Source organism: Rhodothermus profundi (assembly GCF_900142415.1).
Taxonomy (GTDB): Bacteria; Bacteroidota; Rhodothermia; order Rhodothermales; family Rhodothermaceae; genus Rhodothermus; species Rhodothermus profundi.
Map to the genome: position 1 here is coordinate 340,561 of NZ_FRAU01000002.1, position 47,892 is coordinate 388,452.

General features: G+C 60.0%; 35 protein-coding genes (1 of these 35 only partly in view). 26 read left to right on the forward strand and 9 right to left on the reverse strand.

The annotated features are described in order from the left end of the window. From BUA15_RS04960 to BUA15_RS04975, 4 genes are all read left to right on the forward strand, one after another. Nucleotides 1–445: the end of a glycine C-acetyltransferase gene (locus BUA15_RS04960; RefSeq protein ID WP_072714855.1), read on the forward strand. It extends 743 nt beyond the left edge of the window; the window shows 445 of its 1,188 coding nt (coding positions 744–1,188); its start codon lies beyond the left edge, outside the window; it ends in the stop codon at nt 443–445. Between the two features lie 377 nt (nt 446–822). After that, a complete protein-coding gene (locus BUA15_RS13700) occupies nt 823–1,077 on the forward strand; it encodes a c-type cytochrome (protein ID WP_178139381.1) in 255 nt (84 codons plus the stop codon). 17 nt (nt 1,078–1,094) lie between these two features. Beyond that, on the forward strand, nt 1,095–2,303 hold the full coding sequence (locus BUA15_RS04970; RefSeq protein ID WP_072714857.1) for a hypothetical protein: 1,209 nt from the start codon (nt 1,095–1,097) through the stop codon (nt 2,301–2,303). A gap of 15 nt (nt 2,304–2,318) precedes the next feature. Next, the gene (locus BUA15_RS04975) at nt 2,319–2,636 is read left to right on the forward strand and encodes a c-type cytochrome (RefSeq protein ID WP_072714858.1); all 318 of its coding nucleotides are present in this window, start codon (nt 2,319–2,321) and stop codon (nt 2,634–2,636) included. Between the two features lie 110 nt (nt 2,637–2,746). Here the strand turns inward: BUA15_RS04975 and BUA15_RS04980 are convergent, their stop codons facing one another. The 3 genes from BUA15_RS04980 to BUA15_RS04990 all read right to left on the reverse strand — a co-directional run bounded on the left by BUA15_RS04980 (nt 2,747) and on the right by BUA15_RS04990 (nt 5,164). After that, nucleotides 2,747–3,631 (reverse strand): tetratricopeptide repeat protein, encoded by an 885-nt coding sequence (locus tag BUA15_RS04980; RefSeq protein ID WP_245771922.1) that lies wholly within the window; start codon nt 3,629–3,631, stop codon nt 2,747–2,749. 128 nt (nt 3,632–3,759) lie between these two features. Continuing rightward, nucleotides 3,760–4,503 carry an LOG family protein gene (locus BUA15_RS04985; protein WP_072714859.1) on the reverse strand — a complete coding sequence of 248 codons (744 nt, stop codon included), beginning with the start codon at nt 4,501–4,503 and terminating at the stop codon, nt 3,760–3,762. A gap of 4 nt (nt 4,504–4,507) precedes the next feature. Further along, nucleotides 4,508–5,164 carry a YiaD family glycine zipper/OmpA-like lipoprotein gene (locus tag BUA15_RS04990; RefSeq protein ID WP_072714860.1) on the reverse strand — a complete coding sequence of 219 codons (657 nt, stop codon included), beginning with the start codon at nt 5,162–5,164 and terminating at the stop codon, nt 4,508–4,510. 180 nt (nt 5,165–5,344) lie between these two features. On the opposite strand from BUA15_RS04990, the gene BUA15_RS04995 reads away from it, so the two are divergent. The 15 genes from BUA15_RS04995 (at nt 5,345) to cimA (ending at nt 27,657) form a co-directional block, all read left to right on the forward strand. After that, on the forward strand, nt 5,345–6,343 hold the full coding sequence (locus tag BUA15_RS04995; RefSeq protein WP_072714861.1) for a sugar phosphate nucleotidyltransferase: 999 nt from the start codon (nt 5,345–5,347) through the stop codon (nt 6,341–6,343). Continuing rightward, entirely contained in the window at nt 6,340–8,754 is a 2,415-nt protein-coding gene (locus tag BUA15_RS05000; protein ID WP_072714862.1) for an endonuclease MutS2, read from the forward strand. The genes BUA15_RS04995 and BUA15_RS05000 overlap by 4 nt, the downstream gene beginning before the upstream one ends. 28 nt (nt 8,755–8,782) lie before the next feature. Next, nucleotides 8,783–9,751, forward strand: coding sequence for a 2-hydroxyacid dehydrogenase (locus BUA15_RS05005; protein WP_072714863.1), 969 nt, complete (start codon nt 8,783–8,785; stop codon nt 9,749–9,751). Between the two features lie 9 nt (nt 9,752–9,760). After that, nucleotides 9,761–10,219: a DUF4783 domain-containing protein gene (locus tag BUA15_RS05010; RefSeq protein ID WP_072714864.1), complete on the forward strand. Its 459-nt coding sequence runs from the start codon at nt 9,761–9,763 to the stop codon at nt 10,217–10,219. A gap of 16 nt (nt 10,220–10,235) precedes the next feature. Further along, nucleotides 10,236–14,273 (forward strand): HAMP domain-containing sensor histidine kinase, encoded by a 4,038-nt coding sequence (locus BUA15_RS05015; protein WP_072714865.1) that lies wholly within the window; start codon nt 10,236–10,238, stop codon nt 14,271–14,273. Nucleotides 14,274–14,285: 12 nt separating this feature from the next. After that, nucleotides 14,286–15,638 carry a Trk system potassium transporter TrkA gene (trkA, locus tag BUA15_RS05020; RefSeq protein ID WP_072714866.1) on the forward strand — a complete coding sequence of 451 codons (1,353 nt, stop codon included), beginning with the start codon at nt 14,286–14,288 and terminating at the stop codon, nt 15,636–15,638. Between the two features lie 3 nt (nt 15,639–15,641). After that, complete coding sequence (locus tag BUA15_RS05025; RefSeq protein ID WP_072714867.1) at nt 15,642–17,126, forward strand: TrkH family potassium uptake protein; 1,485 nt, start codon at nt 15,642–15,644, stop codon at nt 17,124–17,126. A gap of 607 nt (nt 17,127–17,733) precedes the next feature. Then, nucleotides 17,734–19,527 carry a biosynthetic-type acetolactate synthase large subunit gene (gene ilvB / locus BUA15_RS05035; protein ID WP_072714869.1) on the forward strand — a complete coding sequence of 598 codons (1,794 nt, stop codon included), beginning with the start codon at nt 17,734–17,736 and terminating at the stop codon, nt 19,525–19,527. Between the two features lie 7 nt (nt 19,528–19,534). Continuing rightward, nucleotides 19,535–20,155, forward strand: coding sequence for an acetolactate synthase small subunit (ilvN, locus tag BUA15_RS05040; RefSeq protein ID WP_218587566.1), 621 nt, complete (start codon nt 19,535–19,537; stop codon nt 20,153–20,155). Nucleotides 20,156–20,170: 15 nt separating this feature from the next. Beyond that, nucleotides 20,171–21,184, forward strand: coding sequence for a ketol-acid reductoisomerase (gene ilvC, locus BUA15_RS05045; RefSeq protein ID WP_072714870.1), 1,014 nt, complete (start codon nt 20,171–20,173; stop codon nt 21,182–21,184). 12 nt (nt 21,185–21,196) lie between these two features. Further along, nucleotides 21,197–22,288, forward strand: coding sequence for a 3-isopropylmalate dehydrogenase (gene leuB / locus BUA15_RS05050; RefSeq protein WP_072714871.1), 1,092 nt, complete (start codon nt 21,197–21,199; stop codon nt 22,286–22,288). 187 nt (nt 22,289–22,475) lie between these two features. Next, a complete protein-coding gene (locus tag BUA15_RS05055; RefSeq protein ID WP_072714872.1) occupies nt 22,476–24,089 on the forward strand; it encodes a 2-isopropylmalate synthase in 1,614 nt (537 codons plus the stop codon). A 22-nt stretch (nt 24,090–24,111) separates the two neighbouring features. Continuing rightward, nucleotides 24,112–25,410, forward strand: coding sequence for a 3-isopropylmalate dehydratase large subunit (locus BUA15_RS05060; protein ID WP_072714873.1), 1,299 nt, complete (start codon nt 24,112–24,114; stop codon nt 25,408–25,410). A gap of 61 nt (nt 25,411–25,471) precedes the next feature. Further along, the gene (locus BUA15_RS05065; RefSeq protein ID WP_072714874.1) at nt 25,472–26,053 is read left to right on the forward strand and encodes a 3-isopropylmalate dehydratase; all 582 of its coding nucleotides are present in this window, start codon (nt 25,472–25,474) and stop codon (nt 26,051–26,053) included. Continuing rightward, nucleotides 26,050–27,657 carry a citramalate synthase gene (cimA, locus tag BUA15_RS05070; protein WP_072714875.1) on the forward strand — a complete coding sequence of 536 codons (1,608 nt, stop codon included), beginning with the start codon at nt 26,050–26,052 and terminating at the stop codon, nt 27,655–27,657. Before BUA15_RS05065 ends, cimA begins: the two co-directional genes overlap by 4 nt. On the opposite strand, the gene BUA15_RS05075 is transcribed toward cimA, so the two are convergent. Next, entirely contained in the window at nt 27,645–31,010 is a 3,366-nt protein-coding gene (locus BUA15_RS05075) for a S8 family serine peptidase (RefSeq protein ID WP_072714876.1), read from the reverse strand. The two genes, cimA and BUA15_RS05075, sit on opposite strands and share 13 nt — an antisense overlap. A gap of 86 nt (nt 31,011–31,096) precedes the next feature. Beyond that, nucleotides 31,097–31,945: a nucleoside triphosphate pyrophosphohydrolase gene (gene mazG, locus BUA15_RS05080; RefSeq protein ID WP_072714877.1), complete on the reverse strand. Its 849-nt coding sequence runs from the start codon at nt 31,943–31,945 to the stop codon at nt 31,097–31,099. 261 nt (nt 31,946–32,206) lie between these two features. Between mazG and BUA15_RS05085 the strand changes: the two genes are divergently transcribed. Further along, on the forward strand, nt 32,207–32,689 hold the full coding sequence (locus BUA15_RS05085) for a single-stranded DNA-binding protein (protein WP_072714878.1): 483 nt from the start codon (nt 32,207–32,209) through the stop codon (nt 32,687–32,689). Between the two features lie 387 nt (nt 32,690–33,076). Continuing rightward, nucleotides 33,077–34,375 carry a methyl-accepting chemotaxis protein gene (locus BUA15_RS05090; RefSeq protein WP_072714879.1) on the forward strand — a complete coding sequence of 433 codons (1,299 nt, stop codon included), beginning with the start codon at nt 33,077–33,079 and terminating at the stop codon, nt 34,373–34,375. Here the strand turns inward: BUA15_RS05090 and BUA15_RS05095 are convergent. Beyond that, entirely contained in the window at nt 34,372–35,328 is a 957-nt protein-coding gene (locus tag BUA15_RS05095; RefSeq protein WP_072714880.1) for an RsmB/NOP family class I SAM-dependent RNA methyltransferase, read from the reverse strand. The genes BUA15_RS05090 and BUA15_RS05095 overlap by 4 nt on opposite strands. 160 nt (nt 35,329–35,488) lie before the next feature. Here BUA15_RS05095 and clpX point away from each other — a divergent pair, with 160 nt between their 5' ends. The 5 genes from clpX to BUA15_RS05120 all read left to right on the forward strand — a co-directional run bounded on the left by clpX (nt 35,489) and on the right by BUA15_RS05120 (nt 45,993). Further along, complete coding sequence (gene clpX / locus BUA15_RS05100; protein ID WP_072714881.1) at nt 35,489–36,748, forward strand: ATP-dependent Clp protease ATP-binding subunit ClpX; 1,260 nt, start codon at nt 35,489–35,491, stop codon at nt 36,746–36,748. 255 nt (nt 36,749–37,003) lie between these two features. Further along, nucleotides 37,004–37,963, forward strand: a complete 960-nt coding sequence (locus tag BUA15_RS05105) for a YihY/virulence factor BrkB family protein (RefSeq protein WP_072714882.1) — start codon at nt 37,004–37,006, stop codon at nt 37,961–37,963. Next, complete coding sequence (locus BUA15_RS05110) at nt 37,960–40,068, forward strand: BamA/OMP85 family outer membrane protein (RefSeq protein WP_072714883.1); 2,109 nt, start codon at nt 37,960–37,962, stop codon at nt 40,066–40,068. The genes BUA15_RS05105 and BUA15_RS05110 overlap by 4 nt, the downstream gene beginning before the upstream one ends. 20 nt (nt 40,069–40,088) lie before the next feature. Next, the gene (locus tag BUA15_RS05115) at nt 40,089–45,194 is read left to right on the forward strand and encodes a translocation/assembly module TamB (protein ID WP_245771923.1); all 5,106 of its coding nucleotides are present in this window, start codon (nt 40,089–40,091) and stop codon (nt 45,192–45,194) included. After that, nucleotides 45,184–45,993, forward strand: a complete 810-nt coding sequence (locus tag BUA15_RS05120) for an MlaE family ABC transporter permease (RefSeq protein WP_072714885.1) — start codon at nt 45,184–45,186, stop codon at nt 45,991–45,993. The genes BUA15_RS05115 and BUA15_RS05120 overlap by 11 nt, the downstream gene beginning before the upstream one ends. 6 nt (nt 45,994–45,999) lie before the next feature. Here the strand turns inward: BUA15_RS05120 and BUA15_RS05125 are convergent, their stop codons facing one another. The 3 genes from BUA15_RS05125 to BUA15_RS05135 form a co-directional block, all read right to left on the reverse strand. After that, nucleotides 46,000–46,608, reverse strand: a complete 609-nt coding sequence (locus BUA15_RS05125; protein WP_072714886.1) for a hypothetical protein — start codon at nt 46,606–46,608, stop codon at nt 46,000–46,002. 8 nt (nt 46,609–46,616) lie between these two features. Beyond that, nucleotides 46,617–47,336 carry a hypothetical protein gene (locus BUA15_RS05130; protein WP_072714887.1) on the reverse strand — a complete coding sequence of 240 codons (720 nt, stop codon included), beginning with the start codon at nt 47,334–47,336 and terminating at the stop codon, nt 46,617–46,619. 73 nt (nt 47,337–47,409) lie between these two features. Further along, nucleotides 47,410–47,820 carry a T9SS type A sorting domain-containing protein gene (locus BUA15_RS05135; RefSeq protein WP_245771924.1) on the reverse strand — a complete coding sequence of 137 codons (411 nt, stop codon included), beginning with the start codon at nt 47,818–47,820 and terminating at the stop codon, nt 47,410–47,412. Between the last annotated feature and the right edge of the window lie 72 nt (nt 47,821–47,892).

A 47,892-nucleotide genomic window follows, 5' to 3' on the forward strand; every position in this document is an offset into this window, starting at 1 on the left:
TGTCGTGGCCGGAAGCCGACGGCTGATCGAATGGCTGCGCCAGCGTGGCCGGCCGTTCTTGTTTTCCAGTGCCATGACGGTTCCCGATGTGGCAGCCTGCCTGGCAGCCATCGACCTGCTGGAGGAGAGCACCGAACTGGTCGAGCGTCTGTGGGACAACGCGCGCTACTTCAAGACCCGAATGCAAGCGCTGGGCTTTGATACGGGCAAGAGCGAAACCCCCATTACTCCCATTATGCTGGGAGAAGCGCCGCTGGCGCAAGCGTTTAGCCGCCGCCTGTTTGAGGAAGGGGTCTTTGCGATGGCCATTGGCTACCCCACTGTGCCCAGAGGCGCTGCCCGCATCCGTGTGATGCCCAGTGCTGCGCATACGCGTGAAGACCTTGATTTTGCCATCCAGGCCTTTGAGAAGGTTGGCCGAGAGCTGGGCGTGCTTGTCGCATAAAATCCGCACGGCACCAGAAAGCCCCGAGGTCTAAAAACACCTCGGGGCTTTTTATTTTATATGTAATGATGTCAATAGTGTAATGATTTCATAAATATAAATGTATCTTAAAACATTAATTTTTAAATGTAACTTTTTATGCACATGCTTGCCAGTCGGACTTTTTTTGTTTAAACATAAAAATGATTTCGGTAAACGATGACTAAGCAGAAGGTATGATGCGAAGCACTTTCTGGATATTGCTCTTATTCGGTCTTGGAAGTGGTTTAGGGCTCTCCTTTCAGCGGCCTGTAGCGGTGCAGAGCAAGTGGAAGGCACCTGCCTGGGCAGATACCCTGAAGAATCCTTATGCCAACAGGGTAGAAGAGGCCCTCAAGATGGGCGAAAGAATTTATCAGCAACAGTGTGCCGTCTGTCATGGCCCCAGAGGTCGAGGGGATGGACCGGCCGGTATGGCTCTCAATCCTCGACCGGCCGATCTGACCAGCAAGGCCGTTCAGGCGCAGACCGATGGGGCGCTTTTCTGGAAGATCAGTGAAGGTCGGGGAGCAATGCCTGCCTTCAAGGGCATGTTAAGCGAAGCAGAGCGGTGGCAGGTGGTTACCTACGTACGCACCTTAGCCCGGAAATAAACCATCATGAGGAGGCAATGAAACGATTCCTATATATCCCGTGGGTCACGCTCTGGCTACTTATGGGCGTCTCTTCGCTTCAGGCCCAGCGGCTGGATCCGACGCCTGGCCAGAGTCTCTTTACCGTGCGCGGGTATGCGCATTCTGGACTGGAATTCCGCAAGTTCGAAGGCGAACCGCTGAACAGTAGCTTTGTCGGCGGAAGCTTTAATCCCATCTTTCTCTGGCGACAGTCAGATCGACTGCTTTTTGAGGGGGAGCTGGGCGTGGCTTTTGATGAGGGAGAGGTAACGTTCGATCTGGAATACGCAAATGTCGCCTATAAATTGACCGATCGGGTGACGGCTCGGGTCGGGCAGTTCCTGTTGCCCTTTGGGATTTTTGTGCCCAACCTGCATCCGGCCTGGATCAATCGGCTGCCTACCGCCCCGCTGGGGTTTGACCACCATAATCCTGTCGGGCCGACAGCCGACTTTGGCTTCGAGCTGCGCGGCGCTTTTCCGCTGGGAGAAGGACGGTTGACCTATGCGGTTTATGTTACCAACGGACCGGCTTTGCTGGACGGAGCGGATAATCCGGCCGAAGCCGGGCGTCTGGTCTTCAGTCAGGTGGAAGACAACAACAGCAACAAAGCGGTAGGCGGCCGTCTCAGCGTGCTTCCCTTTTCGAATCTTTCGCTGGAAATCGGACTCTCTGGCCAGTACGCGCGTGTTGGGGCAGATGGGTCGGACTATGAAAAGGTAGCTGCGCGGATGTACAGCGTGGATATCAATCTGGTCCGCACGCTGCCGGCTCTTCGGAGCGTGCTCAACGTCAAGGGACAGTACAACGCCGTCCAGGTCGATCGCGCTACCTATCCAGGAGCAGGACCGCTCACGTCGCGCACGTTTGACAACACCAGTTGGGCCTATTTCCTGCAGGCCTCCCTGCAGCCTTCTTTTGTGGCCCATGCGCTGCTGCGTCACCTGGAGCTGGTGGGACGCGTTTCGCAGATGGAACTGGCACCAGAAGCGCCGTGGGGAACGCGGCAGCGTGAAGTTGCCATCGGGCTCAACTACTGGATTGACTGGCGCACGGTCGTCAAGTTCAGCTATCTGGTTATTAACGCGCTGGACGAAGCGCATGAGGAAGAAGGGGGGATGCTAAAGACAGAAACGGTTGGCGAAGCGCATGGGGAGAAGTTCTTTAAAAACGCCTTCATGATTCATATTGCGATAGGATTCTAATTGAGAACCGAAGCCATGAAACGCTATACCTTACTGACGTGCGTGGGGCTGCTCAGCGCAGGGTTACTCGGCTGCAGCCCGGTAACCTTCAGCGCAAGCGTAGCCGACAACACCGAACAGACTGCCAGGCCGCCTCGGCCACGGGTCCTGGACACAAAACCTGGCGTGCAGCTCTGGGGAGAAAACTGCATCCGCTGCCACAACGCGCCTCCTCCTGCTGCGTTCGGGGATCCCGAATGGGAGATCATTACCCACCACATGCGCGTGCGCGCAAACCTGACTGAAGAGGAAGTGCAGAAAATTCGGGCGTTCCTGATTTCATCGAACGGTTAAGCAGGCGCAGTCCGGGCAGCGGCGCATGCAGATGATCCGGCAACGCTCTTGATACGAAAGGCCCGCTTTTGCGGGCCTTTCGCGGATACCTGAACGTGCTGGGGTTTCGATTACCGGGACGAGGAAAGCTGCGACAGGTAATGCTCAGCAGGCGCTTTGTAGCTCCCGTACAGCGCGTTGCTGAAGGCCTGACGCGCATTTTCCTTGTCACCCATCAGCATATAGGCCTCGCCCATTACAAAGTAGATTTTAGCCTTATCGGTACGGCTTCCCCGGTGCAGCTCCAGTGCCTTCTGGGCCATCTCTACGGCTTTCGCATACTCACCCAGTGTCTTCAGCGCTTCGGCGTAGTAGTAGTACACATCGGCGTCCGGGGAAACGTCCTCAATCTGGAGCAGCTCATCCAGATAGCCAATGGCCTCGCGTGCATCTGAAGGCCGAGGATTGCCTCCATTGCGAGCCAGTGTGCTGGAGGCCAGGTAGAGGTAATGATCCCGAATAGCCTTGCCAGCAGCGCGCAGGGATTGACGATCCCCTGCTTCTTTACTTACGGCCAGCGTTTGCTTCAGCGTTTCCAGCCCCTCTTCCAGGCGCTCAAGCTTAAGCAGCGCCAGTCCTTTGCCTAAGTAATTCTTGGGATAGGAGGGGTCGTGCTCAATGCCCTTGGTGTAATGCTCCAGCGCTTTGTCATACTGCTCATTGCGATAAGCGCGCAGGCCAAAGTTGTAGTCGAGCTGGGCCACAATGCGCAACGCTTTCTGAGCTACTTCCTCGTCGTTGGCCTGCCGGGCCATCTCAGCAGCCTGCAGAAAGCCCTCGTAGGCCTTCTGATATTGTTTGGCTTTGGCGTCCTCCAGCGCCTGATTAAATACCCGCTTGTACTCCTCGGACTGCTGGGCCCGGGTGGTCACGGGGATCAACGTGGTCATCCAGAAGGCAACGCCCAGCAGGAAGAGCCCGGAACGAATCGCTCCCATGCGTCCTTTCTGCATCATCGTTCTCTGGTTGGAGTGTTTGGAAATTCGAAACTTGTAGCGAGGCCGGGATTGAAGACAAGGCTTAAAGATACAAGTTCCGGCGCTAAAAAGAAAGATAACGGTTTTTTTACCAAAACTGCACAGTATTAGAAGTTAGGACCTAATGCACGTTCCCGGTAGAAGGTTTCGATAATCTGGACTGCTTCTTCTGGCGCATCGGTCAGTTTAAACAGCTCCAGATCCTCGGGAGAGATATTGCCAGCAGCCAGCATTTCGCTTCGAAGCCAGTCGATGAGCCCTTTCCAGTAGTCGGTGCCCATGAGAATAACCGGAAAACGAGTGGCTTTGCCGGTCTGGATGAGCGTCAGGGCTTCAAAGAGTTCGTCCATGGTCCCGAAACCGCCAGGCAGCACGATGAAGCCCTGGGCGTATTTGACAAACATCACCTTGCGTACGAAGAAAAAATCAAAATTAATCAGCTTGTCGCGGTCAATGTAGGGATTGCTCTCCTGTTCGTGGGGAATAACGATGTTCAGGCCAACCGACACGCCGCCTGCTTCTTTGGCGCCTTTGTTGGCCGCTTCCATAATGCCCGGGCCGCCTCCGGTGATTACGCCGAAGCCGTGCTCAACGAGACAGCGGCCTACTGCTTCGGCCAGTCGATAGTATCGGTGGCCGCGCGGCGTGCGCGCCGAGCCAAAAATGGATACGCAGGGACCAATGCGCGAGAGCGTCTCAAAACCTTCGACAAACTCCGACATAATGCGGAAAATGCGCCAGAGATCTTTAATCTGGCGCTGCTGCCACGCCAGCGCCTCCGCTTCGGTCAGCTTGCTGAGTGGATGGCGGGCATGCCCATCCGTCCGCGACAGGGGAAACAGCTTGTCCATTTTTTCAATACGATGATTGCACCTCTTTTCGGAACGCCTCACTAGCAAAAATCGCGATTTCGACGCGTCGGTTAAGTTGGCGTCCTGCTTCTGTAGCGTTAGAAGCTATCGGCTCGGTTTCGCCTTTCCCTAACGTGCGAATGCGGCTGGGACGAATGCCCTGGCGCATGAGGAAGGCGGCGGCTGCCTCGGCGCGTCGCTCAGAAAGGCGCTGGTTATAGGAGGCCGGACCGGTGCTGTCGGTGTGGCCTACAATGAGCACTTCTGTGTCGGGATATCTCTTCAAACTGTGGGCCAGGCGCCGCAGCTTCTCTCGGGCCTCGGGGCGCAGCACTGCTGAGTCAAAATCGAACAGAATGCCTGCATCGAACGTAACCAGAATGCCTTCCCCAATGCGTTCGATGCGGGCATCAGGCAACTCCTGTTGCATTTCAGCCGCCTGGCGGTCCATGCGCTGCCCGATTATAGCGCCAACCGTGCCCCCTACCATAGCGCCCAGGATAGCGCCTCGGGCCGTATTGCCTGTCGCTTTCCCAATAGCGCCGCCTACTACCGCACCTGCTCCTGCACCGACGGCAGCTCCCTGCTCTGTGTGGCTCAGCCGAGCGCACCCGGCCAGCAGTAGGCTCAGGGCTACAAGCACATAACCTGCACGCTGCATACGATCACGTAACCTCTGGTTCTTAGATTCCGGACGTCCCGGGTCCCAATCAACTACGGTGCCGAACGCCGCCTTTTGGCAAAAGTCGATGGATGAAATGCGCCGGAGCACACCCATTCCTTAGCACAGGTGTCCTATCTTTGAGGCCGAACGTGCTCATCAAAGTAAGCAGAAAGCACCATGAAGCTGATCATTCCCATGGCCGGACGAGGGACGCGCGTGCGGCCTCATTCGCACGTGACGCCTAAGCCGCTGCTGCCCGTCAAGGGCAAGAGCATGGTGGAGCGCATCGTGGACACGTTTAACCGGGTGCTGCCGCGTCATCTGGACGCAGGAATCTTTGTGCTGGGCCCAGATTTTGGCGAGGAGATCCGCGCGCAGCTTCGGGACATCTGCAGTCGGCACCATATGGAGGCGCACTTTGCGGTGCAGCCGGTGGCCGAAGGAACAGCGCATGCTGTCTACTGCGCCGGCGACCACCTGGAAGGAGAAGGCATCGTGGTGTTCGCCGATACGCTTTTTGAAATGGAGCCCAATGTCGATCTGAAAGGCGCTGACGTGGTTATGTGGGTCAAGGAGGTGGAGGATCCTCGACGCTTTGGAGTGGCCGTGCGCGAGGGGGATCGGGTCGTGGCGCTGGTCGAAAAGCCCGCAGAACCCATCTCATATGAGGCGCTGATCGGGATCTATTACGTGGCAGATCTGGGCGTCCTGCGCCGCTATATCCAACAGCTCATTGACCACAACATCCGGGGGCACGGAGGGGAATTTCAACTGACGGACGCCTTCGATCGCATGCTCAAAGACGGCTACGTCTTCAAGACCGCTACTGTCACGGAGTGGCTCGACTGTGGCACCATTGAAGCGCTTATGGAAACGACGCGCCATTTGCTGCACAAAGAGCAGGATACGCTTCGGCTGGGCACCGTCGAAAACAGCGTTGTGCACGAACCGGTGTATGTCGGGCCCGGAGCACGGGTAGTCGATTCAGTCGTCGGGCCCAACGTGTCAATTGAAGCCGGGGCGGAAGTGCGCGGCTCGGTAGTGCGCAACAGCATCCTGTTTGCCCATGCGCGCGTTGAAGGCGTCGTGCTGGCCGACTCCCTGGTAGGGCAGCACGCAGAGGTGCGCGGTCATCCGCAGCGCCTGAATGTTGGCGATCACTCAACGGTGCAATGATGGCGGACGGCGCAGCGCTGCGCTGCTATCCGGACACGCTGGAGACGCGGCTGGGCTTTGACGTCGTGCGCGAGGCGCTCAGGGCGCATGCGCGCAGCGCATTGGGCGCCGAGGCGGTCGCGCAGCTCCGGCCGTTGCGGGATCTGGCAGCGGTCAGGGCCGAGCTGGCCCGGGTTGAAGAGCTGCAACAGGCGTTGCGTTTTGATGATCCTGTTCCGCTGGAGCACCTGATCGACCTGCGCCCCTGGCTCGCGCAAGCTGCACCCGAAGGCGCCCGGCTTGAGGGCGAGGCGCTGGAGGCAGTGCGGCGCGTGCTGGTAACGATCCGGCTGCTGGCTCGCTATTTTCAAGAGCGGCGACAGAAGTACCCGGCGTTGGCTGCCCTGGCCGAACGCCTGACACCCCTTCCGGAGCTGGAGCGGCAACTGGCGGCTGTTGTGGATGAAGAGGGGCAGGTGCGAGACGACGCCTCCCCCGAACTCCGCCGCCTGCGCCGCCGGCTCGCTCAGCAACGCCAGCGGCTCCGGGAAACCCTGCTCGAAGCACTCCAGGAGGCCATCCGGCAGGGCTATGCAACCGAAGCGCAACCTACCCTTCGTAACGGACGCATGGTCATTCCGGTGCGCGCCGAAGCCCGCCGCAAGGTGCCCGGCTTTGTGCACGACACCTCGGCCTCAGGGCAGACGGTCTATATCGAACCGGCGTCCTGTCTGGAATTAAACAACGCCGTGCGCGAGCTGGAGCTGGCCGAGCAACGCGAGATCGATCGCATTCTGCGAGAAGCTACGGGGTGGCTCCGTCCTCATCTTTCCGCGCTGGAGGCTTCGCTCGACGTGCTGGGGCATTTTGACTTGCTTCAGGCCAAGGTGCACCTGGCTGAGCTGCTCGAAGCGCATGTGCCTGAAGTCGCAAATGATGGCATCATTGATCTGAAAGGTGCACGCAATCCCGTACTGGTATTGCACTTTCGGCGGCTCCGAGAGACAACCGGCCAGGTGCGTGAGGTAGTGCCGCTGGATTTGAGCCTGGGGCGCACGTACCGTACGCTTATCATTACCGGTCCCAACGCAGGGGGCAAGACGGTTGCCATGAAAACGGTAGGGCTACTGGTGCTCATGTTGGCCTGCGGGCTCCCTATCCCTGCGGATCCCGCCTCGCATGTGTCCCTCTTCGATCAATTGCTGATTGATATTGGCGATGAGCAATCGGTCGAAGCCGACCTGTCCACCTTTAGCGCCCACATGACCCATATGGCGTACATGCTGGCGCACGCGGATGAGCGCACACTGGTGCTGATTGATGAAGCCGGAACGGGAACGGATCCAGACGAGGGGGCGGCGCTGGCGCAGGCCATCCTTGAGACGCTGACGCGGCGAGGTGCTCGCACGATTGCGACCACTCACCACGGGGCGCTCAAGGTGTTTGCCTATGAAACCGAGGGTGTCGAAAATGGCTCCATGCAATTCGATCAGACGACGCTTCGGCCCACCTACCGTTTTCAGCCTGGGGTACCTGGTTCATCGTACGCTTTTGAAATTGCCCGGCGCATGGGCATTCCCGAACCGGTGTTGGTCCGAGCGCAGACGCTTGTAGGACGGCAGCAGGTAGCGCTGGAGGCACTGGTTCGGACGCTCGAGCAACGTACGCAGGAGCTGGAAACCCGCCTGGCTGTCCTGGCGGAAGAGCAGGCGCGTCTCGAACGGCTTCAGCGCGAGTACAGGGAGCAGCGCGAAAGGCTTGAAACTGAAACCGAGGCGATTCGGCAGCGGGCGCTTGAAGAAGCGGAACAATTGCTGCAAGAGGCCAACGCGCGCATTGAACGCACCATTCGAGAGATCAAAGAGGCACAGGCCGAACGGGAAGCGACGCGAGCAGCGCGAGAAGCGCTGGAGCGTTTCCGGCGACGCGTGCGCGAGCAGCGGCGTAAGGCGCGCCCTCAGCCGTCGGGTTCCGAGGAACCGCGGCCAACACTGGCTGTGGGAGACCAGGTGGTGCTTGACGAGGGCGGTACCCCGGCGGAGGTGCTGGCGCTGAAGGATGATGAAGCGTTAATTGCCGTAGGGTCTTTGAAGATGCGCGTGCCGGTAAGTCGACTGCGCCGGCTAAACCGGACCGCTCGACGCGCGCACCAGCGAGCGGCTGCCTCAACGTCGCTTCCGGCCCTGCAGGCGCGCACGCGCATTGACGTGCGCGGCTATCGGGTAGACGAGGCGTTGCAGGCCGTTGAACGCCTCATTGATGAAGCGGTGGCTGGCGGCTTACGCGAAGTAGAGGTGCTGCATGGTAAGGGCACCGGTGCCCTGCGACAGGCTATCCGCACCTACCTGCAGGGACGCTCTGACGTAGCGCGCTTCGAAGATGCTCCGTGGGAGCAGGGGGGGCCGGGCGTTACTCGCATCTGGTTGAAGTAATCCCTCACCATGGAACGCAGACAGGCCTATGGCACGCATCGTAGTTACGCGACCCGTCATGGAAGAAGGTCTCCGACCGCTGTTGGACCAGGGCTACCAGGTGGAGGTGCTTGAACCGGATCCTGCACAGCCGCTCGACGAAGAGGCGCTTATTGCAGCCGCCCGGGAAGCAGAGGCACTGATCACCATGCCCTCGGATCCGATAACGGCCCGGGTGCTGGCATCTTGCCCCCGATTGCGCATTGTGGCGCAACATGCCGTGGGCTATGAAAACATTGACCTGGAAGCTGCACGCCAGCGCGGAATCGTGGTAACCCACACGCCCGGTGTGCTAACCGAGGCTACTGCCGATTTTACATTTGCCTTGTTGCTGGCCCTGGTGCGTCGGGTGCGGGAGGCGGATCGCTACGTGCGCGCCGGACATTTTAAGCGCTGGGAGACCAAGCTGTTGCTGGGATATGATCTGCACGATAAGGTGCTGGGCATCGTAGGTTTAGGGCGCATCGGAAGTGCAGTGGCAAGACGGGCGCTGGGGTTTGGCATGCGCGTTGTCTATTATAACCGGCGACCGGCCAACCCGACCGTCGAGCGGCAGAGTTGCGCGCGCTACGTGTCGTTTGATGAGCTGCTGCGCATCAGTGATGTGATTTCCATACACTGTCCGCTTAATAAAGAGAGCTATCACCTGTTCGATCAGGCCGCCTTTGCGAAGATGAAGCCAACCGCTGTACTGGTCAACACGGCACGGGGAGCTATAGTGGACGAGGCGGCCCTGGTCGAAGCACTGAGGCATGGGCAAATTGCCGGAGCGGCGCTAGATGTATTTGAGCACGAACCTCAGGTGCATCCCGGATTGCTTGAAAGTGATCGGGTGGTGCTGGCGCCCCACCTGGGCAGTGCAACCGTCGAGGCGCGGACAGCTATGGCCCGAGCCTGCGCCGAAGCCGTTCTGGCCGTGCTGAACGGGGCCGAGAAAATTCCATACCGATTGGTGTAGCGGTACGATATGCGGGTAAAGCTTGGGGTGACCAATAGCAGCCAGCCAGTGCGGTGGGGTTGGATACGGGTAGGCGTATTAGCGCTGTGGCTGCTTGGAGGGACCTGGGGGCAGGCGCAGCCAGCAGATTCGTTGCGTCAGGTACTGGTTGAAGCCCTGGCGCAGGGCGATGCCGCGCGACTGCTGGAGCAAGCGCCCACGCAGGTAGAGTTAGCTTTGCTGGGGCGCGGGCAGCTCTATAGCCGCATGCAGGCCCGTTACGTATTAATGGACTTTTTCCAGGCATACCCCCCCCTGCGCGTTGAACTGGAAGAGGATCGGTTGCTGGAACCGCATCGATTTCTGGTCGGACGGTACTGGTATGCGCAGGCGGCTGCCCCTTTCCGGGTATACATGCGGTTGCACCGTGAGTCGGGCTCATGGAAACTACAGGAGTTGCGGGTAACGGCCGGCCGTCCGCGATGGTAGCGGAGCGATAGGGGTCATGAACACCCGACACGTTCATTCAGCATCTCGCCGCTACCTGCAGGTTACCCTGCTGCTTATCGGCTTGTTGCTTGGCACCGGTGCATTTCGGGTAATTCGGCTGGCCTGGCTGGAGCGTCATGTAGAGCGCGCGCGGCAGGCGCAATTGGATCGCGTGGCCGCCCGTATTGAAGCCGAACTGCTGGCCCGGCAACAGCGACTGCTGGCGCAGGCCCGTCGCTTAGCGCAGCACCCGACTGTTCAAGCTGCTCTGGAAAGGCTTCGCCAGGAAGATGGGCGCAGTTGCCCTGAAGCACTCGTTGCCCTGCTGGCACGCCAGAAGTTACCTGAGCGCGCAGGTATTGAGGTCTACGACGTTGTCCCTCAGCGGGTAGCCTGGGCCGGGCTCAGCATGCCCGTAGGGACCATTCCAAACACCGAAGCCTTTCTGCAGCAGGTCCAGGTAGAACTGGTGGAGGATCCTCCCTGGCGGCTGGCGCTCAGTCTCTGGCATCCGGTGGTCGATGCGCGGGGGCACCCCATTGGAGCTGTGCGCGTGCTGGACGTGTTGCGCTGGCAGATGCCTGTCGAGAATATCTACCTCGACACCTATAACCGGTTGCGGTTATGGGAGCGCGAGCTCGGAGTGAGCGTGGAGATCCTGCTTCCCGGGCAGGTTGCACCTCCTGAGGGGAAGGCGGCCTACACCCTGTCGGCTCTCAACGGCACTCTGGGCATTTTGCGTTTAGGTATTCCTTCGGCCTCTCGGGTACTACGGGATGCAGCGCGGCGCATAGATCACCTCCTGGCGCTGTGGGCCACGGCCCTGCTTGTCTGGGGCATGATCGGACTGGTACGCTGGATGCAGGCCGCGCGTGCGAATCCGCGCCGTCTGCTAGGCCGCGCCATAATTGTCGGACTGGCATGGTGGGGGGCACGGTACCTGTTGCTTGCGCTGGACGTGCCCAATCGCTGGCAGCGCGGACGCACTCCACTGGCCCCTCTGTTCGATCCAGCTCATCTGGCCTCGGCCTTTGGAGGAGGGTTGATGCGGTCGATTGGCGACTTGCTGTTGACTGCCCTGTTTGCCCTGGGATTTGTTCTGGGAGTACGCTGGGTCCTGAACGAGTGCGTTCGACGTGCGCCTACCCCCACTTCGAAGCCTGCCCTGCTTGCTATCGGTGTCCGGCTGGCAATGGGTGGTCTGATGCTGGCCCTGGTGCTGCTATGGGGACTGCTGGTGCGGCATAGTGTTCTGGACAGTACCCTTGACTATCTGGCGCGGACTGGGCTGTTTCCGTCGCGGCTTGTGCTGCTGGTCTGGTCGGCCCTGCTGATTCTGTTGCTGGCCCTGCTGATTCTGCTGGAGACGTTGGGGCGCGGAATCAAACAATGGGGCGGAAGCAGACCGCAAACATGGCATGGCAGGCTAGGAGTGATTGGCGGTATCACGCTGGTTGTTGTAGGCGGTACCTATGCGCTCTGGCCGCCTGTTCGGCTGGTCCCCTTTCCGGTTGCTCTGGTACTGGTAGGGGGTGGGCTGGCTGCCTCGTACAGGACTGTGCGGTGGCCTCAGGCAGGGCGCTGGCTGACGCTGCGCGCGCTCTTGCCGGTACCGTTTGTGTTCAGTTTGCTGCTTTATCCGGTGCTGTTTACCGCCCTGGATGCGCAGCGCCGCATGCAGATGGAACGTGCGCTGGAGCAGTTTGGACAGGGGCAGGATCCCCGGCTCGTTTTTGCAATGGAGCAAGCGCTGCAGGAACTGGCCGCCGATAGTCTGCTGGCTGCATGGTTAACGACGCGTCCTGATGCTGCCCGTTTCGACTCCCTGGTGGAGGCCCGGCTGCGCGGCTCACTCCTGTTTTCCCTGCGAGGCACCTACGAAGTGCACCTGACCTTCTTCGACGCACAGCAACGGCCCCTTGGCCGCTATGAAAGCGGCCAGACTCGCTCAGCAGCTGAGTTGCTGGCGCAGGATGCGGCTGCGCTGGCCGTTCTATGGGAAGCGTTTCGCCAATCGGAAAACGCACTACCGTTTATCACCCAGCTTCATGGGCGACGCGAGTCGGCCCGATTGCAGTATGCCGGGTTTACTCTGGTCCCTGATGCGGCAGGGCAGGCAGCCGGTTGGATCATGGTGCGGGCTGCGTCGATCAGTCCACTCTATGGAGTCGAGACCCCCTTCCCGCGCGTGCTGGTACCTGCTGGTTTTGCGGGAATGCTGCAGGAAGGATTATCGCTAGCGGAGTTTCGCAACGGCGTGCTGGTGCGCAGTCAGGGGCGAGCATTTGCGCGTTATCAGTTGGATCCGGAAGTGACACGGAAACTTCAGCACCAGCCGGCATTGTGGCGCTACGAGACCGAAAATGCGCTCGCCTATCTGACTTACTATCGACGCATTGACAAAGACGCGTCAACGGTGCATGCTGCTCGCCTGCCGGCGCTGACGCGCTTTGACCACCTGTACTATCTGTTGCGTCTGACGCTTACGGGTCTGCTTTTGATGCTTGGCGTGTACGCAGGGGGTCTGGTATACCGCTGGCGTCGGGGCTGGTTATTTCTTCCCGAAGCACGTTTTCAGGATCGGGTGCTCAATGCACTGGTGGGGGTAGGGTTCATTGCAGTGGTTGTGGTAGGTCTGGTGGGCGTGCGCGTTCTGGAAGGCGAAAGCCAGCGGGCCGTGCAGGCGTGGCTGCGTCAGTACCTGGATCGCGTAGAGCATGCGTTAACACGGATCGCTCGTCCCGGGGAGTGGCCGTACCAGGTGCTGGACCGCATTCCTCTGGATTCCATAGCCCGGCGCGTCGGGTTGGATCTGCAGCTTTACCGGAATGGACAGCTTATCGCCACAACACGCCCCCGGCTGGTGCGCGAGCGGCTGATTGAACCCCTTATGCCTATTGCAGCCTATGAGGCCCTTTACTGCCGGGCGCAACGGTCGGCTTTTGTGCCAGAGCGCCTGGGTACGTTTGCCTACTGGACGGGTTTTCGGGCCCTGCTGGATGAGGCAGGCCGGCTTCGCTACGTGGTAGCTGTCCCGGCCCTGCCTGAGCAGGAGCGCTTGGAGGAGGAGCGGGCCCGCACCGTAGCCTATCTGTTCGGGGCGTTGTTGCTGTTAATGTTTCTGGTGTTGCTGACGGCCTGGCTGGTGGCGCGGGCGCTCGGGCGGCCGCTCGCCCGCTTGCGGGAAGGGCTCCAGGCAGTGGCGCGTGGGGAGCTCGACCGACCACTTCCGGTTGAATCGCGCGATGAGCTGGGCACGCTGGCGCGCACCTTTAACTGGATGCTTCGCCAGTTGGCTGAAAGCCGAGAACAGCTAGCCCGTCAGGAACGCGAGTTGGCCTGGCGCGAAATGGCCCGGCAGGTAGCGCATGAGATCAAAAATCCGCTGACGCCCATGAAGCTGGCCGTGCAGCATCTACGCCGCGCTTTTGCGCAAAGCGATGATCCCGGTAAATTTGCAGCCCTGTTTGAGCGCGTTACCACAACGCTTATTGAGCAGATTGATACGCTGGCCCGTATTGCCGCGGATTTCTCGACACTGGCGCGCATGCCCACCCGGCGGCTGGAGCCGGTAGATCTCAACGAGGTCATCCGAGAGGCGGCGCGTCTGATGGAAGCTGAGGCGGGCCAGTCCATTGAGCTGGCGCTTTATCCGGAACCGCTGATTGTGCAGGCCGACCGTGAGGAGCTACGACGGGTCTACATCAATCTGATCAAGAACGCTTTGCAGGCACTGGTGCCGGAACGCCCGGGACGCGTGCGGGTTACCACGCGCCTGGAAATGGACGAGCCCAATGCCGGACGCCGGTGGGCCTATAGTACCGTGGAAGACAACGGACGCGGCATTCCAGAAGCGCTGCGTCCGAAAATTTTTGAGCCGAATTTCTCCACAAAGACCGGGGGAAGTGGATTGGGACTGGCCATTGTGCGGCAATGTGTTATGGACTTGCAGGGCACCATTGGCTTTGAGTCGGAAGAGGGCGTCGGGACAACGTTCTGGCTACGGTTACCCCTGGCTTCAGACGTGCAGTCAACAAAAGCCTCCAGAGGCTAAGCAGGTTGGCCTATGCGTGTGGTGATTATCGGGGCCGGTGAAGTCGGGTTCGATGTGGCCCGTATTCTGTCGCTGGAGCAGCATGATGTGGTGGTGGTCGATACGGATCCCACCGTGCTGGAGCAGGTAGCGCAGCGGCTGGATGTGCTGACCGTGCAGGGGAGCGGCACGTCCATCCACACGCTCGAGGCCACCGGCATTCGCGAAGCCGACATGCTGATTGCCGTGACGGCTATTGACGAAGTGAACCTGATTGCCTGCATGATGGCCGACCGGCTGGGCGTAGCGACCACGGTGGCCCGCGTGCGCTCCGATGTGCTGGGACGGGCCGAGTCGGTGCTGAAGGCGAGTGAGCTGGGCATTGATCTGCTCATTCATCCCGAAGAAAGTACGGCGGCAGAGATTGTCCGCTTAATCCGGCGCGCCGGGGCAACCGACGTGCTGAACTTCTGCGATGGACGCCTGCAACTGGTGGGCATGCGCCTGGACCCGCAGGCGCCCGTGCTGGGACGGTCGCTCCGCGAGTTAGCGGCTGAGTTGGCTCCGCTGCGCTTTCGGGTGATGGCCATCAGCCGGGGGTTTCGTACAATCCTGCCGCATGGCGACGAACGACTGCAGCGTAACGATCAGATTTTTGTGCTGGCACGTCCCGGAGAAATCCCCGTGATCGCCCGCGCTATGGGGAAGCTGGAGGCACCCATTCAGCGCATCATGATCCTGGGGGGCACCAAGGTAGGGGCCTATGTGGCGCGTCAGCTTGGCCGCGAAAAGAATCGACAGATCAAGCTCATTGAACCGGATCGCGAGCAGGCAGAACGACTGGCTGAAAGGCTGGAGCATGTGCTCGTGCTGCACGGCGACGTTACCGACATTGATCTGCTGGTCAGTGAAGGGCTGGGGGAAATGGACGCCTTCGTAGCCGTTACAGACGACGAGGAGTCGAACCTTGTGACCTGTTTGATGGCCAAGCATCTGGGCGTGCGCAAGACGGTTGCCTTGCTGTCTAAGACCGCCTACGTACCGATCAGCCAGACCATCGGGCTGGATGCAGCGGTCAGCCAGAAGCTGGCTGTTTCACGCGAAATCTTACGATTCCTGCGGGGGCGCCATGTCCTCAGCGTAGCTACCGTGTACGGGCTGAATGCTGAGATTCTGGAAATTGAAGCCAAGCCGCGAGCACCTGTGGTTCGCAAGCCGCTCAAAGCCCTCAAACTGCCCCGGGGCGTACTGATTGGCGCGCTGCTGCGTGATGGTCAGGTGGAAATTGCCACCGGCGACACTCAGATTCAGGCAGGAGACCGGGCGATCGTGTTCGTGACGCCCGAGCAACTGGCCGAGGTGGAACGGCTGTTCGACAATCGCTGAGCCATGGTTTTAAATCTGCAGGCGCTGGCAGCCACGCTGGGGGCGTTGCTGGGCTTTCTAGCGGTTGCTCTGCTGCTGCCGGCTGGCGTTGCCCTGGTCTACGGAGAACCTCACTGGCAGCCATTTGTCCTCTCCGCACTTTTGACGGCCGCCGTAGGAGGCCTGCTCTGGCTACTTGGCGGACGCCGTCCCCATGAACCTGGCATCCGAGAAGGGTTTGCCATTGTAGCGTTGGCGTGGCTGGTGCTTGCGCTTTTCGGGGCGCTGCCTTTTGTGCTGGGCGGCGTACTGGCCTACACGGATGCCTTTTTTGAGACGATGAGTGGCTTTACCACGACGGGAGCTACAATCCTGGGGGGCGCGCGCACGCCGGAGATCGAATCGCTGCCGCGGGCCTATTTGTTCTGGCGAAGTCTGGCGCACTGGCTGGGCGGAATGGGCATCATTGTGCTGACGCTGGCGATTCTGCCCATTCTGGGCGTAGGGGGCATGCAACTGTTCAAAGCCGAAGTGCCCGGTCCAACGGCAGACAAACTAACGCCGCGTGTTCGAGAGACTGCCCGCCGTCTGTGGCTGATTTACGTGGGCCTTACCGCGCTGGAGATGCTGTTGCTACTGCCTGTTATGGACTGGTTTGACGCCCTCAATCATGCCTTTGCCACCATGGCTACGGGCGGCTTTTCAACCAAGAACGGCTCGATCGGGCAGTTTGGCTCGGCCTATGTCGAGTGGGTGATTACCCTGTTTATGCTGCTGGCAGGTGCTAACTTTGCGCTGCACTATCGCCTGCTGCATGGCCAGTGGCGCTCGGTGGTGCAAGACACCGAACTGCGCGTCTATCTGCTTATTGTAGCGGGAGCTACCGTACTGATTACCCTGGGTATCTGGGCGCCGCTCCAGTCTGAAGGAAACTACCAGACGTATCCGGCACTGACCGATGCGCTCCGGCACGCCGCCTTTCAGGCCGCCTCGATTATCACCACAACGGGCTTTGGCACGGCCGACTACGAGCAATGGTCGCCGCTGGCAGTAGGCGTGTTGTTTCTGCTGTTTTTTGTAGGCGGTATGGCTGGATCAACCGGAGGCGGGATCAAGGTAGTGCGACACGTGCTGCTTTTCAAGAACTCGTTTCGCGAATTGAAACAGCTCGTGCATCCCCGGGCGATTGTGCCGGTGCGGTTGAATGGCCGTATGGTCAGTGATGAGGTGATGCGTAACGTCCTTTCCTTTTTTGTCTTGTACTTTGGGCTGCTGGGCGTAGGAACGCTGGCGCTAAGTGCTCAGGGCGTAGATCTGCTGAGTGCGTTTGGGGCTGCGCTGTCCTGTCTGGGAAATATCGGACCGGCATTTGGTGCTATGGGACCGGCGGAGAACTACGCGCATCTTCCAGGGCTGGCCAAATGGGTGCTGGCCGTGTTGATGCTGATCGGACGGCTGGAGATCTTCACTGTGTTGATTCTGGTAACGCGGGCTTTCTGGCGACGTTAATTTTTGTGAAGAAGTGTGGAAGAATTGCATTTCTTTTTTTTTGAAGACAATTGTGTCGAAATTCCTTTCCTTTAATAAGGAAGCGCATCCATATCCAAAAAAATAATCATGAATGCTGGTAATTTGTTAATAAGTTTAGATGGAAAGCGCTACCAGTCCTGTATGGAAAGGATTGTCTGCAGGCAGGCTGCGCTATGAGCAACCCGTTGACAGCAGGCCATTTTGCATGTTAATTACGCGGCACAACGACGAACGCCACGCTAGTCATGCGATACGGACGTCACCAGGAGCTGATAGGTAAGGCAAGCGGTCGAAAGGCCGCCCTGGTGGCGTTGTGGACCCATCCCTTCTCGCAAGGGATGACCGCGCGTGTGCAGCAGACACTTGAAGGGAGCAGCCTTCGACTTCGGAGGCTACCGCTGCTCCTTCTTGGTCTGCTTGTACTCCTTATTAGCCTTATTGGCTAAAACGCACGGCGGTCAATCCCTTGGCATTTCACAGGCATGACGGTTCCAGAAGAGCTTGAGGCCGGGGGATTGACCCCGGAAGCCCGACCGTGATGAACACCAGAGATGCCGTATTTGACCGTCAAGCCTGTGAGGTAGCTATGCGTACCGACACGATCCCGTTGGTCCGTTCTGCCCGTCCTGCATTGAGCCTCGACGAGGCATCGGTGAACGCACCTGCTGAACCGATAACTGGTGCCGAAATCTTTGTGCGTGCTCTGGAAGCGGAGGGCGTCGAGGTGGTTTTTGGCCATCCAGGCGGTGCAGTCATTCACATTTACGATGAGATGGCCCGTTTGAAGCCCCGCTTTCAGCATGTGCTCGTGCGGCATGAGCAAGGGGGCACGCATATGGCCGAAGGCTATGCCAAGGCCACGGGGCGTGTAGGTACAGTGCTGGTCACCAGCGGGCCCGGTGCCACCAATACCGTCACCGGTATTGCCGATGCTTACATGGACTCGGTGCCTATCGTAGTCTTTACGGGCCAGGTACCGACCAAACTGATCGGCAACGACGCGTTTCAGGAAACCGACACAATCGGCATTACGCGCTCCATTACCAAGCACAGCTTCCTGGTGCGCGACGTGCGCGACCTGGCCTGGACGATTAAGGCAGCCTACCATATCGCGCGTACGGGACGTCCGGGACCCGTCGTCGTTGACCTGCCCAAGGATGTACTGCTGGCCCGGGCGCCGTTTGTCTATCCAGAAGAGGTGCACCTGCGAGGCTACCGGCTACCGGGTCCGCCTGATCCAGAACGCATTCGAACAGCAGCGGAAATGATCGCGGCGTCACGTCGCCCGCTGCTCTACGTGGGAGGCGGCACAATCAATGCCAACGCCGCTGAGTTGCTGACGCAGTTGGCCCGTAAAACGCGCATCCCGGTTACAACAACGCTGCACGGCCTGGGGGCTTTCCCTGAGGACGACCCGCTGTCGCTGGGCATGCTGGGCATGCACGGTACCTGGTATGCCAACCAGGCGGTGCAGCATGCCGACCTGATCATTGCTGTGGGGGCCCGGTTCGATGACCGCGTGACCGGACGCGTCGATTCCTGGGCCCCTTATGCCAAGGTGATTCACATCGACATTGATCCGTCGTGCATCTCGAAGAACGTCCCGGTTGACTGCGCCATTGTGGGAGATGTGCGCGAGGTGCTGGCGCAACTACTCCCGCTGGTAGAGCCCAAAGACACAAAGGAATGGCTGGCCAAGATTGAGTACTGGCGTGCCGAATGCCCCCTGACCTATGAGCAGGGAGACGGTAAGCTGCGGGCGCAGTACGTCATCGAGCGCATCCGAGCAAAAACTGGAGGCCACGCTGTTGTGGTCTCGGACGTAGGGCAACACCAGATGTGGACGGCCCAGTACTTCCGCTTTTTGCATCCCCGCACGCACATCACCTCAGGCGGACTGGGAACCATGGGCTTTGCGCTGCCAGCCGCCATCGGAGCAGCTATGGGACTGCGCGGGCGTTCCGACTGGCCGGTTGTCTGCATCAGTGGCGACGGAGGATTCGTGATGAACGCGCAGGAGCTGGGGGTGGCGGCTGCGCACCGCCTGCCCATTAAGGTGGCCGTCATCAACAACAACTTCCTGGGAATGGTCCGGCAGTGGCAGGAGCTGTTCCACGAAAACCGGTTCAGCCACACGGACCTGTCCGATACCAACCCGGACTTCGTAAAACTGGCCGAATCCTTCCACTGCGTGGGCCTGCGGGCCACTCGTCCCGAAGAAGTCGATGCCGTCCTGGAGGAAGCCTGGAAAGTGACCGACCGACCCGTGGTGATCGACTTCCAGGTGGTGAAGGAAGAACTGGTCTTTCCCATGGTACCGGCCGGGGCTTCCACCAGCGAGATGATTACCCAGCGTCTCACCCCCAACGCTTTCGTCTGAGCCTGCCATGCAAGCCGAAATGCCAATGCTGACGCCGCAGCAAATTCTGCGCAAGCGCAAAGCCGGGGAGCCGCTGCTGCCAGGCGAACCCGAACAGGTGCACCGCCACACCATTGCCGTCCTGCTTGAAAACACGATCGGAGCGCTCATTCGGGTCGTCAACCTGTTCTCTGCCCGCGGCTTTAACCTGGAGAGCGTAACCGTCGGCGAAACAGACGACCCGACGGTCTCGCGTATGACCATCGTTACAACGGGCAACGACCGGATTATTGGACAGGTCCTGCGTCAGCTCGATCGTCTGATTGACACGCTACATGTAGAAGACCTGAGCGGCAGTTCGTTTGTCGAGCGTGAGCTGTGCCTGCTCAAGGTGCGCTACACAAACGAAACCCGGGCGGCGATCATGGACACGGCCGAAATCTTCCGCGGCAAGGTCGTGGACATTACGCCCGACACGATGACCTTTGAACTGACCGGTCCCACGTCGAAAATCGAAGCCTTTATCAAGCTAATGCGGCCCCACGGTATCCTGGAGGTGGCCCGAAGTGGTCGCGTGGCCATGCGGCGCTCTTCTGGAAGCTGGCTCACGCATGAAGATCCTGCGCTGAATCTGTCTGCCGAACGCTAAAAAACCAGGAGGCTTATGAACGTCATCTACGAAGCTGACCTGTCGCTGATTCAGCAGAAGAAAGTCGCCATTATTGGCTTTGGCAGCCAGGGCCATGCCCATGCCCTCAACCTGCGCGACAGTGGGGTAGAAGTCGTGGTGGGATTGCGCCCGGGCTCTGCGTCGGCCGCCCATGCTTCATCGCAGGGACTGACGGTGCGCACGATGGCCGAAGCGGCCGCGTGGGCCGACGTGATCATGATCCTCATTCCGGATCAACATCAAAAACAGGTTTACGAGGCTGACATTGCTCCCCACTTGAAGGCAGGAAAAGCGCTGGCGTTTGCGCACGGTTTCAATATCCATTATGGCCAGATTAAGCCACCGGCCGATGTTGATGTGTTCATGGTGGCTCCCAAGTCGCCTGGTCATCTGGTGCGTCGTACCTACCAGGAAGGCAATGGCGTGCCCTGTCTGGTCGCTGTTGCGCAGAATGCAACAGGCCAGGCGCGTGAGCTGGCGCTAAGCTATGCAGCCGCCATCGGGGGGACCCGGGCCGGTGTAATTGAAACGACCTTCAAGGATGAAACAGAAACCGATCTGTTTGGGGAGCAAGCCGTGCTCTGCGGAGGCTCGGCCGAGTTGATTAAAGCGGGGTTCGAGACGCTGGTTGAGGCAGGCTATCCCCCTGAACTGGCCTACTTTGAATGCCTGCATGAACTGAAGCTTATTGTTGATCTCTACTACGAAGGCGGCATCTCCTACATGTACCATTCGGTCAGCGATACGGCTGAGTACGGTGGCCACACGCGCGGTCCCCGTGTGATTGGGCCGCACGTAAAGGAAGAAATGAAGAAGATCCTGCAGGAGATTCAATCGGGCCAGTTCGCACGGGAGTGGATTGCCGAGTACGCCTCGGGCGAAAAGAAGCTGCGGGCTGAGCGTGCGCGGACGCGCCAGCATCCCATCGAACAGATTGGCCGCAAGCTGCGCCGGATGATGCGCTGGCTCCAGGCTAAAGAAGTTCCTGAGGAGACCACGGCTGCCTGATGGGAGACAACGATGACAGCCCTACCATCTTACCATATCGTTGTGCTGCCCGGCGACGGCATCGGACCCGAGGTAACGCGCGAAGCGGTGCGCGTGCTGGAAGCTGCTGCTGAGTCTTTTGGTTTTCGGCTGACCACCGCATCGTATCCGGTAGGGGGAGCAGCGCTGGAAGCGGAGGATGACCCACTGCCCGAACCGACGCTGCGTGCCTGTCTTCAGGCTGACGCTGTGCTGCTAGGAGCTGTTGGGGGGCCTCGGTGGGATCATCTGGAGCGTTCGCAGCGGCCTGAAGCTGGATTGCTGCGGCTGCGCAAGGCGCTTGAGGCCTACGCCAATCTGCGCCCCGTGCAGGTGCCTGAAGCGCTGGCGGATGCTTCGCCCCTGAAGCGAGAGGTGGTGGCTGGGACCGATCTGCTCATCGTGCGAGAATTGACCGGCGGCATCTACTTCGGCGAGCCGCGCGGGCGAGACCAACAACGCGCCTGGAATACAATGCACTACGCGCGCGACGAGATCGCGCGCATCGCCCGCGTCGCCTTTACATGGGCAAAGCGTCGGAAGGGCCGCGTGGCTTCCGTGGATAAGGCCAACGTGCTCGAAGTGTCCCAGCTCTGGCGCGAGGTGGTCACGCAGGTGCATCGAGAGGAATTCCCAGAGGTGGAACTGGAGCATTTCTATGTGGACAACGCTGCCATGCAGCTTGTGCGCGATCCGCGCCGGTTCGACGTGGTGGTCACCGGCAATCTGTTTGGAGACATTCTCTCAGACCTGGCGGCTACCTTGCCCGGCTCGCTGGGCATGTTGCCGTCGGCCAGTATCGGGGGACGGGTCGGCCTGTTTGAGCCGGTGCATGGGAGCGCACCGGACATAGCCGGTCAGGGAAAAGCAAACCCGCTGGCAGCGATCCTGTCGGCTGCTATGTTGCTGGAAACGCTGGGGCAAGAAGCAGCAGCACAGGCGGTTCGCCAGGGAGTGCGTGCTGCCCTGGCCGAAGGCGTCAAGACAGCCGACCTGTGCCGGGCAGGCGAAACGCCTGCTCCAACAGAAGTCGTTGGGCAGTTCATTGCAAACTACGTGCGACAGCAAACGCCGGTAACGCCATAAACCGTAAAGGACGTATGGACGAGGCGGTTGTAGCCGTACCAGATGGCAGGCAGGGACAACGACTTAGCAGGCGCCCGGCCTCGGAAAAAAGCCGGTAGCTGGTCGCCGCAGGTTACCGGCCGGCCGGGCGCGCTACACAACAAAGCGGCCTTACCAGAACCCTCTGTCCCTAACCCTGCCAGTAGCCATGAACGACCGCGTCATTATCTTCGATACCACGCTGCGTGATGGAGAGCAAGCGCCGGGCGCTTCCATGTCGCTGGATGAAAAGCTGCGCATCGCACGCCAACTGGCCCGGCTGAATGTTGACGTCATTGAGGCAGGCTTTCCGATCTCCTCGCCTGCTCAGTTTGAGGCAGTTCAGCGCATTGCCGCCGAGGTAGAAGGACCGATCATCTGTGCGCTAGCACGAGCGCGCGAAGAGGACATCCGCACAGCAGCCGAAGCGCTCAAGCCCGGCAAGCGCACGCGCATTCATACGTTTATCGCGACCAGCGACATTCACATCGATGCCAAGTTTGGCGATGTTCGTTACGGACGCACGCTGGCCGAAAAGCGCCAGACCATTCTGCGCCTGACCGACGAGGCGGTGCGTCTGGCGCGCACCTTCACCGACGACGTGGAGTTCAGTGCGGAAGATGCCGGGCGCACCGATATAGGCTACCTGGCCGAGGTCGTACAGGTAGCTATTGAAGCCGGGGCTACGACCATTAACCTCCCGGACACCACGGGCTATTGCGTGCCCGATGAATACGCCGCCATGTTCCGGGCCGTTATTGAACGGGTGCAGCCTCCCCCCTACGTTGTCTTCTCGGCTCATTGCCATGATGACCTCGGGCTGGCGGTGGCCAATTCGCTGGCGGCTGTGCAGGCCGGTGTGCGGCAGATTGAATGCACCATCAATGGCATTGGGGAGCGCGCTGGCAACGCTGCGCTTGAGGAGGTGGTTATGGCGCTCAAGGTCCGTGGCCAGCGGTTCGGGCATCTGGCGGTTCATATAGTGACGCCCTACCTGATGGAAACCAGTCGCATGGTGGCCCTGGCCACCGGATTCCCTGTACCTCCAAACAAGGCTATCGTGGGACGCAATGCATTCAGCCACGAAGCTGGCATTCACCAGCACGGCGTCCTGCGGCGGCGCGACACCTACGAAATCATGCGGGCCGAAGAGGTCGGGCAGCAGCCTGAGCAGATCCGACTGGGACGCCACTCGGGACGACATGGACTCTTCAGTCGGCTGGCCCGGTTGGGCATTGAAGTGCCTGAAGAACGCAAAGAAGAAATCTATCAACGCTTCCTGGCACTGGCCGACCTGAAAAAGGAAGTCTATGACGAGGACCTGCGCCGGCTGGTTGAAGCAAAACCAACCGCTGATCCCGAAAACCCCTACCAGCTTATGGAAATGCATGTGGCTACCGGTACGCACCGGGCACCGGAAGCCGAAGTGCAGATTTTCAACCGAACAACCAATACGCTTCGCATTGAGCGGGCAACCGGCGATGGGCCTGTCAACGCAATCTATAAGGCCATTGACCGGGCAGTAGGGGCTGCTCATGAACTGGTCAGCTATGAACTGCGCTCTGTTACCGAAGGAGCCGATGCGGTGGGCGAAGTGTCGGTGGTGATTGATTACAACGGTTCCCGCTTCAAAGGAACGGCGCGCCACACCGATGTGCTGCGCGCTTCGGCCGATGCCTACCTGGAAGCTATCAACCAACTGGAGCAGTTTCGCGCTGATCGAGAAAGTGTTTCGTTCGTACGGGCAGGCATTATGCAATCCTTTGGCGGAGCAGCCGCCTGAACCATAATCCGCAGGAACGGCTATGGGCATGACCATCACCGAGAAAATCCTGGCGCGTCATGCCGGGCGCGACCGCGTAACGCCTGGTGAAAACATCTGGATTGATGTTGACATCCTGATGACGCACGACGTGTGCGGGCCGCCAACTATCGAGATTTTCAAACGAGAGTTTGGACCGGACGCGCGCGTGTGGGACCGGGAGAAAGTGGTCATTCTGCCCGACCACTACATTTTTACGGCCGATCCGCACGCGCGGCGCAATATTGAAATCCTGCGCGCCTTCGCACAGGAACAGGACTTGCCGTACTACTATGACGTGGGCACCGCCCGCTACAAAGGTGTCTGTCACGTAGCCCTGGCTGAGGAAGGGTTCAATCGGCCAGGCATTGTGCTTATTGGAACAGACAGCCACACCTGCACGTCGGGCGCTTTTGGACTCTTCTCGACGGGGGTGGGCAATACAGACGCCGCCTTCATTATGGGCACCGGCAAGATCTGGGTCAAGGTGCCTGAAACCATGCGCTTCATTTTCGAGGGGAGTCTGCCGCCCTACCTGATGGCCAAGGATCTCATTCTGACGATCATTGGAGACATCGGAATTGATGGGGCAACCTATCGCGCGATGGAATTCGACGGGGAGGCCGTCTATGACCTGTCCATTGAGGAGCGCATGACGCTCACTAACATGGCTATTGAGGCCGGCGGCAAAAGCGGCATCATCGCACCCGACGAGAAAACTATCGCGTACGTGCGCGCGCGAACCGACGCGCCCTTTGAGGTATACCACAGCGATCCCGATGCCCGCTACCACTCTGAGTATGTCTATGATGTCTCTCGGCTGGAGCCTGTGGTAGCCAAGCCGCATCGGCCCGACAATCGAGCGACCGTCACCGAAGTCGCAGGTACTAGACTCGACCGCGCCTACATTGGAAGCTGCACCGGCGGTAAGCTGGAAGACTTTATTGCCGCCGCCCGTATTCTGAAAGGACAGGAGGTGCAGATCGATACCTACGTCGTGCCTGCCTCCACCTACGTTGCCCACCAGTTGCATCATTACAAGATTGATGGCGTCTCGCTCTACGACATCTTTGTCAATGCGGGGTGCAAAATCGGCCACGCGAGCTGCGGCGCCTGCCTGGGAGGACCGCCCGATACGTTCGGACGCACGCATGGCACTGAGGTGGTCATCTCGACGACTAACCGCAACTTCCCGGGACGCATGGGCTCCAAGCAGGCGGCGATCTACCTGGCTTCACCGCTAACGGTGGCTGCTTCGGCCCTGACCGGCGTCATCACCGACCCGCGCGAGGTGCTGGTGTAGGACAACAGGGCAAGGATGATTTCAAGCTGCTGCTATCCCCGATTCCCAACCGACTAAGGCAATGAAAGATGTGATCCGTGGGCTGGCCTACGTGGTCGGCGATTCGATTGATACGGACCAGATCATCCCGGCCCAGCATCTGGTCTATAGCCTCACGCGTCCGGAAGAACGTCGGCTCTACGGCCGCTATGCACTCAGTGGCGTGCCGGCCGAAGGCCAGGGGCTGCCCTATGGTGGCATTCCCTTTACCGAGCCGGACGCCTACAGAAGTCGCTTTAAGATAGTTGTAGCGGGTAAAAACTTTGGCTGCGGCTCTTCGCGCGAACATGCTCCGTTTGCGCTGCGCGAGGCGGGTTGTGAAGCGGTGATTGCCGAAAGCTATGCCCGCATTTTCTACCGGAATGCTATCGACGGAGGCTTTCTGGTGCCGTTTGAAACGCCCGTGCGTCTGATTGACAAAATCCGAACGGGCGACGAGCTGGAGATCGACACGCGCCTGGCTCGTCTGCTCAATCGAACAACGGGCGAAGAATTCCTGCTGCATCCACTGGGCGAAGTAGCCGAAATTCTGCGTGCTGGCAACCTGTTCGAATATGCCCGTAAGGCCGGTCTAATCCCCACAACCCCTTCAGAATCGCCATGAAGATTGAACTTTTTGACACGACGCTGCGCGATGGTACCCAGGGGGAGCACGTTACGCTGACCGCTGATGACAAAATTCGCATCGCCCGCCAACTGGACGACTTTGGCATTGATGTGATTGAAGGGGGATGGCCGGGGTCGAATCCCAAAGACCGGGCATTTTTTGAGCGTGCCCGGGACATTGAGTGGAAGCATGCCCAGATCTGCGCGTTCGGGTCCACGCGCCGAGCCGGCCTGGCACCGGAAGACGATCCGAACCTGCAGGCGCTGCTGGAGGCGCAGACGCCGGTGGTGGCCATTTTTGGAAAAAGCTGGACGCTGCATGCCCGCGTTGCCCTGGGCGTCTCGCTGGAAGAGAATCTGGAATTAATTGCCTCCTCGGTAGCTTTTCTGAAAGCCCACGGTCGTCGCGTTATCTACGACGCCGAGCATTTCTTTGACGGCTATCAGGACGATCCTGCCTATGCGCTGGAGACGCTTCGGGCGGCTGCTGAGGCAGGGGCCGATGTACTGGTGCTCTGCGACACGAACGGCGGCACGCTGCCCAGTGATATTTACCGGATCGTAGGAGAGGTGCGGCGGCAGTTTAACGTGCCGCTGGGGATTCATACGCACAACGATACCGGTTGTGCGGTTGCTAACACAATCATGGCCGTAGCGGCGGGTGCTCAGCACGTGCAGGGGACCATCAACGGGATCGGTGAGCGCTGCGGCAATGCCGATCTGTGTGCCATCATCCCAAACCTGCAGCTCAAGATGGGCTTTACGTGCGTGCCCGAAGAAAAACTGGCTCGGCTGACCGATCTGTCGCGCTTTGTCAACGAAGTGGCCAATCTGGCACCCATCGACCGGGCCCCGTACGTAGGCCGCAGTGCTTTTGCGCACAAAGGAGGGGTGCATGTCTCGGCCGTTATGAAGGATCCCCGCGCCTACGAACATATCCCTCCCGAGAAGGTGGGCAACCGCCGACGGGTGCTGGTCTCAGACCTTTCCGGCAAAAGCAACATCCAGTACAAAGCCGCCGAGCTGGGCATTGAGCTGAAGGAGAGCGAGCAGGCCCGGCAGGCCGTGCAGCGCATCAAGGAGCTGGAGCATCTGGGCTACGAATTCCAGGGAGCAGAAGCCTCCTTTGAGCTCTTGTTGCGCACGATCCAGGGGGAAGACACGCGCTTTTTCTCGCTGGAACGACTGCGCGTGCGCACCGAAATCGACGAAGAGGGCGGCGTGTGCACCTCAGAAGCGACATTGGTCCTGCGCGTGCAGCATGAACGCGAGCTGGTCGTAGCCGAGGGCAATGGACCGGTCGATGCGCTCTCAAATGCGCTGCGTAAGGCGCTGCGCCGCTTCTACCCCGACCTGGATCAGGTGCATCTGAGCGACTACAAAGTGCGCGTGCTGAACTCCGAAGGAGGGACCGCTGCGGCCGTCCGGGTACTGGTGGAGCACCGAGACAGCGAGCGCCGCTGGCACACCGTAGGGGTATCGACGAACATTCTGGAAGCTAGCTGGCAGGCTCTGGCCGATGGGATTCGGTATTACCTGTTGAAAAGGCGGTCGCAGGCAGCTACCAGCGCAACGCTTGCATCGCTGCCTCAGCGCATGTAGACCAGCGGACGGATTTTCACCGTTTTACCCACTTCCAGGCGAACAAAATACAGGCCCGGCGCCACCTCAACGCCTGCCTCGCTGCGGCCGTCCCATGTAACGGTATGACGGCCAATGCCGGGTCTGCCGTCCACAAGCCGTTGTACCCGCCGCCCCAGCAGATCGTAGATCGTCAGGCGCACCGCCTCAGGATCAGGCACGTCATACACGATATAAATAGGAGAACGACCAGGTGATGGATAGATCTGGATGCTGACGCTGGCCGGAATCACCTGCAGACGAATGCGCGGAGTAGCCACAGTGAACCTGCCGTCGCTGACGGCTACGACCACCGTGTAGGTGGCTACTTCCTGGGGGGTGAAAACAAACTGACCACTCTGGGCATCAATGGAGGCGCCGGGTGGCGCTTCGAGCAGGGTGTAGGTGAGCGGATCGCCTTCTGGATCCTCGGCCTGAAACTGATAGCGGAACGTCCGGCCCAGCACAAGCACGGTGTCGGTCAGGACTGCCGTGAATGCAGGCGGACTGTTGACGTCCTGAACAACCAGCGTAGTCTGCATGGTGTCGGTGGCCAGACCGTCCGTTACCAGCAGGCGCAGCGTATAGATTCCTGCCTGGTCAAAAGCCGGTGTAAAGGTCACCTCTCCTGTGAGGGGATCGACCGCAAAGCCCTCGGGGCCTTCCAGCACCTGGAAAATTAAAGAGGGACAGGCATCTGGATCGGTTGCGGTAAACTGCCAGTTGAGCGCCTCGCCTTCCTGAACCCAGAGGGTATCGGGCGTGGCGGCGAAAGCCGGTGGTTCGTTGGGAATAGAGGGTTGAATGACCTCGTTCCAGAACCGCTGGGCCTCGTCGGCGGCCTGCGCGAGCACGTTTGCATTGTCGGCTGCTAACACGGCAAAGGCAATAGGAATGCGGCATCCGGGATCGAGGCGAAACGGCCCGGCTGCCATGAGCTGGGATACATCCGTATTGTTGAGCTGCGTCTGTTGCAGGCCTCCTGAAAGCGCATTCCACTTTTCGGTCTGGGTAAAACCGTTGTAGAGTTCCGACGGGTTATCAATCGCTCGGTAAGAGAAGGGGGTAGGCGTCAGGAGGCGGATAGCAGCCAGCGTATCAGGATTGATGTTTTTATCCTGCACAATGCCCAGGCGCCGCGCTGCGTCAAAGCGCGCGAAGTCTCGGGCGTCTGGGTTCAGGTCCCAGTCCAGAAAAAGTCCGGCGTACAGAGGAGCGAGGGGCGTCGGACGCAAATTTTCGATGGTGTAGTGGATAATCACAAAAAGCTGCCGTTCTGAGGCGGTGTCGGCATAGGTTTCCTGCAATACGTTAATGCGCAGCGGAAACGGGGCGCCCTGGTCGGTGAGTTCAACCGTTCCCTGCTGGGCTGTAAAGCGTCCGGGCGCAATGATTTCCAGGCTACCTCCTTCGGTAGGCTGAAAGTCGCGGTGTTGCGTGACGCCATCTTCGCCACGGACGGCGTCCGAGACAAACCGTTCCGAGATGCCCACCAGGAGGCCGCCTTCAAAGAGCAGGTTGCGCCCGTCCAGCGTAAAGCCTACGCCGCCTGCCTCTCCGGCAAAGCCGGTCCATCCCAGATTTCCGGTGGTAGTGATAGAGGTCTGAATGCGGCCAGTGGCCAGAGTGGCCGTTTGCTCGGGATTGATGATCAGGCGAAACAGGTCGCGATCGGTATAACCTGCGTCGGCCTGGATGGTTGTTTCAAAGATAACCTGTCGGTTCTGGGGGGCGTTGCTTGCGATTTCAAACGAGAACGTTGCCGCAACCGTATCGCCGGTGCCAAGCTGCGCGAAGAAGGCATTATCCTGCGTCAGGGTAACGTACGGCACTTCTTCCAGAAGCTGGATCTGAACGTTGCGGGTAGGGGCCAGATGATTGGTGAAGCGCAGGGTAAGCTGAACCGTTTCGCCGCTTTCCAGGTAGCCATCGGCATCACTATCGGCTACTTCGACGTCCACCAGGCGAATGGCGGGAAAACCGGTTTCCGTGACGGCCCGAAAGGCATTGATGCGGCCGCGGCCCAGGAGGCCGGCAAATCCCAGATTCAGCGCGTCGATGGGGTCGGCCGTCAGACGAATCTGCTCGCGCGCCTGATCGGGCGAGTATTCCGGGAAGCGCGTGCGCACCAGGGCCGCAATGCCGGCTGCCAACGGACTGGCGAACGAAGTGCCGTTGGCGGAGCCGGTATAGCGTCCTCGGGGCAGCGTTGTGTTCAGGTTGACGCCGGGGGCAAACACGTTCACGCTGCGCCCATAGTTGGAAAAGCTTGCTTTGCCATCGTTGTCTTTATTGGTGGCTCCTACCGAGAGCACCCGGGGATGACTGGCCGGGCTGAATGGAACGCGGTCGTTGTCACTGCTGTCATTTCCGGCTGCTGCCACAATGAGACTGCCCAGATCTGTTACAGCTTCAATAACTTCCGCCTCGAAGCGCGAGAGTCCCGGGCCTCCCCAGCTTGCGTTGATTACCTGCGCGCCGTTCAGCGCCGCATAGACAATGCCCTGGTAGCCAAAGCAGATGCTGCGGTCCTGATTCGGGCAGCTTGCGTTGATGGGCATAAAGCGGGCATTCCAACTGCTGCCTGCCACTCCCCGGTTGTTGTTGGTCACAGCAGCGGCTACGCCGGCTACCTGTGTGCCGTGCGCTGCATTGTTGGGCGTGGCGGGTAGTCCGGTGGGGTCGGGCGTATTATTGGCAAAATTCCAGCCATGCACATCATCTACAAAACCATTGCCGTCATCGTCCACCCCGTTGTCGGGAATCTCGCCGGGATTGGTCCAGACGTTATCGATCAGATCAGGATGGCGCCAGTCGGTGCCCCCATCGACGATGGCAATGACGACATCGCCCTGCTCGCCTTTGACCACATCCCAGGCGTCCGGTGCATGGATCTGAGGCAGATGGGTCATTAAGGGATAGAGCGAGTCGTTCGGGACCGCTACGATCTGCCGGATCAGCAGCGGTTCAGCATAGACGACACCGGGTGTGCGGCTCAGCTCAGCAGCTACGCGCCAGGGAGAGATAGCCCGAGCATAGCGCAGCAGATAAATTGTGCGGAGGCGTTCCAGCGCAGGAGGCAGACGTTTGCCGGCTGTTTGCTCTAGAAAAGGAAAGGCCGGTTCCAGGGCGAGCGGAGCAAAGCGTGCCAGCGTGCGATCCAGATAAGGCCAGCCGGTTTTGCCAGCCTGTAGCGTAGCAGGCCGTTCCAGCTTGACAACTACAACACCGGGCTGAACGCGAACGCGTGGGTTGCGATCTGCCTGTGCCGACAGGACGAACATAAAGGGGAATAGCAATCCGACAAAAATGGCGTGTCGAAGCACAGGACGCATGGCTATTCACCGTTAGAGAACCGTTCAAGAAACGCTGACTGGTTTGGGAATAATAAGAATCTCGCCACTGAAAAGCAGCAGCGCGATCAGGAATGAGAATCGCGCTGGTCCAGCGCCTTGGCTTCTTCCCAGTAACGGTCCATTTCTTCGAGATCAGCTTCGGCCGGGGTACGGCCCTGCTCCGCCAGACGCACCTCAATATGTCGGAAGCGGCGAATGAACTTATTGTTGGTCTGTTGCAGGGCATTTTCGGGGTTGAGGCCCAGCAGGCGGGCATAGTTTACCAGGGCAAAAAGCACGTCCCCCAGCTCCTCTTCCAGCGCTTCTGGCGCTGCTCCCGCAGCTACCAGGTGACGAAACTCCTCCAGCTCTTCCGCTACTTTTTGCCAGGCCTGCTCCCGCTCTGGAAAGTCGAAGCCGACGCCAGCAGCCTTTTCCTGAATGCGATAAGCGCGCAGTAGGGCGGGCAGGTGACGCGGCACGCCCTCCAACGCCAAAACCTGCTGCTTGCGGGAAGCCGCTTTTTCTTTAAGCTTGATCTGTTCCCAGTTGCTCAGCACTTCCTGCACGCTCCCTACCTCCACCTCGCCAAAAACATGGGGATGGCGCCGGATCAGCTTCTCGGTTTCGGTTTCGATAACGTCTTTCAGCGTGAACCGCCCGGCCTGCTCTGCCATGATGCTGTGGAAGACCACGTGCAGCAGCAAGTCGCCCAGCTCCCGCTTGAGCTCTTCCCAGTCTTTCTCTTCAATGGCGGAGACCACCTCATAGGCTTCTTCGATAAGCAGGTGCTTAACCGAGTCATGCGTCTGCTCTCGGTCCCAGGGGCAATCGCGACGGAGCTGACGCACAATGGCTACAAAGTCGGCGTAGGCTTCCAGGCGATCTTCCGGTTCGCGAAACGCTGGATCGTATGGTTTTTTTGCGTCCGCCATTGTTTGCTGTCGGAATAACCCCACGTTCAACCGATGGCTCCATAACCCCGCGGGTCTGGATTTGTTTTGAAGGGAAAGAACAAAAATCTGAAGGGTGGATCAAAGGGAGTGACATACTGTTGACACTCCCGAGCCGTAACATACCTGCGCATCTCCTGGCGGGCTCGTGTGCGCACCGCAGGGAGGGCCGGCTTCGACCGGTGGACTCGTGTGCCATCCGCCAGGACTCATGTATCCATCCACCAAACCAGGAGGTGCATCATGGCACGTAGCATCAACAAGGTGATTCTTGTAGGCAATCTGGGACAGGATCCCGAACTGCGCTACACGCCCAGCGGCACGGCTGTGTGCAACATGCGGCTGGCTACCAACGAAGTGTACCGCGACCCCGAAGGCAATCTGGTGGAGCGGACAGAGTGGCACAATCTGGTAGCCTGGGGACGGCTGGCAGAAATCTGCAACCAGTACCTGCGGAAAGGCTCAAAAATCTATGTGGAAGGCTCGCTCCAGACGCGCTCGTGGGAAGACCGCGATGGAAATACGCGCTACACTACGGAAATTAAAATTCGAGAAATGGTGATGCTGGATCCGCGGAGTGAGCCGGCCCCTGAACCCTCGACCGCAGGGACCGCTGCTGCCCAGGGACAAGCCGCACCTCGCCAGACGTTTGCCCCGGAGCCTGCAGCGGAATCGTTTGAAGATGATGCCTACACGCTGACGCCGGACGACGACCTGCCGTTCTAAGTCGCCAGGTTGCTGGGCGACCGCGGCGCGTAGCTCCGACTTCAAAGCCCCTTCGTCTGGAAGGGGCTTTTTTTCTTTGTTGGAGGCAGGGAAGGCCCGCAGCGGCGCAGGCAGCCCCTACCTTGCCCGAAGATGCAGGGACCACGGGAGAAGCAGCTGCGCCGGCAACGGCAGCAGAGAAGAGCTCGCGCCGTTTTTAGGGAAGTACAGCCCGCATGGGACACCTCCTGGACAGGTGATATTGCGTTCTATTTTATCCTTCAAGTGGATTATTAAATTTTGATGAAGAAGCTGAAACGATACTCAAATGTGATAAAATAGAAACCAAAATGAGAGCATCGACTGCCCCAGGTTCAGGGCGCGCAATAAAGTGGAAAGTTTGTATAGATGCGTCGTTTCGGCTGGTCGCTGGCAGGCGTACTCTGTTTTAGTGTTGTCTTAGGTACACTGGGATGGGCCTTCGCGCAGCGCCAGAAATGGCAGCCGACGTTCTGGGTAATCGTCCTGGCAGAAGGTAGTGGGCTTCTGGGGTTATTAGGAGGGTGGTTGTTACGCGCGCGCGTCTCTTCGCGGAGGGATAGTCGCTTGGAAGAAGCGCCTGTTGCATCTGCCAGGCCGGAACCGCTTCGGGCCCGTGATGAACGGACCGAGGCCGCTCCTTCATTGCATCACGAGCTGGAACGGCAGCAACAACGTCTGGGACAGATCCAACAGGCTCTGCTGGAAAGCCGTCGCGAGCTGCATCAACTAAACCAGTCCTTTGCATTGTTGCAGCGGGAAGCCCGTGCCCTGGGCGGCGATCTGCTTCAGTTGCAGCCGTCCCTACAGGATGTGTGCAGCCGCTTGCGCGCTTTGCTGTCGCGCACCGAAGGTGAGGTCATGCATCTGGTGGAGCACCTGAACCGGATTCACGTCTCTTCGCAGGAGCAGGTAGCGCGCATTGCGGAAATTGCCCATGAGGTGCGTCTTGTGGCTCATGGAAATCAAGAGCTGGAGGTAATTGAACGAAAGATTCGGGATTACCTGGAGGCTCAGTTGGCGCGCACGCGCAAAGAGTTGCAACAGTTACATCAACTGGTAGATGAAGCCCGGCAATTGAAGCCGCTGGTTGATCAGATTGACGGAATTGCCCGACAGACGCACCTGCTTTCCCTGAACGCAACCATTGAGGCAACGCGGGCTGGCGAAGCCGGACGTAGCTTTGCCGTGGTCGCGGGAGAGGTGCAAAAGCTTTCAGAGCGCACCCGAACAATTGCGGCTTCCATTGATCGGCAGGTGACGCAGGTTACGCAGCGGCTGCAGGAGAAGATTGCTCAGTTAAGCGCTCTGTTGGAAGCCAACGTTCGGGAACTGCAAGAGCTGCAGCAGGCCAGCCAGCAGATTGAACAGGCGCTTCGGGAAAACAATCAGCGCATTTCGTCGCTGGTTGAGGTTGTCGAGCAGGTCAACAGCAGCCAGGTAGTCGCCCGACTTTCGGAAGCTCTCGGTGCCGTGCAGTTTCAGGACGTGGCCCGTCAGGAGATTGAGCAAGTCGTTATGCTGCTGCAAAGAGTCGGAACGTATCTCATGGAAGGGGGGCAATGGTTGCAGGAGCCCTTAGAGCGCATTCGGCCAACCCTGCCGGCCCCTGAGGCGAAGCGAGGGGATCAGGAAGACGAGGAAGGACCACGCATTGAGCTGTTTTAAGAGGCGCGTTTGCGCAGGCGACACAGGAAAAAGCCTTCCATTTCGGTGGTAGGCAGAATGCGGCGGGCGTGGCGAAGATCTGGATGAAAGGAGCGACCGTTCCAACGGGCCAGGCCAGGTAGCTGGTTAGGCAGCGACAGGGGAATAGGTTCCACGGCTAGTATGTCCCCAAAGGTGTGCAGCAGTCGGGTAAGGACGGCTTCGTTTTCTTCCGGGGCCATGGTGCAGGTAGCATAGACGAGCACGCCCCCGGGACGTAGGCTTTGGACCGCCGAAACCAGCAGTCGGTATTGCTTGCGGGCCATTTCCCGAATTTTACGCAGGCTCCAGTAGGCGAAGGTTTCCGGATTGCTCAGGTGAAAACGCCCTTCGGAAGAGCAAGGCGCATCCACCAGAACATAGTCGAAATATTCGGGCCGGTAGCGGCCAACGCGCGTGCCATCCTGCAAGAACAGACGTACGTTAGGAGCACCCTGCGCCTGCACGTTCGCACGCAGTCGGTAGAAACGAGTCCGAACCACCTCGACCGCAGCAATCTCCCCCTGACCCTGCATCAGGCAGGCCAGTTGCACGGTCTTGCTGCCCGGTGCGGCGCAGAGATCCAGCACCCGCGAGCCTGGCTTCGGGGCCAGCACCAGCGGGGGCAGCATGCTGGACAGATCCTGCACGTAAATCCACTGCTGCCGGTATGGCCTGCTTTGCAGAAGCAGGGCCCGATCTTCGGGCGGCACCCAGAACGCATCGGCATACCAGGCAACCGAACGGGGCTGAATGCCTTCGGCCCTCAGAGCCGCTTGCACAGTGTCCCGATCGACCTTTAGCGTGTTAACCCGAAAGGCGGTAATGCGGGGCTCCCGGAAAGCGGCTTCCACAGTGGGCAACCATGCCGGTGGCACCAGTTGCTGCAGCCGCGCAATAAATTCGCCGGGCAACGCAGCGGTCGTCTCCTTCATGGAATCGGCAGCAGATCGTCAAAAGCACCGGAGCGCACTCCCTAACGCCTCATGCAACCAGCAGTTTTGCGTCAGGGACTGAAGAGGTTGCGTCAAGATGCCGATATTCTTACCATAAGGGAGAGGACGCTAAACGTCCGATCAGGTAAACCTGCACGTTATGCGTCGAAATGACGACACCATTCGCTGTTCGTTCTGTGGGCGCACGACCCACGAGGTCCTCTCCATGGTAGCCGGCCCCAATGATGTGTACATCTGCGACCGCTGCATCCATGACGCGGCCGGTATTGTGCGCAACGACCTGATGGCCCATGCAGCCGCTCGCCGGCGCCCGCAGGCCCATCGACGCCGCTTGACGCCTCCCGAGATCAAGGCTGCGCTTGACGAATACGTGATTGGCCAGGAGCGGGCTAAAAAAACGCTGGCCGTAGCCGTTTACAACCACTACAAGCGCATCGACAGCCAGAACTATCTGCCCGACTATGAGGACGTTGAGCTGGAAAAATCCAACATCCTGCTGATCGGACCAACCGGTACGGGCAAAACGCTGCTGGCGCGCACGCTGGCTCGCATCCTCGACGTACCTTTCTCCATTTCTGATGCCACGGCCTTAACCGAAGCGGGGTACGTAGGCGAGGACGTTGAAAGTATCCTGGCGCATCTGCTGCATGCTGCCGACTTCAACGTGGAGCGGGCCGAGCAGGGCATTGTCTACATCGACGAGATTGACAAGATTGCCCGTAAAAGCGACAGCCCGTCGATTACGCGGGACGTTTCCGGTGAAGGCGTCCAGCAGGCCCTGCTGAAGATTCTGGAGGGCACAATCGCGGGCGTGCCGCCCAAAGGCGGGCGCAAGCATCCCGAGCAGAATCTGATCAACATCGACACGCGCAATATCCTGTTCATCTGTGGAGGGGCTTTTGAAGGACTGGAAGAGATCATTGCCCGGCGCCTTTCAACGTCATCCATAGGCTTTTTTGCTTCAGGGGGAAAACGAGTGGATCCTAAGGATCCGCGCATTTTCTACTATGTCGAACCGGATGACCTGCTTAAGTTCGGGCTAATTCCTGAATTTATTGGGCGGCTGCCGGTAATTACGCCCCTGGAGGCTCTTTCGGACGAAGCGCTTCGAAGCATTCTGACTGAGCCCAAAAATGCCCTGGTGCGCCAGTATCAGAAGTTGTTTGCCATGGACGGCATTGAACTAATCTTTGAAGAGGAGGCGCTGGATGCTATTGTCGAGCGGGCAAAGGAACTGGGCACAGGCGCGCGTGGGCTGCGGGCTGTTATGGAGGAGGTCATGCTGGACATCATGTTTAATATCCACACGATGCCGGACGTGGGCGTGTGCCGCATTACAGCCGCTACGGTTCGTTACGGCGAGGCACCGATCTACGAAGAGCGCCGCGCCAGCGCATAGGCTACGCTTCGGGTGGCAGTGAGCCGGCAGGTCTACGCCGATCTTTGCTGCAGGAGCAGGCTCAAAATGAAGCCTTCCGATTAAAGCCACGCTGGCGCTTGCACATTGCAGGGCATTCTGGTACGGAGCAGTCCCCTTGCGTTCATGGCAACGCAGAATTCCTGAGCGCCGCCAAAAGAATTCTTTCGGAACCCGTTTATCCGACTGGCTTTAGCCTGACGCTGTCTGTTTCTCCAAACCCGGCTTGCTGCTGGCATGCGGCTACGATGGGCGGTTCTGCGTGAGGTATTCTGGCGCGTCCGGCAAACGCTTCGCTACTACGTGGTAGGGCTCTACCATCTGCTTAATCGCAAGCCGGTCTTTCTCTGGGCGCAAGCTATTGCATTTAAGGTACTGGTTACCATCGTGCCGGTGCTGGTGCTGGCTACGGGTCTGCTGGGCCGCATTCTGCAGCAGGAGCGCCCTTTCCAGGCCGTAGCCCGTTTCCTTCAGGATTTTCTGCCGCCTTATCAAAGCGATCAGCTTCTGCAGTTTCTGGAACAGCTTCAGCGGGCCAGCGGCACCTTCACGCTGATTGGTATCCTGGGGCTGCTGTATGCCACTATGACGCTGTTTACCACGCTACGCGGCGTGCTGAGCCAGGTGTTTGATGAACCGTGGCACCAGGGGCGCTCTGTGCTACGCGGGTATCTTTTTGATTTGCGCATGATGGTGCAGGTCGGCGTGCTTTTTCTGTTAACATTCAGCGTTTCGCTGGCTATTAACGCAGTTGATCTGAGCTGGCTGCACCGTTTCCGGCTCGATTACAGATGGGTGCAGGAAGGGTGGCGACAGCTCCTTCAAGTGCTGGGGCTGTTAATTCCCTACCTGCTCAGCCTGGCCATGTTTTTTCAACTGTACTATTTCACCCCGAAGCCCCGCCCTCCTCTCCGGGGCGCTCTGCTGGGGGCTGTCGTGGCGGCCCTGCTCTGGGAAGCGGCCAAAACGGCCTTTGCTTTTTACGCAGCCCGTTCCGCCTTTTTTGAACGCTTTGCAAATAGTGGCCTTTCGGCTATTGGCCGGGTGTTTGGCCTGATCCTGGCTTTCGGATTCTGGGTGTATTATTCCAGCGTGGTGTTTATCCTGGGGGCGCTGCTGGTGCTGCTGTATGAAAAACGCCGGCGCGACCAACCGGAAGCTTCGGTCTCCATAGCCGTTTCCAAGGTAGACGCATGAAGGGGAGGTGCCGCCGCATTGGCGTTGTTGTCGCACTGCTAATCGGACTCATGCAGCCCTTGCGGGCTCAGGCGCCGCTGTGGCTGGTCAATGAGCGCACGACTATTCGGGCTATTTCGTTTCGATTTGTGGATACGCAGACGTTCGAAGAAGATCAGCTTCGGGCACAGATGGTGCTGCGCGCGCCGTCCTGGTGGGATCGGGTCAAACGCTGGTTGCCTTTCGTGTCGGCGCCTCGCTACCGGTTCGACCCCATAGAACTGGCGCGCGACGTGGTGCGGCTGCGGCGCTTTTATACCCGCAATGGCTTTCTGCATACGGAAATTACGTATCCAGCTTCACAACTCGACACGACGCGCAACACCATCCACATTGTACTGAGCATCCGTGAAGGACCACCGCTCCTTATCCAGAACGTAGGGTTCGTTGATCCGAAAGGTCGCTCCTTACTCCGTACACTTGACGAAGGCCTTCGAGAGCGGTGGCGTCGATTCCGAGATCGAATCGCTCTGCAGGTGGGAGACCGTTACACCGAGACGCGTCGCGTGGAAATCCAGGATGCCGTGTTGAACTGGTTTCGGGATCGCGGCTATGCTTTTGCGCAGGTGCGCGCAGATGTCCGGATCGATTCGGTAGCCAACACGGTGGATCTGCGCTTTGTGGTGGACACCGGCCCCCGGGGCTATTTCTCGAAAATTCAGATTGAGGGTAATCGGCGGGTCAGCGATCGGGTGCTGCGCCGGGAGCTTCCTTTCCGGGTGGGCGACGTATTCTCACAACGCAAGGTGGTGGAAGGGCAACGCCAGCTTTTCGGACTGGAAATTTTCCGGGTGGCACTGGCCGACATTCCACCGCAGCCGCGCGACAGTACGGTAACGGTACGCTACCGGGTGGCCGAGTCGGCGTTGCGGTTTCTGGTGCTGCAGGGCGGTTTCGGACGCAGTGAGGGGCTGGGAGCCGAAGTGCGCTGGACGCACCGCAATTTTCTGGGCGACGCCCGCACGCTTACGTTGCACCTGGTAGCGCAAACCGGCCTGCTGGCCCGACGCGGACCCGGCACGCCGCCTCCCCGGGTGTTCCGCTTCAGCGCGCTGTTTCGCCAGCCTTATCTGTTCTCTCGACGGATGGAGCTGTTGCTCTCTCCGTTTTTAGAATACCAGCGCGACCCCCTGCTGGAAGACAGCAACGAACCGCTCCAGATCAACACCCGCGAGTTCGGGCTGAATACCACGCTGTTTTATGAAATTTACCCTTTTCGAACCATTACGCTGCAGCACGCGTTCAGCCGCGCATTGCAGCTCACTCAGCAGCGTCGCGACACCACCAGTACCCGGGATCTGTTCGACAAAAGCATCCTCTCCGTAACCGCCACCTTTGGACGGACAAACAACTATTTCAATCCGCGTCGTGGATATCTTATCCGACCCTTTGCTGAGCTGGGCGGGGGGCTGATTGGCTCGGAAGTGGAATACTACCGGCTGGGCACTGAGCTCATCGGGTACCTCCCCCTCACGCGCCGCAGCGTACTGGCCGGGCGCCTGCTCATCGGCAGATTGGAACCCCTGCACCGCAGCCGCGATGCGCTGGCCGGACGCCTGGGGCGCGCCGATAGCCTGCGCTACGAAAACCGCTTTGATCCCATCCTTTTCTATGCCGGAGGAAGCAGCGATGTGCGCGGATGGGGACTCCAACAACTCGGACCCAAGATAACCCGACTGCAGGTCAGCAAAGGCGATACCACAATTTACTATGAGCCGATAGGGGGCAACCGCAAGCTGATAATCAACCTGGAGCTGCGCTTCAGGTTGCCCGGATTCAGCAGCGACTGGCAGGGCGCTGTCTTTCTGGATGGAGGGCAGCTCGCGCAGGACCAGCTCCGCCTGCGCACCTCGGCTTTCCGATGGGCCGCTGGCCTGGGCCTGCGCTACCAGACTCCGGCTGGCTTCATTCGACTGGATCTGGCCTACAAGCTGAATCCAAGCTACGAAGACCTGCGCAATCCGGCCGATGTGTACCGCTACCGCCAGGGGCTGACTGCTCGGCCTCCTGAAGCCCACTGGCAGCGCCGCTTTCGGTTGCACCTGAGCATCGGCCAGACTTTCTGATCGCCCGGTCTATGGAATCCATGCCTGCAACATCGCCTGCGCGCCGGTGGCTGCGCCGTCTTGGATGGACACTGCTGGTGTTGATAGGCATACCGGTGACGCTGGGGGGACTGCTGCTCCTGATGCTCCAGACTTCCTGGGGACGGGATCAGGTGCGGCGGTTGATCGAACAGCAGGTGAGCGCTCAATTACAGGGCGGTCGGTTGGAAATCGGTGCACTGCAGGGCAATTTCGTGCGAACTTTTGCGCTCTACGATGTTGCGCTGCGCGATTCAACAGGCCGGACGCTACTGGCCCTGGATGCACTGGAAGTTGCCTATGTCCCGGAGGCCCTGCTGAAACGACGCGTGCATCTGCGGTGGGTACGGCTGATCCGGCCGCGCCTGCACCTGACGCAGCAGGCCGACCTCACCTGGGATCTGGCGCGCCTGCTCGCAGACCCAACCGATACCTCTAGCACAACAACTTCTGCAACCGAGACCGCACCGAACCTCTGGATAGATCAATTGACATTGCGCAACGGGACGGCAACGCTGCACTTCTATCCTCCGGAGGCTGACTCGACCTGGCGGCTGCATCGCCTGAACCTGCGGCTCGATACGCTGCGCCTTCCTGTGCAGGGATGGCCTTCGGTTGTTGTTCGCCAACTGGAGGCGGTGCTCCAGCCGCCCGGTGCGGCCGATTCGGTGCGCCTCATGACGCGCCTGGCACTGCGCAACCGGCGCTTTTTGCTCGACACGTTGCGGATCGTTTCAACGCGCAGCCAGGTGGTCGGAAGCGGCACGCTATTGCTTCCAGCCGACACCGGCCAGGTCGAGGATGTGCAGTTTCGGCTGGAAGCGCAGCCATTGGCGCTTTACGACCTGATGCCCTTTACTTCCGTTTCGGATCCGAAACGAACCGTGGCGGGATTCCTGACGGTACGGGGCAGTGGCCGGTTGCTCCAGGTGCAGGCCAACCTGCGCACCGACAGCGAAGGAGCGCTAACGCTAACCGCCGCCTTTACGCCCTTCACGGAGGGAGCCGTGCGATACCAGGCGGCCATGCGGTTGAATCGTCTGGATCCTTCCTTTTTCGGAGGGCCGCGCGGCCAAGTTAATCTGCAGCTTGCAGTCAATCTGGAAGGGCCGTCGCTGCAGGGCCTGAACGGGACCGTAGAGCTGGAGATGCCTGCGGCACAGCTGGGCACCTATCGCCTAGAGGCCACGCAACTTCGGATGCATTTCAGGCAGGGAGAGGGAAGCCTGACGGCGCAGACCGGCCTGCAGGGCGCGCAATTGCAGGTGGAGGGGCGGGGCCGTCCATTTACCGAGACCCCTTCGTTTCGCCTGGTCGGCAGGCTCCGGGACCTGAATCCGGCTCGTTTACTGGACGACCCGAGCTGGACCGGACAGGTAAACCTGCGCTTCTGGATTGAAGGGACGGGGACCAAACGCCTGGACGGGCAACTGACGCTGCAACCCTCGCACTTGAACCGGGCGGTGATCGAGGGGGGACGTCTGGCTGTGCAGGTGCGGGGGGACACGGTGCGCCTGGACCTGAACGCACAACTGGCCGGCGGACGAATTCGGGGGCAAGGCTGGTTCTTCAACGCTTCAAGACCCGTCTATGCGGTGGGACCGTTCATGCTGGACCAGGTTGATGTAGCAGCCCTGCTGGGCGACACGCTGCGCAGCACTGTCAGCGGCCGATTGCAGATGCGGGGCAGCGGCCGAACGCCGCAGACGCTTCGTCTGGAGGCGACGCTTGAACTGGACAGCCTGATTTACGGGCCGTATCGGCTGGCGCCGGTGCACGTACCGCTTCGGATGCGCCGCGGATGGTTGACGGCCATCCCGGAATTCGGCCTGGAGGACGGGCGGGTGACGTTTCGACTGCGCGGCCGGCCGCTGGCCCGGCGACCTTACTGGCAGGTGGATCGAGGACGGCTGGAACGGGTAAATCTGAAGGCAATCACGCCCGCCTGGACTTCTCGGCTTAACGGGACCTTTGAGGGATTTTTCCGAGGCGCTACGCTGGACAATGCGGAAGCCAGCCTTGTGCTAAACCTGCAAGCTTCCCGCCTGAATGCGCAGGCACTGAACGCTGCTCTGCTGGAAGCCACGCTCCGGCGTCGCCTGCTCACGCTGACAGTGCAGGCAAGCTGGCCCGAAGGCATGCTCCAGCTAAGTGCCCGGGTCGACTCGCTGACAACCCGGCCGGTGTACACCGTTGAGCGACTCGTTTTTCGTGGCGTTGATCTGGCAGCCTGGACCGGATCGCCGCGACCGCAGACCCGGCTCAACGGGGTGATGACGCTTCATGGCCGGGGAACGGATCCGCGTGCCATGCAGCTTACCGGCCGGCTTCGGCTGGATGCGTCGCAGATCGGTGGGCGGCCGGTCTCCGGCCAGTTCCGTCTGACCGCCGCGGCGGGTCGGTGGCAGGCAAGCGGACAACTGGGCGTGGCCGATGGACAGGCCCGCTTTACCGCACAGCTGGCGCTGGACGGCGCAGCACCTCGTTATGCCCTGTCGCTGACGGCCGAACAACTGGATCCCATGCCGCTGATAGGAATCGATACCCTCGCAGCCCGTCTGTCGCTAGAGGCCGAGCTGGAAGGACAGGGATTGGATCCGGCTACGATGCAGGTGCAGGGGCACCTGCACAGCGAGGGTGCCCATCTTGACGCGCTGACTCTTGACCGGTTGGAGGCTCGTTTTTCGATGGCCGAAGGCACGCTGCACCTGGATACGCTGCAGCTCCGCAGTAACGTGATGGAGGTGCAGGGTGGGGGGCAGGTGGCGCTTGTCGATCCAGAAGGGACGCGCCGGTCCGAGCTGACGCTGCACATTCATCTGCGTCGGTTGCAACCACTGCGACGGCTGGTGGGAGCCCGGCTCTTGGCGCTGGATGACGGGCGCATTGAGGCGCGTGCCTATGGGCGCCCCGGACAACTCCGCTTTGAGGGAAGCTGGACGCTGCAAAACCTGATCTACGACGACCTGCGGCTGGTCGAACTGGAAGGACGCACCGCCGGTGAGCTCGACCGGGAGCGCCGTCTGGCCAGAGCCGAAGCCCGCCTGCAGGTGCGTCTGTTAACGCTGGGCACGTTCCAGATCGAAAACACCCGCGCCGAACTGCGCTATGATGGCCAGCAGGCAGATTATGAGCTCCGCATGCAGGCTGACCGTCACCATGCTGCCCGAATCGAAGGACAGGTACTTCCGAAACAACAAACCATCCAACTAACCCGGCTCGATCTACGGCTGCACGATGCGCGCTGGCGTCTGTTGCAACCAGCCACATTCACCTATGGTGAAGCCTACCGCGTCCAGGGCCTGTTGCTCTACACCGAAACGCAGGATCAGCAACTGGCCGCCGACGGCGTGATCGATCCGAACGGCACGCAAAGCTTTGTGCTGACGCTTGAACACTTTCGCCTGGAAACCATTACCGACCTGTTCGACCTGGGCGGCCTGGGGGGAGCGCTCAGCGGCACGATCGACCTGACCGGTCCAGCGACAGCGCCCTCTTTGCGCGGCCAACTGCTGCTTGATCTGGTCTCAGAAGGGCGTCCAGTCGGCGACCTGCAGCTCGATCTGCAATACGATAGTCTGCGTCTCCAGGTGGATGCGCGCCTGCAACACCAGGCCGACGCCAGCACCCTGACGCTGCGTGGCACGGTTCCGCTAGATTTGCGGCTGCAGGTGCCGCCTGAAGCACCGCCGTTTGATCCGGACCAGGCCCCGCTTGATCTCATGCTGGCCGCCGACACGTTTGCCATTGCCTGGATGCAGCCGTTCCTGGATCCTGAAATCCTGCGCCATCTGCGGGGACGGCTGGTCGGGCAGGTCCACATAGGCGGTACTCTGGCCGCGCCGCAACTGCACGGACAGGCCGAGCTTTTCGACGGAGCGGTTTATCTGCCAGAGCTGGGCGTTACGTACCGCGGCATCCGGGCGCAGGCCCGCATGGAAGGCGACCGGATGATACTCACGGCCTTCGAGCTGCACTCGGGCGGCCGTCTCACCGGGAGCGGCACCGTACAATTCAAGGCGCTGACGCTGGGCACGCTCGATCTGCAGATGCGGGCTCGTTCGTTCCTGGCCGCCGATAATCGGGCCTACCGCACCGTCCTTTCCGGCTCACTCCGGCTGACAGGGACCACCGAACAACCCGAACTGGAAGGTGATCTGCAGATCGTCAGCGCCGACTTCTACCTGATCGAACAGACCTCGGTAGCCGATCTGGAGCCGGTCCAGCTCACCGAGGCGGATCTGCAGATGCTGCGCCAGTATTTTGGCGTGCGCATTACCGAAGAAGACACGACCACGTTCGACTTTTACGAAGCTGCACGCATGCGCCTGAATCTACATATGGAGCGCGACGTGTGGCTGCGCTCAAATGCGAACCCCGAGATGAATGTACAGTTTACCGGAACCCTGACAGTCCAGAAAGAACCCTATCAAGACCTGCAGCTCTTTGGGACCATTGAGGTGATCCCTGAACGCAGCTACATCGTTCAGTTCGGCAAACGGTTCGAGATTACCGAAGGCACGCTTGCCTTCAACGGTCCCGCCGACGATCCGGAGCTTACGTTGAAGGCACGCTACGTGGTGCCCTCGCGGGAAGATCAGGCCAGTCAGGTAACAATCTTGCTGGCCGTCAGCGGTCGGCTGGACCGGCTCAAGCTGGAGTTTACCTCCGAGAACCCGGCCGGTCTCGAATTGCCTGACATTATCTCCTACATTGTTTTCGGTCGACCTGCCGGACAGGCGCTCGCTTCGCTGGCACCCGGCCGCAACGCCAACAGGGGACTGCTGGGACGTGGGGCAGGGCTAGCCCTCGGGCAACTGGCCGGGGTCGTGGAGGGACTCGCCGGGGAAGAGCTCGGACTTGACGTGGTCGAGATCGAGCCCGACGGCCTGCGAGGCGCCAAGTTGACGGTCGGAAAGTACGTCTCCCCCCGCCTGTTCGCCGCGGTGAGCCGGCCGATTGCTTTTAGCAGCAATACCGTCACGCAACGAACCGAAGCGTATACCGAGTTTACAGTTGAATACACCATCTTCGATGCCATGATTGTACGCGTAACCAGCCAGGGAACAACCCTGCGCATTAACCTGCTGTGGCGCTATGCCTACTGAACCGGAAACACTGGACCTCCCGGAGCGGCCCCCCGAACGGCTGGGACGTGCGTTTTTCGAGCGGGCAGGTGGCCTGGTGCTGTTCATCGTCCGGTTTTTCCGGGAGGTATGGCGGCCCCCTTACGAGGTGCGCGAGCTGATCCGTCAGATGGACGAAGCAGGATCAAAAAGCTTCATCCTGACGGCCGTTACCGGGATGGCCATCGGGGTGGTGCTGGCCATGCAGAGCCGAGGCACGCTCGCCCGCTTCGGGGCCGAAGCCGTGCTGCCCAGCATGCTGGCGCTGTCGGTGTTTAAGGAAATTGGCCCGGTCATTACCTCGCTGGTGCTGGCCGGACGCCTGGGAGCCGGGATGGCCGCTGAAATTGGCTCGATGCGGGTGACCGAACAGATCGACGCGCTCGAAGTGGCAGCGCTCAAGCCCTTTCATTATCTGGTAATCACCCGCGTGCTGGCCTGCATCGTCATGTTTCCCGTGCTGACGACCTGGACGAACATGATTGCGCTGGCCGGTGGTTACCTTGAGTCGGTCATCTCGGCCGATATGGACTACCGGCTTTTCTGGAACAGTGCTTTCTCCAGCCTGCGCTTTTCAGATCTGCTGGTCGATACGCTCAAAACCAGCGTATTTGGTTTTCTGGTAGGAATCGTAAGCTGCTACCTGGGCTATACGGTGCGGGGGGGCACACGCGAGGTCGGACAGGCTGCGATGCAGGCCGTGGTGATTTCATCGTTGCTGATTCTGCTGGCCGACGTGGTGGTCGTCCGCATTTCGCTGTTTCTGTACGGCGTGCTGTAAATAGGCTCACCAGGTGCAGGGGATGTAGCGCGGAAATCCTTCCATCGCCTGGCCTTCAAAACGACCCCGCACCCTCAACGTGTCGAACCGCGCCAGCCGGCTCCGAGGCGCAAACGCCGGCAACGGCTTCGCCTGCCGCACCAGCACCGCCGCAAACACGCCCGCATACTGCCCGCCAACCGGGTCGATCTGCGTAAACTGCACCCAGCTTTGCGTCGTATCCGCCGCCAGCGTAAAGTGGGTCAACCGATAGATGTCATCGTACTCTTCCAACAGCACGCTGGCATAGCCCGGACGCAGGGGCTGCCGGCTCAGGCGCACGCTCAAGGGGTCTACCTGCAGCGTCAGCTGCACATAGTAGCGGCGCGCCCGCGTGTCTGGATCGCAGGTCAGGCCCCGCAGGATGAAGGTGCGGTAGAAGGGCACGTTGACCCGTCCGATGCGGGCGCCTTCGATCGGAAAGGGGCGGCCGTTGAGCGTCAGTTGCAGCTGGGCTGTAGGCAGCGAGGGCGGCACCGACAGCACGACGAAGAGCTCGTCGGCCTCGAGCAGCAGGCAGCCGCTCAGGAAGGCTGGCAGGCAGCAGGCGGCCCGCAGCAGGCAACGGGCTCGCATGGCTATTGTCACAGCGTGCGCAACCCCACGCGCAGGCAGTTGCGTTCCCGCCAGCAGCGGTGCAGATAATCCCACGTGACGGCCGGCACCCGAAACCGCCCCTGAAAATGCAACTTCGCGTCCGGATACCGACTCCAGGCCGGATCCCGACTGAACGGCGAAAGCACTACCTCAAAAGCCCCCTCGTAAAACACCAACAGAAATGGCTCGGTCTGCACCGTGTCGATCCGGCTGAAGCGCACCCAACTCCGCAACGAATCCTCCCGCGCAATCCAGTACGCGGCTAAGAAAACATCGCCTTCTGTTTCACGGAAACGGCCCATTTCTCCTAAAACCTCTTTTGTGTAAGTTCCGTTGGCAACAAGCTTTCTGAGGTATGGATTAGAATTGAATAGATAATACGTGGTGTTGGTCTGGAGCGGCTTTTCGTAAAGGCTGAGCGATAGGACGGCTTCATAGAACGGAAGCGCAGGTGTTGGATCGCGCAGCGTAAAAAACAACACAAGGTAATGCACGCGTTCACCGGACTCAAGGATATAGTCCAGCGTTCCGAGCACCGAATCGGGCCGCCAGGGCTGGCCGTCCAGACAGATGAACGCATAGGGCCCATGGCCCTCCGGCGGTACTACCAGCTCCAGCTTGCGACAGATCGGATGCTCCTGATTCGACACCCCCAGTAAACTGCAACCCCAGAGCATGACCACGACCAGTAACCAGGCTATCCGCATAATGCCCCCCAGCTTTTTGCTGCGTGCTTCAGACCAACAGGACCGGGGCCAGACCTGGCCCCGGCCCCGCTGCTTACCGAATCCGCATCAATGTCCGCGTCAGCGTCCGTTCACCAACCCGCAACACCACCACGTAGCGCCCCGCCGGCCACGAGCCCGTCGCCAGCACCTCCCGGTGCCAGCCCGCCGCCATGCGACCCGGCCGCCGACGCACCACCTCCCGGCCCAGCACGTCGTAGACCACCAGCTCCACCTCCGACGCCGTCGGCAACCCGAACCGCACCACCACCTGATCCCCCGCCGGGTTCGGATACACCCCCGCCAGCACCGCCTCCAACGGCCACGCCGCCTCCAACCGCTCCCGAACTACCTGCAGCGAATCATCACCCGCTCGCTTGCACGGTGTCCCCAGCTCGTCCTCACACAGATACTCCACATAGATCTCTCGCGTGACGGTGTATGTCTGCCCGTCACTGCTCTGCACCGTCAGCTGAATGTAGTTCGATCCCGGCGGCAGGTAGGTCGTGAACGTCGCGCCGGTGCCCAGCACCGGCCC

Excerpts from the sequence above, each read along its gene's own strand:
- BUA15_RS05025 (WP_072714867.1), top strand. The coding sequence starts at position 15,642 with ATGGTTTTAAATCTGCAGGCGCTGGCAGCCACGCTGGGGGCGTTGCTG.
- ilvC (WP_072714870.1), top strand. The coding sequence starts at position 20,171 with ATGAACGTCATCTACGAAGCTGACCTGTCGCTGATTCAGCAGAAGAAA.
- BUA15_RS05125 (WP_072714886.1), bottom strand. The coding sequence starts at position 46,608 with ATGCGAGCCCGTTGCCTGCTGCGGGCCGCCTGCTGCCTGCCAGCCTTC.
- ilvN (WP_218587566.1), top strand. The coding sequence starts at position 19,535 with ATGCAAGCCGAAATGCCAATGCTGACGCCGCAGCAAATTCTGCGCAAG.
- BUA15_RS05000 (WP_072714862.1), top strand. The coding sequence starts at position 6,340 with ATGATGGCGGACGGCGCAGCGCTGCGCTGCTATCCGGACACGCTGGAG.
- BUA15_RS05060 (WP_072714873.1), top strand. The coding sequence starts at position 24,112 with ATGGGCATGACCATCACCGAGAAAATCCTGGCGCGTCATGCCGGGCGC.
- cimA (WP_072714875.1), top strand. The coding sequence starts at position 26,050 with ATGAAGATTGAACTTTTTGACACGACGCTGCGCGATGGTACCCAGGGG.
- BUA15_RS13700 (WP_178139381.1), top strand. The coding sequence starts at position 823 with ATGGGCGAAAGAATTTATCAGCAACAGTGTGCCGTCTGTCATGGCCCC.
- BUA15_RS05130 (WP_072714887.1), bottom strand. The coding sequence starts at position 47,336 with ATGCGGATAGCCTGGTTACTGGTCGTGGTCATGCTCTGGGGTTGCAGT.
- BUA15_RS05055 (WP_072714872.1), top strand. The coding sequence starts at position 22,476 with ATGAACGACCGCGTCATTATCTTCGATACCACGCTGCGTGATGGAGAG.
- ilvB (WP_072714869.1), top strand. The coding sequence starts at position 17,734 with ATGCGTACCGACACGATCCCGTTGGTCCGTTCTGCCCGTCCTGCATTG.
- BUA15_RS05075 (WP_072714876.1), bottom strand. The coding sequence starts at position 31,010 with ATGCGTCCTGTGCTTCGACACGCCATTTTTGTCGGATTGCTATTCCCC.
- BUA15_RS05110 (WP_072714883.1), top strand. The coding sequence starts at position 37,960 with ATGAAGGGGAGGTGCCGCCGCATTGGCGTTGTTGTCGCACTGCTAATC.
- BUA15_RS05010 (WP_072714864.1), top strand. The coding sequence starts at position 9,761 with ATGCGGGTAAAGCTTGGGGTGACCAATAGCAGCCAGCCAGTGCGGTGG.
- trkA (WP_072714866.1), top strand. The coding sequence starts at position 14,286 with ATGCGTGTGGTGATTATCGGGGCCGGTGAAGTCGGGTTCGATGTGGCC.
- BUA15_RS04990 (WP_072714860.1), bottom strand. The coding sequence starts at position 5,164 with ATGCAGCGTGCAGGTTATGTGCTTGTAGCCCTGAGCCTACTGCTGGCC.
- BUA15_RS05015 (WP_072714865.1), top strand. The coding sequence starts at position 10,236 with ATGAACACCCGACACGTTCATTCAGCATCTCGCCGCTACCTGCAGGTT.
- BUA15_RS04980 (WP_245771922.1), bottom strand. The coding sequence starts at position 3,631 with ATGATGCAGAAAGGACGCATGGGAGCGATTCGTTCCGGGCTCTTCCTG.
- BUA15_RS05090 (WP_072714879.1), top strand. The coding sequence starts at position 33,077 with ATGCGTCGTTTCGGCTGGTCGCTGGCAGGCGTACTCTGTTTTAGTGTT.
- mazG (WP_072714877.1), bottom strand. The coding sequence starts at position 31,945 with ATGGCGGACGCAAAAAAACCATACGATCCAGCGTTTCGCGAACCGGAA.
- BUA15_RS05115 (WP_245771923.1), top strand. The coding sequence starts at position 40,089 with ATGCCTGCAACATCGCCTGCGCGCCGGTGGCTGCGCCGTCTTGGATGG.
- BUA15_RS05065 (WP_072714874.1), top strand. The coding sequence starts at position 25,472 with ATGAAAGATGTGATCCGTGGGCTGGCCTACGTGGTCGGCGATTCGATT.
- leuB (WP_072714871.1), top strand. The coding sequence starts at position 21,197 with ATGACAGCCCTACCATCTTACCATATCGTTGTGCTGCCCGGCGACGGC.
- BUA15_RS04985 (WP_072714859.1), bottom strand. The coding sequence starts at position 4,503 with ATGGACAAGCTGTTTCCCCTGTCGCGGACGGATGGGCATGCCCGCCAT.
- BUA15_RS04970 (WP_072714857.1), top strand. The coding sequence starts at position 1,095 with ATGAAACGATTCCTATATATCCCGTGGGTCACGCTCTGGCTACTTATG.
- BUA15_RS05005 (WP_072714863.1), top strand. The coding sequence starts at position 8,783 with ATGGCACGCATCGTAGTTACGCGACCCGTCATGGAAGAAGGTCTCCGA.
- BUA15_RS05120 (WP_072714885.1), top strand. The coding sequence starts at position 45,184 with ATGCCTACTGAACCGGAAACACTGGACCTCCCGGAGCGGCCCCCCGAA.
- BUA15_RS04995 (WP_072714861.1), top strand. The coding sequence starts at position 5,345 with ATGAAGCTGATCATTCCCATGGCCGGACGAGGGACGCGCGTGCGGCCT.
- BUA15_RS05095 (WP_072714880.1), bottom strand. The coding sequence starts at position 35,328 with ATGAAGGAGACGACCGCTGCGTTGCCCGGCGAATTTATTGCGCGGCTG.
- BUA15_RS04975 (WP_072714858.1), top strand. The coding sequence starts at position 2,319 with ATGAAACGCTATACCTTACTGACGTGCGTGGGGCTGCTCAGCGCAGGG.
- BUA15_RS05085 (WP_072714878.1), top strand. The coding sequence starts at position 32,207 with ATGGCACGTAGCATCAACAAGGTGATTCTTGTAGGCAATCTGGGACAG.
- clpX (WP_072714881.1), top strand. The coding sequence starts at position 35,489 with ATGCGTCGAAATGACGACACCATTCGCTGTTCGTTCTGTGGGCGCACG.
- BUA15_RS05105 (WP_072714882.1), top strand. The coding sequence starts at position 37,004 with ATGCGGCTACGATGGGCGGTTCTGCGTGAGGTATTCTGGCGCGTCCGG.